The organism is Escherichia sp. WS1265 (genome assembly GCF_046487585.1).
GTDB lineage: Bacteria > Pseudomonadota > Gammaproteobacteria > Enterobacterales > Enterobacteriaceae > Escherichia > Escherichia coli.
On the sequence record NZ_JBJQJE010000002.1, the window covers coordinates 114,538 to 170,376 of the forward strand.

Sequence of the window (55,839 nt, forward strand, 5' to 3'; positions counted from 1 at the left end):
GGATGCCAGCTCGTTACCGAGGTTGTAAACGTAGCCGCTCATGGTCTGAATGCCATTGAGTACAAACACTTGTTGGTTTTCCTGCGATAGCACGTTGCGCCCGTTCGGATACTTAATGCAGCAGGTTTCACACTCATCTTTCGGGCGGTCTTCCGAACGCGCGGTAAAGCAGCGGGCGGAGTAGGCCAGCGGCAGATGACCGTAGCTCAGGACTTCCACTTCAAACTGGTTGCGAATGCCCAGCTCATCGCACTGATTAAGCAGATTCACCAGCCAGTCGCGGGAAAGCTCCACCGGCATACACCAGCGCATCATGCCCTGTTTGAGCAATATTTTCAGTGTCACCGCGTTGTAGCAGTTCAGCGCGTGCCCGGCGACGAACGGCAGTTTGCGTTCAGCGCACATATTCACCACGCCGAGATCGCTGGCTTCAATCAGAAACTCACCGTTCTCAACATAGCGTTTCAGTTCGCCCAGTTCAGAGGATGCCTGCACCAGCGCCAGCGTGGAGAGCACAATCTGCTTACCACTTCCGGCGAGTGATTTTGCCATCTCCAGCCAGTCGCCAACTTTGGTTGCCCGGCGCTTGCTGCATACCGCTTCACCAAGATAAATCACGTCGGCGCTGCTGGCGGCGGCCTGCTGATAAAATTCTTCCAGCGTCTCTTTTGGCCAGTACCACAGCACTGGCCCTAAGGAATATTTCATTGCTTTTCTCACTGCCATTTACGGTGATACGCGCCAAGGGTGGTCTGCGTGCCTTCGGACATCGACCCGAGCGTCTCCATCCACGCGCTTTGCGGTATGAAGTTTTGCGGATCGGCCTTACAACGGTCGATAGCCTGACGCCAGACTTTCGCCACCTGGCTGACATACGCCGGGCTACGCTGGCGGCCTTCAATTTTCACCGAAGCAATATTCGCTGCCATTAACTCCGGCAGCAGTTCCAGGGTATTGAGACTGGTGGGTTCTTCCAGCGCGTGATAGCGCTCGCCGTCCACCAGATAACGCCCTTTACACAGCGTCGGATAACCTGCGTTTTCGCCATCCTGATAACGGTCGATCAGCACTTCGTTCAGGCGAGATTCCAGCCCCTGCGGCGTTTGCTGCCAGCGCACGAAACGGGCCGGAGAACACGCACCCACAGTGTTGGGCGACTCACCTGTCAGATACGACGACAGATAGCAACGGCCCTCCGACATAATGCACAGGCTGCCAAAAGCAAAGACTTCCAGTGGTACAGGTGTGACCCGTGCCAGCTGTTTCACCTGATGAATCGACAACACGCGCGGCAGCACCACGCGGGCAACGTCAAAATGGCGATGATAAAAGTTAATCGCCTCTTCATTGGTCGCCGAAGCCTGCACTGACACATGACGCTCAATATGCGGGTAACGCTCGGCGGCGTACTCCAGCATGGCGAGGTCGGCGAGGATCAGCGCGTCGGCACCCAGCTGCGCCGCCATATCCACGGCACGCTGCCAACGGGCGTAACCGTCCGGATGCGCAAAAGTGTTAATCGCGATGTGAAGTTTGCGGCGATGTTGATGGACAAAACTCACCGCTTCCTGCAATTTTTTCTCGGTAAAGTTAAGGCCGGCGAAGTGACGGGCATTGGTATCATCTTTTAGCCCGATATAAACAGCATCTGCGCCGTTTTCGATGGCCGCCTTAAGCGCCGGGAGATTTCCGGCAGGGCAGAGCAGCTCCATAATTTTTCCTGAAGGTTGCGCTATCAAAGCGCAAAAATGTTAACGAACTGGGATTTTAGTTAACCTTGCTGCGACAATTTTTGATTTAAGGCAGTTAAAGTTGTATTGGTGGTAGCAGCAATTTCATATGGAATTGTTGATTTATACCGCTATGTTATTTTTCTGATATGGCAAAATAGGATGATTGTTGAAACAGGGAGTAAAACTCGTGTTGGATAAACTGCGTTCCCGTATTGTGCATTTGGGGCCATCTCTGTTGAGTGTACCGGTAAAACTGACGCCATTTGCGCTAAAACGCCAGGTTCTTGAGCAGGTCCTAAGCTGGCAATTCCGTCAGGCGCTGGATGATGGCGAGCTGGAGTTTCTTGAAGGCCGCTGGTTAAGTATTCATGTGCGTGATATTGACCTGCAATGGTTTACCTCGGTGGTGAATGGCAAACTGGTCGTTAGCCAGAACGCGCAAGCTGATGTGAGTTTTAGTGCCGACGCCAGCGATCTGCTGATGATTGCGGCGCGTAAACAGGATCCGGATACGCTCTTCTTCCAGCGTCGGCTGGTGATTGAAGGCGATACGGAGCTGGGGCTGTATGTGAAAAACCTGATGGACGCCATTGAACTGGAGCAAATGCCGAAAGCCTTACGCATGATGCTGCTGCAACTGGCGGATTTTGTTGAGGCGGGAATGAAAACCGCGCCTGAAACCAAACAGACATCGGTAGGTGAACCATGCTAATTCGAGTAGAAATTCCCATTGATGCGCCGGGTATTGATGCCCTGCTGCGTCGTTCATTCGAAAGCGATGCGGAAGCGAAGCTGGTTCACGATCTGCGTGAAGATGGCTTTCTGACGCTGGGGCTGGTGGCGACAGATGACGAAGGTCAGGTCATTGGCTATGTGGCATTTAGTCCGGTTGATGTGCAGGGCGAAGACCTGCAATGGGTCGGCATGGCACCGCTGGCGGTAGATGAAAAATACCGTGGACAGGGGCTGGCACGCCAACTGGTCTATGAAGGACTCGATTCGCTTAATGAGTTCGGCTATGCCGCAGTGGTGACGCTGGGCGATCCGGCGCTGTACAGTCGTTTCGGCTTTGAGCTGGCGGCGCATCACGATCTGCGTTGCCGCTGGCCGGGCACTGAAAGCGCCTTCCAGGTACATCGTTTAGCGGATGACGCGCTGAACGGCGTAACCGGTCTGGTTGAGTATCACGAGCACTTCAATCGCTTTTAATCTTTGGGGTTTGCAGGCTGCTCAACAGTTCTGCAAACCCTGTGCCTTTCGCTACCAGACGCTCTTTCTGCCGTTTGGTCAGTTGCTTAACGCGATATTCCGCCCGTAGTGCCAGTGAACGGTCGCCCACTGGCGCGGAAAATGCCAGCGTCAGTTCACCTTTCCCACGCAGTGCTTTTGCGCCTTTGCCGCTTTGATGTTGCTGATAGCGGCGTTCGACATCCGTGGTGATCCCGGTATAAAGCTTATTGTCGGCGGTACGGATCAAGTAAAGAAACCAGGGTGTCATCGTCTGCGTCGCATGTTAAGGTCAGGCCCACAGTATAAAAGAGAACAGCAATGGAAACACTCACCGCCATCAGCCGTTGGCTGGCAAAACAACATGTTGTCACCTGGTGTGTGCAGCAGGAAGGGGAACTCTGGTGCGCTAATGCCTTTTATCTTTTTGATGCGCAGAAAGTCGCCTTCTACATTTTGACGGAAGAAAAAACGCGCCACGCGCAGATGAGTGGGCCGCAGGCGGCAGTTGCCGGAACGGTAAACGGTCAGCCGAAAACGGTAGCGTTAATTCGCGGCGTGCAATTTAAAGGCGAGATCCGCAGGCTTGAAGGTGAGGAAAGCGACCTCGCACGCAAGGCGTACAACCGTCGCTTTCCGGTTGCCAGAATGCTGTCGGCCCCGGTGTGGGAAATCCGGCTTGATGAAATCAAATTCACCGACAACACGCTGGGCTTTGGTAAAAAAATGATCTGGCTACGTAACTCAGGCACCGAGCAGGCGTAATGCCTCGCGGTTAAACGCTGGCAGATCGTCCGGTGTGCGGCTGGTAACCAGCTGATCTTTATCGACCACCACTTCCTGATCGTAAAATTCCGCGCCCGCGTTTTTAACATCAATAATGATTGGTTTAACGGCGGTCAGCTTACGACCACGGATCACATCGGCGCTGATCAGCAACTGGGGACCGTGACAGATGGCGAAAACAGGTTTGCCACTGTTCACAAAATCGCGGGTGAAGGTGACAAAACGGTTGTCGCCACGCAGATAATCTGGTGAATGACCGCCCGGTAGCAGCAGGGCATCGAACTCTGCGGGCGTCACTTCATCGATGGATTTATCGATGGCCACGCTGGCTTCTCCTTTTTTGCCTTTCACCGTTTTACCCGCTTGTTTTTCAATGGTAATCACTTCGTGTCCGGCTTTACGGAACTCGTCTGCGGGTGAAGTAAATTCTGAATCCTCAAATTCATCACTGATTAAAACGGCAATTTTCTTACTCATGCTTCCTCCGCGATGTTGCATTGGATGAGGCGAATTTCCCACAATCGGGGATAATTACCTCATGGTCTATTAAGCCTGGTGCATGAGCCGTGGAGCGCAAGGCAGACAATTCTGTAAAGGAGCGAAGATGAGTCAGGTACTGATTACAGGCGCAACGGGGCTGGTGGGCGGTCACCTGCTGCGGTTGTTGATTAATGAACCGAAAGTTAACGCCATAGCCGCGCCGACGCGACGTCCGTTGGGCGATATGCCCGGGGTGTTTAATCCCCATGATCCGCAACTGACCGACGCGCTGGCGCAGGTCACCGATCCCATCGACATTGTGTTTTGTTGTCTCGGCACCACGCGGCGAGAAGCGGGGAGTAAAGAGGCGTTTATTCATGCCGATTACACGCTGGTGGTGGATACCGCATTAACCGGGCGGCGGCTCGGTGCGCAGCATATGCTGGTGGTCAGTGCTATGGGTGCTAATGCCCACTCGCCGTTTTTCTATAACCGCGTCAAAGGGGAGATGGAAGAAGCATTAATCGCCCAGAACTGGCCGAAATTGACCATTGCTCGCCCGTCGATGTTACTGGGCGATCGTAGCAAACAGCGGATGAACGAAACGCTTTTTGCGCCGCTGTTCCGTTTGTTACCGGGTAACTGGAAATCCATTGATGCGAGAGACGTGGCGCGGGTCATGCTGGCAGAGGCGATGCGGCCTGAGCATGAAGGTGTGACGATTTTAAGCTCTTCAGAATTACGCAAAAGAGCTGAATAATTATTCCCAAGAATTGATAGTGAGCGTAATATTCACGCGCTCAATTATCATAACTTATTCCTGGGGAATGCTATGACTGGTCAGTCTTCATCTCAGGCGGCAACGCCCATTCAGTGGTGGAAACCCGCGCTTTTCTTTCTCGTTGTCATTGCCGGTCTCTGGTATGTGAAATGGCAACCTTACTACGGCAAAGCGTTTACTACTGCCGAAACCCACAGTATCGGTAAATCTATCCTTGCGCAGGCGGATGCTAATCCGTGGCAGGCGGCGTTGGATTACGCGATGATCTATTTCCTCGCGGTATGGAAAGCGGCGGTGCTGGGGGTGATCCTCGGTTCGTTGATTCAGGTGCTGATCCCGCGTGACTGGTTGCTGCGTACGCTTGGGCAATCGCGCTTTCGCGGCACGCTGCTGGGTACGCTGTTTTCGCTGCCGGGTATGATGTGTACCTGCTGTGCGGCTCCGGTCGCGGCGGGAATGCGTCGCCAACAGGTGTCGATGGGCGGAGCGCTGGCATTCTGGATGGGCAATCCGTTGTTAAACCCGGCGACGCTGGTGCAAAAATGGGTGCGTGAAACACCGCAAACGCAAGCACCGGTCGAAATTGACATGCCAGAAGTGCAGGGCGGATTTTTTATCCGCTGGGGCAGGGCGCTATGGACGCTTTTCTGGAGTACGATCCCGGTTTATATCCTTGCCGTACTCGTGTTGGGTGCCGCTCGCGTCTGGTTATTCCCCCATGCTGATGGTGCTGTCGATAACAGCCTGATGTGGGTGATTGCGATGGCGGTAGCGGGATGCTTGTTTGTCATTCCCACGGCGGCAGAAATTCCGATTGTACAAACGATGATGCTGGCAGGCATGGGAACCGCTCCGGCGCTGGCATTGTTGATGACGCTCCCGGCGGTGAGTTTGCCGTCACTGATTATGCTGCGCAAAGCGTTCCCGGCGAAAGCCTTATGGCTGACAGGGGCGATGGTGGCAGTGTCAGGTGTGATTGTCGGCGGGCTGGCGCTGTTGGTTTGATTTGAGGGAAAACATGTCGGATGCGGCGTAAACGCGTTATTCGACCTACAGTTTGCATCGTTGTAGGCCTGATAAGACGCGGCAAGCGTCGCATCAGGCATTACAAGGGCTGCTATTTAATAAACGTAAACGCCGTGGTTACCCGCTTCACGCCGCTCACCCGACTGGCAATATCAGCCGCCGCTTTCGCTTCACGTTCAGTCACCAGCCCCATCAGGAACACTTCACCATTTTCGGTGGTCACTTTCACGTTGGACGATTTCACCAGGTCGCTGGTTAACAGCTGCGAACGCACTTTGGTGGTGATCCACGTATCGTTAGACGCTTCGCCCAGACCAATCGGCTGGCCCTGACGAATCTCGTTATACACTTCGTTGGCACCGTCGACGCCCATCGCAATTTGTTTAGCGCGAGCCGAAAGTTCAGCGTTTGGTGACTGCCCAACCAGCAGCACTTTGCCCTGATAAGCCGTGACATTAATACGGGTTTCTTTCTTAATCTGTTCGTCTTTCGACAATGCGCTGTTTACGCGCACTTCAAGGGTACCATCGTCCACCTGGGTGCCGACACTGCGTGGGTCAGTTGCGGCTTTGGTACCCACAGCAGCGGTACCCACTACGGCAGCGGCAACACAACCTTGCAACAGCAGCGCGGAAAGAAGGACTGCGATTGGCGATAATGCCTTCATGTATTCTCCTTAAACATCCTGGTGAGGGAAAAGCGTGTTATCGATCAGATCGCACAGGCAATTTACCGTCAGCATATGCATCTCCTGAATGCGAGCACTACGATGCGAAGGAATGCGGATCTCCACATCCTGTGGCCCTAACAAACCTGCAAGTTCACCGCCGTCATAGCCGGTTAATGCCACAATGGTCATATCACGCGTAACGGCAGCTTCTACCGCTTTTACAATATCGCGGCTGTTGCCACGGGTGGAAATGGCTAACAATACATCTCCCGCATGACCCAGCGCCCGCACCTGTTTTGCATACACTTCATCATGTAAGCGATCGTTGGCAATCGCCGTTAAGACAACATTATCAGTATTTAGTGCAATGGCAGGTAAGCTGGGCCGCTCCGTTTCGAAACGGTTGATCATGCTGGCAGCAAAATGCTGTGCATTGGCAGCGGAAGTTCCATTACCACAACAGAGGATTTTGTTGCCATTGAGCAGAGACTGAACCAGCGTCATAGCTGCACGCGAGATGGCATCCGGAAGCGCCTCTGCCGCCGCAATTTGAGTTTGAATGCTTTCAGTGAAGCAAGCTTTAATTCTTTCTTGCACGCTAATCCTTAAACCTTAATTATGAGTGGTCATTAAAGGCATCCTTAATCCACTCAACCTCATTCCCGGTGAAGGCTACCACATCGAACCGGCAATCCACAGTATCAAAACTCCCATTATGACGCGCGAGCCACAAGCGGGCAGTCTGTAATAATTTGTGTTGTTTGCTGCGGGTCACACTGGCTGCCGCGCCGTCATAAAGCGCAGAGCGGCGGTAACGCACCTCGACAAAAACGGTGGTCCGGCCTTCACGCATTATCAGATCGATCTCGCCGCCACGCTCGTTCACGTTAGCGGCGATAAACCGCAGTCCTTTGCCTTCCAGCCAGCGACGCGCTTGTGCTTCCCACGCATCGCCGGTCTGTTTGGTGGTTAACTGGCGGGGACTACCTGACCTTGTTGGTACTGTAGCCATGATAACTTCCTGTTAATCACGCAATCCGGGTTAGCCGTCAGACTTCCGGTATTACCGTTGATTTCAAAACCCTGAACCTGGCGCATTTGTGAGAAATGATTTGCCAACGACCAGGCATCGACGCCCATCGCATACATGCGAGCCAGCGAATAATCGTTGTTCACCGCGCTGAGCGCCTGCTGCATTAACGGCAGATTACCGCCTGCCAGCATCGGGATTTCGCTGTACTGCAAGCCTTCCATCTCCAGACGGAAATCCGGGCCTGCGGTGCCTTGTGCGCTGCGGGAACTGGCGTACAGCGTTGCACCGCTCTGGCTACCGTTACGCATGGCGATCATTGGTTTGATAAAAGCGATTTCACCCGGCGTTGCCACAATGTACACCGCATCGACACGACCGCCATTATTGGTGAACTGATCATCGGTTGGCGTGGTTTGCAGCGTTGGATTGTTGGTCGTCATGCCGGAGTCGGTTGTTTCTCTGGGAGTAATCGGGCTACCCGTTAAAGCGATACCCGAACCGCCGTTAACACCCGCGCGTAATTCGCTGGTGGAACCAAATTTTTGTTGCAGAACGGGGCCGCCGCCCAGTTTCTGCCACTCTTGCGCAAACGCATTGGCTACGCGATCGCCCAATGAACTGCGTGGGATCAGCACCAGCGGCGCTTGTTTACCCTGGTCACGAATATGACGCGCTGCATCGCGCGCTTCGTCTTCCGGTGAAAGCGCGAAGTAACAAATATTGACGCGGTTTTCGATGTTCTCCGGCTGGTTCAGTGCCAGCACGTTCAGCGGGGTGTTGCTCTTCAGCAACTCTTCAACGTTATTTTTCAGCAACGGGCCGACCACAATACTCGCGCCATCCTGTTGAACCTGGTTGAGGATCTGGCTAAGTGGTTGTGATGATGTATCGTAGATTTTCAGCTCTGCGGATGGATTCGCAGGTGCGCTTACCGCTGCGGTGGTTGCCACCGGGGCGCTTACAGGCACCGGCTGGGCCGCAGGTTGTTCACCGGTCAGATCGCTAACCGAGGCTTGTGCCGGGCTGGCAACGCCATCCACGGTTTGCGGCTGAGGTTGTTCTGCTACGTCTGCGGCAGGTGCGGCAGCTACCTGAGCCGCCACTGGCTGAGTGCCGATATTTTTCGCCGCTTCAAAGCCTTGCTGAATAGTGCGACCAAATACCGCTGCCTGGCCATTCAGTGGCAAAAGCAGGGCGATTTTGTTGGTCGATGCGGGTTTAAACGCTTTTACGTTAACCAACTGCGTTGGCAGCATTTTCGCGCCTGGGTTGTTCGGATAACGTTTCTGCCAGTCGGCGATCCCGGCTTTCATCATGTCGGGATCGTTACGGTTATCAAACCAGATGCGCTGCAGATCCAGCCAGCCTTGCAGAATATTTTCGTCGGCATTGATCACCAGCGTATTCGCCTGTTCCTGAGTCATGGAGGAGAGCGCCTGCCAGGTGGCGTCAATATTCTGCTGCTTTTCTTTCGCACCGAGCAGCGGTTCCTGAGCAATTAACGCGCGCAGTAAATCAATGGAAGGACGCCCCTGGCTGGCATCGATTTTTGCCTGCCAGTAACGCGCTTGCTGGTTTTGTTCTAAATCTGCAGGTGTGATTTTCGCCAGCAAGTTTTGCGCGCCAGCAAAATCTTTCTGCGCCAGTTTAATCTCTGCCGCCAGCAGTGTTTTCTCGCGACGCTGAGAATCGTTCAGTTCTTGCGGTAGTTGGTTAAACAACTCCACCGCCTGTCCGGTTTTACCTTCTTTCACCAGTGCACGAATGGCGAGTAATTGCCAGTTGATCCTGGTATCATCAGAACTTTGCTGCATCTGTTGCAGGTAAAAGGCAGAATCAGCCTGCGCCGTGCCCTGCATATAAGCAGTGGACTGATCGGGAGTATGGGTGCCACAACCGGCGAAAATCAGGGCTGCCAGAACAACAGGCAGACAACGCGCGGCTTTCAAACGAGAAAATGTTGAGGGTACCATAATGTATCCAGTGATATTTTTTTTACGCAATGCTCAATATTAAATCGGCAATACGGACGACACAATGAAACAACACCAATCGGCGGATAATTCTCAGGGCCAGCTTTACATTGTACCGACGCCAATCGGCAATCTGGCGGATATCACCCAGCGTGCGTTGGAGGTATTACAGGCCGTTGATCTGATTGCCGCCGAGGATACGCGTCACACCGGTTTATTGCTGCAACATTTTGGGATTAATGCTCGGTTGTTTGCGCTGCACGACCATAACGAACAACAAAAAGCCGAAACGCTGCTGGCGAAGCTGCAAGAGGGGCAAAACATTGCGCTGGTTTCCGATGCCGGAACGCCGCTAATTAACGATCCTGGCTACCATCTGGTGCGTACCTGCCGTGAAGCGGGGATTCGCGTGGTGCCGCTACCCGGGCCGTGTGCTGCTATCACTGCGTTAAGCGCCGCGGGTTTACCATCCGATCGTTTTTGTTATGAAGGCTTTTTACCTGCCAAATCAAAAGGCCGCCGTGATGCGCTAAAAGCCATTGAAGCGGAGCCGCGCACGCTGATTTTTTATGAATCTACCCACCGTCTGTTAGATAGCCTGGAAGATATCGTTGCGGTATTAGGCGAATCCCGCTACGTCGTTCTGGCGCGTGAGCTGACCAAAACCTGGGAAACCATTCACGGCGCGCCCGTTGGCGAGCTGCTGGCGTGGGTCAAAGAAGATGAAAACCGTCGTAAAGGCGAAATGGTGCTGATTGTTGAAGGCCATAAAGCACAGGAAGAAGACTTACCCGCCGATGCACTGCGCACACTGGCGCTGTTGCAGGCAGAACTGCCGCTGAAAAAAGCGGCGGCGCTGGCAGCAGAAATTCACGGCGTGAAGAAAAATGCGTTGTATAAGTATGCGCTGGAGCAGCAGGGAGAGTGATTACAGGCGTTGCAGCAGGAATAGCGCTGCAACGCCTGTACCAGGCGAGTTAACGACGACACATCTCATCAATCATGCATGTGAAATAGTTATGCAGCCATAAAAATGAAGCCGGGATAGCGGTAGAGACTTTAGCCGTGAGAAAACGTTCTGTCGCATCCTGCTTTCCTTCGCCAGTCACCAGTAACAAAACTTCGCGGGCATTGAGAATATCCTTCAGGCCTAAGGTGATCCCACGAGTCACGGGACGGCCCGCGGTTTTTAACATCTCATGTTGCTGTGTTCTGGCATCAAGTTGACTGATATGGCAGGCCGGTTGCAGGCTTTCTCCCGGTTCGTTCAGCCCAAGATGACCGTTTTTCCCCAATCCGAGAACGCATAAATCCAGACCGCCTTTGCGCGCAATCAGGTTCGTTACCCGTTCGCACTCTGTCTCATTTATCTCTTCGGAGCGAAAGCTGATGAGCTGGTCTTCACGCAGCCCCAGCGGCTGCACGATATGCTGTTGTAGGAAAGTTTCGCTGGTGCCAGGCATCGTTAATGGCAGATCCACCCATTCGTCGAGCTTCACGAAGGTGAGATGGCTGACATCAACCTGCTGCTGGTGGATTTTTTCTACCAGATAATGATACGTCAGTAATGGCGTGGCTCCGGTCGCCAGGCAAATCACGGCATCCGGTTTGCTACGGATCACGGCCAATAAATATTCGCTGGCACGTTCACTTAACGCCGTATAGTTTTCAACTTGTTGAAGGGTTTGCACAGGATGAAATTCCTTAAGTAAAGAGGCACCGCCAGACGCAGTGCCTCGTTCCATTTACAAAATGCCGTATGCAGAACAAACAATAGAGAGCACAAAAGTCACGCCGATTAACAGCACCGGATGCGCTTTTTTCACCCGCAGGAAGTAATACATCAACAGGGTGTAGGCCATCGGTAAAATGTTCGGGAAGACTTTATCGAAGAAATCCTGCTGCAGCGCGACGCTGTGGGTACTGTCGATGGCAAACGATGTCACCACGTTAATATGCACATACGAAGCGATCAGCCCGCCGATTACCGTGATCCCGAGGATGGTTGCCGAACGGGCAATCATCTGCGAGTTCTCTCGCACTTTATCGATCGCCTTCACGCCGACTGAATAACCGACGTGGGTCCAGCCGACGCGCAGGAAAAAGATAAGCAGGTAAACGGCGAAAAATAGAATCGGCCCCAGCAGGTTTCCCTGGCTGGCAAATGATGAGCAAATTCCCGCCATAATCGGCAACAAAGTAAACCAGAAAATCGCATCGCCAATCCCGGCGATTGGGCCAAACAGTGCCACTTTGAGGCCTTTAATGGTGTCGCGGTTTTCTCCTTTTTCTTCCATCGAAATTAATAACCCCATCAGGAATCCGACCAGATTCGGGTGGGTATTAATAAATTCGAGGTTATCTTTCATCGCCGCGCTTAAGCCCGGTTTGTCGTCCTTATAAATCTTTTTCAGGATCGGCAACATCGCCCAGGTAAAACCGCCCGCCTGCATCCTTTCGTAGTTAAAGCTCGCTTGTAGCAGTGACGAACGAAAGCCCAGACGGGTGATATCTTTTTTACTGATTTCAGATCCCATTGCTGTAGTCCTCTTCTTCATTTTTACTGGCAACGGGCTGCGGTTGCGCTTGCTGCCGGGATTTCGCATTGAAAAACTCATACACCGCAAAGCCTGTGCCCAGTACGGCAACCGGCAACAGGTTGCTGACCTGGATGTAGCAAACAAACAGGAAACCGGCGATCAGGTAAGGGATATATTGCGCTTTGAACATCACGCGCAGCAGCAAGCCAAAACCAACGGCAGGCAGAATACCGCCAGCCACTTCAAAGCCGTGGGTCAGCCAGGCGGGCATCGCTTTCACCAGCGCCTGCATCGCCCCCTGTGCCAGGTAAGTACAGAGGAAAGCAATCACCGCATACGCTGAAGCGACGATGAGCATCGTTGTCCAGTTAAGTCGGGAAAACGCTGCCGTATCCGCCTCTTTTGCGCATTTATCGGCTTTGGTCATAAATAATGAGAAAGCGGAATAGAAGAACAGAATGACGTACTGCATTAACAAACTAAACGGCAGGCCAAGACCAATTGCCGTTTTGGCATCAACGCCCGTAGACCATGCAATGACAGTGGTCATCAGACCCGCCATAATCGGGTTGGGCGGCTGAACACCACCTGCAGGGGTTAATCCGGCGAAAGCCAACTCTGTCAGACCACCGGTAATTAAGCCAGTCTGAATATCACCGAGAATAGCGCCAGTTAGGGTACAAACGATTATCGGGCGGAATAAAAATAAGGCTTCCAGCCAAAAATCAATCCCCAGAACGAAAACTAACGCCGCCAGGGATAATCCCTGAAGTAGGGTTATTTCATGCATTTTTATTACCTCAAACCAATATTAAGGCGATTTTAGATTTAGTCAGGGATTTGTTCTTTTTGATCGCCAGGGACGTCCTGAATGAAAACATTCACGCCACGTTGTTTAATAAAACGTAAGTCCGTGAGATCCTGGTCATCGACATAAACTTTACTGCTGATTTGCTTTTTCCCTTCCGAGAAATGCATATTGCCGACGTTGACATCTTTCAGGTCAATGCCACCTTCTACCAATTTACGTACCGTTTGTGGCGTACGGCAAATCAGGAAGATCTTTTGATGCGGTGCAGCTTTGCCGATGACGTTAATGGTTTTTTCGATAGTAAAGAAACGAATGCCAAAGCCGTAGGTTTCTGCGGTAATACCCATTAATTTCTGTTGAATATCATCGTTAGCGACAACATCATCTACGACTACCAGCAAATTTGCACCGATGGTAGATGTCCAGGTCACGCCAACCTGACCGTGAACCAGACGGTTATCAATACGGGTTAAGAGAATATTTGGACTGCTCATTGTGTAATCCTCACCATAAAGTTGAATAATATAATCTTTTTAAATATATTATTGTTGCGATATTGTACTGATGTATTTATTAAGGTTTAGTTATCTCCTTTACCATTAAGGCACTCCCCGATATTAATCGGGAAGTACATTGGGATAAATCATAAAAAACTAATGATTATGCTGAAATTCGATTCGCTGAACCACAGACATTAATTTTATTTCTGACAACTTCTTTCATCGCATCCATACCGACGCGCATATAATAACGAGGATCATTACCCTGCGGATTTTCCGCAAACCAGGCTTTAACCGCGTCAGCGAAGGCTATTTTTAATTCTGTGGCAACGTTCACTTTTGTGACGCCAAGTTCAATAGTGCGACGGACAAATTCATCCGGGACATCGCTGGCACCATGCAGCACCAGAGGAACATCCACCACTTCACGAATTTCCGCCAGCCGCTGGAAATCAATCTTCGGCGTTTTGCTGTATAAGCCGTGCGCCGTACCAATCGCTACCGCCAGGCTGTCGACGCCAGTCAGTTCGACAAAGCGTTTAGCTTCTTGTGGATCGGTCAGGAATGCACTTTCGGCGTCAACGCTCATGTCATCTTCAACACCGCCCAGGCGGCCCAGTTCTGCTTCCACGCTGCAATCCTGGGAGTGGCAGAAGTCGACAACCGATTTCACCAGCTTTACGTTCTCGGCAAACGGGAAGTGGCTGCCGTCGATCATCGCACTGCGCACGCCTGCGTGGACTTTACGGCGAATATCATCCAGCGATTCGTGGTGGTCGAGATGCAGCGCCAGTGGCATGTTGTAGGTTGTGGAATAGGCACTACACAGGGCGTAGATCTCTTCCAGCGCGATATGTTTAAAGGTCCCCGGCGTCCCGGCGAGGATCACCGGCGATCGCATTTCACTGCACACTTCGAGGATCGCCTGGATCGTCTCGGCGTTATGAATGTTAAAAGCAGGCACCGCGTAGCCATTGGCCTGGGCGTCCTGTAACAGATATTTGGTGGAGATAATGCTCATAATGCGATCCTCTTATGCCTGCCACGGATGAATGATTACGCCTTGCACCACGCGGTTAACGGTGCCGCTGGCTGATGGGGTATCCGGCGTATTGCCCATGTGCAGCGACTGCATCAGTGCAAACGTCTGGGCGTACATCAGGAAGCAAAATGCCTGCTCAACGTCGATAAAGTGACGGGACGGCGGCAGGATGATATGTGGACCGGCGGTAATAACGTCGTTGCTTTCCGCGGCGATAGCGATTACGCGCATCGCCTGGTTATCGCGGCGAAGTTCAGCCAGCAGATCAAGATCATACTGACGGGTGTAAGGGTGGCTGGAGACAAATACCACCACCAGCGTTTCGTTATCGACCAGCGATTTCGGGCCATGACGGAATCCGGTCGGGGAATCATAAAAGGCCGCCAGTTTACCCGCCGTCAGTTCCAGTACTTTCAGCGCCGACTCGCGTGCTGCGCCCTGTAAGCCACCGCTGCCGAGATAAACGATCCGTTTCCACGGTGCGTAACCAAACACACCTTCGCTGAAATCGCCCAGTGAGGTCAGGATCGCCTGGCAACGATCCGCCACGTCGCGGAAGCTCTGGCTATTGATCGTCTCAGGTGCGAAAACCGCGAGGCAGCTGGCCATCATGGTGGTAATGCTGCTGGTCATCGCAAAGCCGCGATCGTGCGTTTCTGCGGGCATCAGCAGGGCAAACGCGTTGTCGCTGTTGATCGCGTTTTGGTAAAGAGCGCCCGCTTCGTTGCAGGTGATCGGCAGGTGATAGCATTCTGGTACAAATTGATTTGCCAGTTCCACGGCAGCGACGCTTTCTGGGCTGTTGCCGGATCGACCGAAGGAGATCAACAGCAGCGGATGAGCTGGATTCAGGTAGTCCATCGGATTAGTGACCAGATCGGTGGTCGGTACGGCACTGAAGTTTTTACCGGTATGGCTGGCGAGCCACGGCGCGATGATGTCACCGATAAATGCCGAGGTTCCGGCTCCGGTCAGGATTACCCGCAGATTCTCTTTGCGCAGTAACGGTTCAAGGAAGTTATTGAGCGCGGAACGTAGCGCGTCGATGTTGGTGAGTGAACGGATCCATGCGCGAGGCTGATGGCGGATCTCTTCTTCAGTCCATGTACCGGTTGCGGCAGCAGCAGGGGTGTAATTTTCTGGCATAACTCAATCCTTAGTCTGATGAACTTGACGTCGGGCGTTGTCGCTTTCGCTTACCTTTCGTTTCATTTCACTTGGTGATGTCTTTCGTTGATTAAAATCTATAGAAAAGAAACTGAAAGTTCAATGGAGAAAAAAGAAATAAACCGAAATTTGTGCTCGTTGAAAGAAAAGACAAGGGAATATTAAAGAATTGCATGATGACGTTGCTATGTGCACCGATTGCCGGATGCGGCGTACCGTAGGTCGCATAAGACGCGTCAGCGTCGCATCCGATACCCTGCACAGAGCACAACGAAAGAAAAAGAAAGGCCTTACGGGGGAAGTGAAGGCCCAATAAAGGAGCAAACCATCAAAACGAAGCTAATTGACCCTGAATCCAGATTTGTTGCACATGCAGCCCGCTATCCAGCGCAACGACGCTGGCGCGTTTGCCCGGTTTAAGCGATCCCAGAACATCATCAACACCCAGCATACGCGCCGGATGCAGCGACGCCATATGGATGGCTTCCGCAGGCGTTACGTCCGTCAACTCGACCATATTGCGCACTGCCGCATCAACAGACAGCGTACTGCCCGCCAGTCCACCGGACGCGGTACGGACAACGCCACCGTGCATCTGCACTTCTTCGCCACATAACGTATAGCGACCATCCGGCATCCCGGCTGCCTGCATCGCGTCGGTGATCAGCACGATTCTCTCTTTCGCACAGCAACAACACAGCGACATCGCCGCCGGATGCACATGATGACCATCGGCTATCAGTTCCAGCCAGGCGCGCTTGTCCGTTAATCCCGCGCCAACCATTCCCGGTTCGCGGTGATGTAAACCTGTCATCCCGTTATAGCAATGCACCAGACCGTCGGCACCAGCGTCAAACGCGGCACGGGTTTGTTGCCAGGTCGCCGCGCTATGCCCCAGCATCACCCGTACGTTTTGCTGTTTAAGATGGCGGATGGCCTGCAATGCCCCTTCTTTTTCCGGTGCCAGCGCTACCACGCGCAAGGTGTGCTGAGAAACGGCAATCAATTGATCCAGCTCGGTAATTTCCAGCTCGCGAAACAGCTTCGGCGGATGCGCGCCTTTATTCTGCGGCGTGAAGTACGGTCCTTCGAGATAACTCCCCAGCACTTGCGCACCAGGTCCGCCGCGTTGGCAACGTTGAGCAATACGTTTCAGCGCCGCATGAATGGTATTAAGCGGCGCGGTTACGGTGGTCGGTAACCAACTGCCGACACCTTCGCGTGCCTTGTGCATTGCCAGCTTGTCGAGCACATCCGGCGCGTCATCCATTACATCAACGCCTGCACCACCGTGTACATGGGTGTCGATGTAAGCGGGGCAGAGCAGTTCCGCATCGCGTTCAGTCACGCCCACTGGAATCGGTTCGATTGCTGCGATGACACCGTCAGCAATACGCAACTGATGGTCATCGAGCCATCCCTCTTCAGTCAGCAGCCTTCTGGCGCGCAGAACGTGTGTCATATTCCTTCCTCGACCGGACATTCTTCATGGCAGCGGCCTAACTCGTCCACCAAACTGGTCAGCCCACGGTGTCCACACTCCAGCGCCTGCACACGGAACTCTTCACCGCTTAACCCTTCGCGCTCCAGCACCATCTCCAGTAGCAGTTGCAAATTGGTGCCGGTGATCACTTCACAGCCCGGTTTTTGTATCGCCAGCGTTGAAGCTACGCGAAACGGCGTGCCGCCCAGCAAATCCGTCAGAAAAACAATGCCGTCTTCACAATCCAGTTGGGCGATGGCCTCTTCAAGCTGCGATGTAAGCAGCGCGGTGCTTGAGGTTTCGGGAAAATCGATGGCAATAAACTGCGATTGCTCGCCGAGGATTTGCTTCATTGCTTTTTCCATGCCGCTGGCAAATCCGCCATGCCCTGTCAAAATAATACTTAACATCTAATACCTCATTGTATTTAAAGGAAATGACAGAATTTACCGACGATACCGAGAACCACGGTAACTGCAATCAGGCGCAGCGGACTCCAGCCGCGGCGTACCAGCCAGAACATGGTCAGGGTGTAGACCAGCGGTAAGAAGGCAGGCATCAGTTTGTCGATAACATCAGCCTGTAACTTAACCACTGCATCGCCAGCGGTGATTTCCAGCGTGGTGCTTAAACGAACATAGGTTGCTACCAGCGCGCCGATTACCGTCATCCCAACGATTGACGCAGCATGGCCGACTTTTTTGGTATTCGCTTTAATGAGTGGAATCGCCGCCACGCCCATGCGGTAAGCATAATGCGCCAGACCAAAACGCAGCCCCAGGTGTACCACGTTAAACAGCACAATAAAGACGACTGCGCCAAGAATAGAGCCTTGTAGCGCGAGGCTTGCGCCTATCCCGCCACAAATCGGCAGTAGCGTTAGCCAGAACATCGCATCGCCAATCCCGCCGAGTGGTGCACCGACGGCAATTTTGGTGCTCTGAATACTGTTAACGTCCTGCTTAGAACGCTCCATCGCAAGGATAATGCCGATAACAAACGTCACCAGAAACGGATGGGTATTGAAGAAACCCATATGCCCCTTCATGGCGCGCGCCAGGTCGCGTTTATTAGTGTGGATCTTTTTCAGAGCAGGCAGCAGACCGTACAACCAGCCGGAAGCCTGCATACGTTCGTAGTTAAAAGACGCTTGTAACAGCATGGAACGCCAGGCGACGCGGTTGATATCTTTTTTTGTCAGCTCCGCGCCAATACTCTGATCTTCATACACGTTTTCATTGACGCCTGTCAGCAGTGTTTCTTCGTTTTCACTGACGTTCGGCAGGGTGGTTTGATTAGATGCCATCTTCAAATTCCTCTTTCTGTGCCGCAGGTTGAGTCGGTTCAGGAGATTTACGCAGCAGGTCGATCAGCGCCATCGCCAGCGCGGCGGCAGCAATAGCCAGCACCGGTAACTTGAGCCAGGCTGCGGCAACAAAGCCCAGGATGAAGTAGGGGATGTAGACGTTTTTCATCATGATTTTCAGCAGCACGGCAAAACCGATTGCTGGCATGATGCCGCCCGCGACGCCGAGGCCGTCGATTAATCGTTGCGGCAGGACATCAATGATGGTTTTGGCATGTTCTGCGCCGAAGTAGATAGGCAGGAAAGCGCAGAGAAAATAGAAAGTGCCGAGTGCCAGCAGTGCCAGATAGTTCACGCGTTCAATGCCGCGTGTATCGGCGTTCTCCGCCATCCGGTCGCAGCGGGACATCACGCCAGACATCACCGAGAACAGGAAGGTAATCCCCATCTGTACTGCGACAGCGAAAGGTACGGCGACACCGACCGCGACATCGGGTTTCACGCCGGTAGTAATGGCAAACGCCGTGCCGACGATAGTACCGATAATCACGTTAGGCGGCTGTGCACCCGCCAGCGGGGCCAGCCCCATCCACACCAGTTCCAGCGTACCGCCGGTTAAAATACCGGTATGCAGATCGCCAAGTACCAGCCCGACCAACGGGCCGAGGACCACCGGGCGGTGCATATGGGTTAGGCCGTTAAACATATCCAGGCCAGCGATAAAGGCGATAATGCCCAACGCGAATGCCTGCAACAGACTGATTTCCATGATGAATCCCTCAAAGTAATTTAAAGAGGTCCACAGCAGGCTCTGTCGGGACGCCCTGAACGAAGCATTCCACCCCAGCGGCTTTCAGGTCGTTAAATGCTGCGATATCGCCCGCATCTACAGAAACCGTTTTGGCGATTTGTTGCTTGCCATTGGCGTAGTGCATATTGCCAACGTTAATGCGATTCACCGGAACGCCACCTTTCACCAGCGTCAGGAAATCGGCAGGTGTTTTACAAACCAGCAGGATTTTCTGTCGATCGGCGGCGCGGTGGATGTTGTCGATAACTTTTTGCAGCGTCCAGAAACGTACGGCGATCCCTTCTGCCAGTACCATTTCCATCAGGTTTTGTTGTACCGGATCTTCGGCAACCTCATCGTTGGCTACCAGCACCAGATTTGCCCCCGCAAATCCGACCCACTGAACGCCGACCTGACCGTGAATCAAACGCTCATCAATCCGGCTTAAAACAATATTTGGCATAGCGTGTTCCTCTTTGTTTTGCTTATTGGCCTTCACAGGCTGTGTGGTACTGCGCCAGGATGTCCTGAATATGGTTGATAATGAGTTCCCGTGGTGTTGGCTGCAGCTCGCCGGAGCGAACTTTCACGTATTGCAGCGGCAAATACTGGCTGATGAGCGGTAGCGGAATTGGTGAATCCGCCAGATTACGAACCAGATGAGCGAAAGCGTCATCAATCTGGCTGTCCGGCCAGTAATAGCGCACGCGATCTGAGTAGCTGTAACCACGCGCCAGGCGACGTGCGTTGCCGTCACCGTGGTAGTGGCTTTGCCAGTATTCCGGGCGGTCGAGCATCACGTTTTCCAGCACCTGACGCAGACCAGAACAGGCTTTTGCTGGTACCAGTTCTTCTTCAATCGCCGCCAGAGAGAACAGAGCTTCACGCAGGGCGAAGGTCAGCGCCGGGCCAACTTTCAGGATGGCAAAGTGGTCAATCACCAGCTGGCGCAACGATTGTGGCGTTTGATAATCGGTAGAGTGCGCTTCGAAAATCAGCGTTTCGTAGTTTTCGACCATCTGGCTTAAGGCGGTCGCTTTGACGGGCTGATAATCAATAACGTTGGTGTGATCGAATTCGACGCCGGGTTGAACCACCAGAGCAATGATGCGTGGCCAGATGGCACTCAGACCCTGCTTTTCAAAGGCGTGACGATGGGCTTCCAGCGTGGCGCGGGCGGCATCCGGCGTGGTGACCGCCAGCTCGCTTAAGGTTTCATGCGCGCCGCCAGGTACCGGCACTTCGGTACCAATGACATACTCCAGATCGGCTTCGCCAAAGTGTTCGCGACAGGTTTCTTCCGCCACTTTCGCCAGACGGGCGGCGCGTTCAGCCACGATGTCATCAGTTAAGGGAATTGGATCGTCCTGACAGGACATGCTGCAATCAAGGTGGATTTTTTTGAATCCTGCCGCAACGTAGCTTTTAATCAAATCATCGGCATTGGCCATTGCCTGAGCGGCTGGCAGGTTTTGCCAGCGGTTTGGACCCAGATGGTCACCACCCAGAATCAACGCATCCTGCGGGAAATTCAACGAGTCGGCGAGCTGACAAACAAAGCCGCGAAAATCGGCGGGCGTCATTCCGGTATAGCCGCCGAACTGGTCTACCTGATTGGAGGTTGCTTCAATCAGTAACGGCGTTTGGTTTGCACTGGCGTAGCGGATTGCAGCCTCCAGCACCAGCGGATGTGCGGAACAAACGGCATAAATTCCATTTGTTTTGCCCGCTTTGTGCTGTCTCACCATTTCTGTCAGATGTTTCACTTTCCTCTCCAGTTCAGATTACTGCGATATTAATCTTTCGTTTTGTTTCAGTTGATACTGCGCCATGGTGAGATAAAAATAAAACGAAAGATAATGGTTTTCTGATCTGATTCACAAAAGAAACACAATGAAAGCCACTGAAACGAGAGTAGCTTGCGCCAATGGGTAAGGTGGGCTTGCATTTGCTTAATAGAAAGGCGTTAATAGGCAAAACGAAATGAAACGAAAGTTTTACGAAAGGACTTACTATGAGTAATACCGACGCTTCAGGTGAGAAGCGAATGACAGGCACCAGCGAGCGACGAGAACAGATCATTCAGCGTCTGCGACAGCAAGGGAGTGTGCAGGTTAACGATCTGTCGGCATTGTATGGCGTATCTACTGTGACGATCCGCAACGATCTGGCGTTTCTGGAAAAGCAGGGGATCGCTGTGCGTGCCTATGGCGGCGCGTTGATCTGCGATAGCACGACGCCGTCAGTCGAGCCATCAGTGGAAGATAAAAGCGCGCTGAATACCGCAATGAAACGCAGCGTTGCGAAAGCTGCCGTTGAGTTGATTCAGCCAGGTCATCGGGTGATCCTCGATTCCGGGACCACCACTTTTGAGATTGCTCGTCTGATGCGCAAGCACACTGACGTAATTGCGATGACCAACGGTATGAACGTAGCTAATGCGTTGCTGGAAGCGGAAGGCGTTGAGCTGCTGATGACCGGCGGGCATTTGCGCCGTCAGTCGCAATCTTTTTACGGCGATCAGGCTGAACAATCGCTGCAAAATTACCACTTCGATATGCTGTTTCTTGGCGTAGATGCGATCGATCTGGAGCGCGGCGTCAGCACGCATAATGAAGATGAAGCTCGTTTAAACCGCCGGATGTGCGAAGTTGCGGAACGGATCATCGTGGTCACCGATTCCAGTAAGTTCAATCGTTCCAGTTTACATAAGATCATTGATACTCAACGTATCGACATGATCATTGTTGATGAAGGCATTCCTGCGGATAGTCTGGAAGGACTGCGAAAGGCTGGAGTTGAAGTGATTCTGGTCGGGGAGTGAGAAAGGGTGCCCGCTGGTCAACACGAATGCGTTCGGCGGGCATTGTGAACACCATCAATGGGTTTCTTCTGTCTCTCGGGTGAGGGTTTCCCAGTCGGCAGGAGGATGTCCTCTTTTTAACATTTTGCTGAATACGGTATAGGCATCTGTTTTTTACCGTAGGTGCGCAGAGTGTTTTCATCGTTCATCCATCCCAGAATGATGACTTTCTCTTTTTCACTATAACGAAAGAAGAGACGATAACGACCAGCACCAAATTTTACCCGTGACCAGTCTTTATTTTTCCCAGAGCCTAACGACTTGCCATGACGGAATGCCGGTGATGATGGATTGACCGTGATATGCTCCTCAATCACTTTATGGACTACCGCCAATAACTTTGTGGCGGCTTTTCTCTGATAATTTTCAGGATCTTTTCCCTTTAATGTCTCGACTTCGGCAACTAAAGCGTCGTAGGTTTCCTGAAAACAGGGATGAGCATATAGCGCCCAACCATTAACCCTTTGTGGAAAATCCATTATTCGTCGTCGCCAATCTCATCATCAATGTTGACGTCCATGCCAGCGACAAGTTTCTTTCCTTGTTGAATGTTGAATGGACGAGTTTTTTGCGGGTTGTTCTGGATATCTGCATCCAGAAAACGCAAAAATGCATTCATAGTATGATCCTCCTGTTCATCTCCCAGTCGGCACATAAATACTTGCCCACCAGGCAGAATTTCGTAATGAATGCTGTCCTGGCCTGGCTTCAGTTTTAAGGCCTCACGCACTGGCGCGGGGATAGTTGTTTGTCCGCGTATCGTGACCTTTGATTCAGTGGTCAGTACAGCGTGAGAGCGAGCATTAGCGGGCATGATTCACTGTCCTTTTACAGCCTGTTTTCTGCTCAAATTATAAGCTTGAACTAAGGTAATGCAAATGCATTATTAATGGACGTGGGGACTTTAAACAATAAAAACATGGCACTAAGGCCATGTTTTGCGAGGGACGTTCCAAAAGAAATCAGGTCACCGGTGCCGGGTTAAACACCGCCAGCTGGTTATGCAGCCCCCATTGATCCGAGAAGGTTTTCTTTTTCCCGCTGGCGACGTCGAGAATAAAGTGGAACAACTTCCAGCCCACCTCTTCAATGCTCTCTTCGCCGGTAGCGATAGTGCCCGCGTTAATATCCATTAAATCAAACCAGCGGTTCGCCAGCTCGGTGCGGGTCGCCATTTTAATGACGGGTACCGCCATCAGGCCGTACGGCGTACCGCGACCGGTCGTAAACACTTGCACGGTAATCCCTGAAGCCACCTGTTGTGTGCCACAGACAAAATCACTGGCTGGCGTCGCGGCGTAAATTAATCCGCGTTTAGTCGGGCGTTGACCGGGCGACAGCACTTCAACAATTGCACTTTTACCCGATTTAGCAATGGAGCCGAGCGCTTTCTCCACCACGTTTGCCAGACCGCCTTTCTTGTTGCCCGGCGAAGGGTTGGCGCTGCGGTCGGTTTTTCCCATATTGAGATAGTTATCGTACCACTCCATCTCCTCCAGCAGCCGTTTGCCGACCTCTTCGTTCACTGCGCGTGGTGTCAGCAGATGGATCGCGTCACGCACTTCCGTGACTTCTGAAAACATCACCGTTGCGCCGCAGCGCACCAGTAGATCAGACGCATACCCAACCGCCGGGTTTGCCGTTACGCCAGAAAACGCATCGCTGCCGCCGCACTGCATGCCGACAACCAGTTCTGAAGCCGGACAGGTTTCTCGCTGCCGTTGATTCAGTTTGTGCAAATGGCGTTCGGCGACCTGCAAAATATCCTCGACCATGGACTGAAAACCGACATGCTTTTCATCCTGCAAACTGACAATGCTGGCGCTTTCTACTGGAATAGCTTGCACATCATCCGTTCCAGTCAGCAGGCGCTCAGGCTGCAACTTTTCACAACCCAGACCAATCACCATTACTTCGCCGCCAAAGTTAGGGTTCAGCGAAATATTGTGGATGGTACGAATAGGCACAACTGCCGCCGGTGCGTTAATCGCCACGCCACAGCCGTACAAATGATTCAGCCCCACCACGCCATCGACGTTCGGGTATTTCGGTAGCAGATCGCGTTCAATGATTTTTACTACATAGTCCACCACGCCTGCCACACAGTGGACGCTGGTGGTGATGCCGAGCAGGTTTTTGGTGCCCACGCTGCCATCGGCATTGCGATAGCCCTCAAAGGTGTAACCTTCAAGCGGCGGTAAGGGTTCCGGGACTTTGGTTGCCAGTGGCAGCGTGTGTAACGGCGGCGCTTCCGGTAGTACAACCATTGATTCGTCGATCCAGCTTCCGCGTGGGATTGCGCGCACGGCGTAACCAATCACTTCGCCATAACGAATAATTTCACCATTAGCCGGAATGTCCAGCAATGCGACTTTATGCCCCTGGGGAATATGTTCAATTAATTCCAGCCCATCCGGAAAACGCGTTCCTGCTTTCAGGCCATTATCATTAACAATAATTGCCACATTATCTGTGTCGTGAACTTTTATATAAAACGCAGTTGGCGTTTCTTGTCTGATTTCGATGTTGGCCATTGTGCAATATTCTCCAGCCAGGGGTTATTAAAATGAGGACCTGGTCTCATTTAAAAATAAATGACTTCATTGGGTGAAATAAGAATGTCAGGAGTTTAAACGCAGAAATGTGATCAATGTCAATCATTTCAGGGATTGCAGTGCCGCGCGGTAAGGTAAAGCGCAAATCTGTGCTTTAGCGCGCAACCTTATGTGCATATGCTCAAAATAATATTTAAATAGTATTAATTAAATTAGCATTTGCACAATGATTATTATTCTCGCGCTGCTTATACTAATTCCCGAGTTCATTGCCGTAACGGCATAAATAAAACTCATAAATAACACCTTCCCCATAATAATAAAAATCAGCATAAGTACCCGAGGTAAATAAAATGATTCTGGACACCGTTGACGTAAAAAAGAAAGGCGTGCATACCCGCTATTTAATATTACTGATTATTTTTATTGTTACCGCCGTTAACTACGCCGATCGTGCAACGCTGTCTATTGCTGGTACCGAAGTGGCAAAAGAGTTGCAGTTAAGTGCGGTTTCGATGGGTTACATCTTCTCCGCTTTTGGCTGGGCCTACTTGCTGATGCAAATCCCCGGCGGCTGGTTGCTTGATAAGTTTGGCTCGAAAAAAGTTTACACCTACAGCCTCTTTTTCTGGTCGCTGTTCACCTTCCTGCAAGGCTTTGTTGATATGTTCCCGCTGGCCTGGGCAGGGATCTCCATGTTCTTTATGCGCTTTATGCTGGGATTCTCGGAAGCGCCATCATTCCCGGCGAACGCCCGTATTGTCGCCGCCTGGTTCCCGACGAAAGAACGTGGTACTGCCTCCGCCATCTTTAACTCGGCGCAATATTTCTCGCTGGCGCTCTTTTCGCCGCTGCTTGGCTGGCTGACTTTCGCGTGGGGCTGGGAGCACGTCTTTACCGTTATGGGGGTAATTGGTTTTGTGCTGACGGCGCTGTGGATCAAATTGATTCATAACCCGACAGATCACCCACGTATGTCTGCGGAAGAGCTGAAGTTTATCTCAGAAAATGGCGCGGTGGTCGATATGGACCACAAAAAGCCGGGCAGTGCGGCAGCAAGCGGTCCCAAACTGCATTACATCAAGCAATTGCTCTCTAACCGCATGATGCTGGGCGTATTTTTCGGACAATATTTTATCAACACCATCACCTGGTTTTTCCTCACCTGGTTCCCAATTTATCTGGTGCAGGAAAAAGGCATGTCGATTCTGAAAGTGGGTCTGGTCGCCTCGATTCCGGCACTGTGTGGCTTTGCGGGCGGCGTGCTGGGAGGTGTCTTCTCGGATTATCTGATCAAACGCGGTTTGTCCCTGACCCTGGCACGTAAGCTACCGATTGTGCTGGGAATGTTGCTGGCTTCCACCATCATCTTATGTAACTACACCAACAACACCACGCTGGTGGTCATGCTGATGGCGCTGGCTTTCTTTGGCAAAGGATTTGGTGCGCTGGGCTGGCCGGTAATTTCTGACACCGCGCCGAAAGAGATTGTTGGCCTCTGCGGCGGCGTCTTTAACGTCTTTGGCAATGTTGCCTCCATTGTCACTCCACTGGTGATTGGCTACCTGGTGAGTGAACTGCACTCCTTCAATGCAGCACTGGTTTTCGTGGGATGTTCAGCGCTGATGGCGATGGTCTGCTACCTCTTCGTAGTTGGCGACATTAAACGTATGGAATTGCAGAAATAAGCAAAGGTATAAGCGATGAATAACGATGTTTTCCCGAATAAATTCAAAGCCGCACTGGCTGCGAAACAGGTACAAATTGGTTGCTGGTCAGCACTCTCTAACCCGATTAGCACTGAAGTCCTTGGTTTGGCTGGGTTTGACTGGCTGGTGCTGGATGGCGAACATGCGCCAAACGATATCTCCACGTTTATTCCGCAGTTAATGGCTCTGAAAGGCAGCGCAAGCGCGCCAGTAGTGCGAGTGCCGACCAACGAGCCGGTAATTATTAAGCGTCTTCTGGATATCGGTTTCTATAACTTCCTGATTCCTTTTGTAGAAACAAAAGAGGAAGCAGAGCAGGCGGTGGCATCAACTCGTTACCCGCCGGAAGGCATTCGCGGCGTCTCCGTTTCTCACCGCGCCAATATGTTTGGCACCGTGGCGGATTATTTCGCTCAGTCGAACAAGAACATCACCATTCTGGTCCAGATAGAAAGTCAGCAGGGCGTAGATAACGTCGATGCCATTGCCGCTACCGATGGTGTAGACGGTATCTTCGTCGGCCCCAGCGATCTGGCTGCGGCATTAGGCCATCTCGGCAATGCCTCGCACCCGGATGTACAAAAAGCAATTCAGCATATTTTTAACCGTGCCAGTGCGCACGGCAAACCCAGCGGTATCCTCGCACCGGTCGAAGCCGATGCGCGTCGTTATCTGGAATGGGGTGCGACGTTTGTGGCTGTCGGCAGCGATCTCGGCGTCTTCCGCTCTGCCACTCAGAAACTGGCTGATACCTTTAAAAAATAACCACCACCGCAACAAGAGAGATGATTGATATGACTATGAAAGTTGGTTTTATTGGCCTGGGGATTATGGGTAAACCAATGAGTAAAAACCTTCTGAAAGTAGGTTACTCGCTGGTGGTTGCTGACCGTAACCCAGAAGCTATTGCTGAAGTGATTGCTGCAGGTGCAGAAACAGCTTCTACGGCTAAAGCGATCGCTGAACAGTGCGACGTCATCATAACCATGCTGCCAAACTCCCCTCATGTGAAAGAGGTGGCGCTGGGTGAGAATGGCATTATTGAAGGCGCGAAGCCAGGAACGGTATTGATCGATATGAGTTCTATCGCACCGCTGGCAAGCCGTGAAATCAGCGAAGCGCTGAAAGCGAAAGGCATTGATATGCTGGATGCTCCGGTGAGCGGCGGTGAACCGAAAGCTATCGACGGTACGCTGTCAGTGATGGTGGGCGGCGACAAGGCTATTTTCGACAAATACTATGATTTGATGAAAGCGATGGCGGGTTCCGTGGTGCATACCGGGGAAATCGGTGCAGGTAACGTCACCAAACTGGCAAATCAGGTCATTGTGGCGCTGAATATTGCCGCGATGTCAGAAGCGTTAACGCTGGCAACTAAAGCGGGCGTTAACCCGGACCTGGTGTATCAGGCAATTCGCGGTGGGCTGGCGGGCAGTACCGTGCTGGATGCCAAAGCGCCGATGGTGATGGACCGCAACTTCAAGCCGGGCTTCCGCATTGATCTGCATATTAAGGATCTGGCGAATGCGCTGGATACTTCTCACGGCGTCGGCGCGCAACTGCCGCTCACAGCTGCGGTTATGGAGATGATGCAGGCACTGCGTGCAGATGGTTTAGGAACGGCGGATCATAGCGCCCTGGCTTGCTACTACGAAAAACTGGCGAAAGTCGAAGTTACTCGCTAATGACGTCGTGCCCGGATGGCGTATTGCAATCCGGGCCTGGAATCCAGGCCGAATAAGAGAAACGCCCTCCGGCGTCATGTGGTAACAGGCATAGGTATGAAAATCGTAATCGCCCCAGACTCTTATAAAGAAAGTTTATCTGCCAGCGAGGTTGCGCAGGCGATAGAAAAAGGATTTCGGGAAATTTTTCCTGATGCACAGTACGTTTCTGTTCCGGTTGCCGACGGTGGCGAAGGAACGGTGGAAGCGATGATTGCAGCCACCCAGGGTTCCGAACGTCACGCCTGGGTTACAGGGCCGCTGGGCGAGAAAGTGAATGCCAGTTGGGGGATCTCCGGCGATGGCAAAACCGCGTTTATTGAAATGGCGGCGGCCAGTGGGCTGGAACTGGTACCTGCGGAAAAACGCGATCCACTCGTGACCACTTCACGTGGCACAGGAGAGTTAATCCTGCAGGCGCTGGAGAGCGGCGCGACAAACATTATTATCGGCATTGGCGGTAGCGCTACAAATGATGGCGGTGCAGGCATGGTACAGGCGCTGGGGGCGAAATTATGCGACGCCAACGGCAATGAAATTGGTTTTGGCGGCGGTAGTCTTAATACTCTGAATGATATTGATATTTCCGGCCTCGATCCGCGCTTAAAAGATTGCGTCATTCGCGTCGCTTGTGATGTTACCAATCCGCTGGTGGGCGATAACGGCGCATCGCGCATCTTTGGCCCACAAAAGGGAGCCAGTGAAGCGATGATTGTCGAGCTGGACAATAACCTCTCTCACTATGCCGATGTCATTAAAAAAGCGCTGCATGTTGATGTGAAAGATGTCCCCGGCGCAGGAGCTGCGGGCGGTATGGGCGCGGCGCTGATGGCGTTTCTTGGTGCGGAACTGAAAAGTGGTATTGAAATCGTCACGACGGCGCTGAATCTGGAGGAACATATTCACGATTGTACGCTGGTGATCACCGGTGAAGGGCGTATTGACAGCCAGAGTATTCACGGCAAGGTTCCGATTGGCGTCGCAAACGTGGCGAAAAAGTACCATAAACCGGTGATTGGCATTGCGGGTAGCCTGACCAATGATGTTGGCGTTGTACATCAGCATGGCATTGATGCGGTCTTCAGCGTATTGACCAGCATTGGTACGTTGGACGAAGCATTCCGCGGGGCTTATGACAATATCTGCCGTGCTTCACGTAATATCGCCGCGACACTGGCGATTGGAATGCGCAACGCGGGGTGACAAGGGCGCACAAACCCTCTATACTGCGCGCCGAAGCTGACCAGACAGTCGCCGCTTCGTCGTCGTCCTCTTCGGGGGAGACGGGCGGAGGGGAGGAAAGTCCGGGCTCCATAGGGCAGGGTGCCAGGTAACGCCTGGGGGGGAAACCCACGACCAGTGCAACAGAGAGCAAACCGCCGATGGCCCGCGCAAGCGGGATCAGGTAAGGGTGAAAGGGTGCGGTAAGAGCGCACCGCGCGGCTGGTAACAGTCCGTGGCACGGTAAACTCCACCCGGAGCAAGGCCAAATAGGGGTTCATAAGGTACGGCCCGTACTGAACCCGGGTAGGCTGCTTGAGCCAGTGAGCGATTGCTGGCCTAGATGAATGACTGTCCACGACAGAACCCGGCTTATCGGTCAGTTTCACCTGTTTTACGTAAAAACCCGCTTCGGCGGGTTTTTGCTTTTGGAGGAGCGGAAAGATGAATGACTGTCCACGACGCTATACCCAAAAGAAAGCGGCTTATCGGTCAGTTTCACCTGGTTTAACGAAAACCCGCCAGCGTAAACTGGCGGGTTTCAGATTGTTGAGTGCGCTTTATTCATGCCGGATGCGGCGTGAACGCCTTATCCTGCCTACAAAAGCACGCAAATTCAATATATTGCAGAGATGGCGTAGGCCTGATAAGCGTAGCGCATCAGGCATTTTTGCGGTTGCCATCAGTTTCAAACCCGCGTCGATAAGTTTTTGCTTTTGGTGCACAGGGTAAGATGAATATCTACGGTATTAATAATAGACTTTGTAAGAAGTTATTAAGTCTATATTGCATTTAAACGGTCGTAATCATACGTATAGTCCTCTCTGGTATAATATTGCTTCTCTGAGTTATAAGCTTCATATGTATTATATTTTACGACTTCAAAGCAATTGTCTGGAGAATTTTCGTCTTTCTCGAGTGTATTATCTGGAAGGAATTCCTCTGAGCTAGAGTCCTCTATGTTTAAATCTGTATTGTAATTAATTTTTGGAACGATTAGATAAGCATTTTCTTTGACGCTTTCATAATCTTTAATGATTATATCGATGTAATAATCTATTTTTTCTAATGAGAATGCTTTCATCTCTGGTAGTTTAATTCTGTTCAAGTAATTGTTAATTTTCGATGAGCTTTTATATATTTCTTTTGTTAATTCATTTTCTAATTCATCTGTTAGAGTTGCTCTTGGTATAGATTCTATAATTGCAAGTCTCATAATTTTTAATTGTTCTTCGGTAATATCTCCAAGCGCATTTAAACAACTTTCGACAAGTTTAATTTTTTCTTCAGAATACATATCGTTAATGCTTGTTATAACAGGCGTTATTTTTAGTAAATAATCCCATGAGATTGTGGCGTTTTGTTTTGAACTAACGAAATTTACCTGAAACATGTTGGCATTAGTAAAATCTGTGTCATCCAATTTAAAAGGATTTAAAATTGTATTGGCCATATGTTTATCTGTAAAATCATAAAGTTCTAAATTGACATTCCGTAAGTCCAGAGAGGATAGATCAACTATACCTCCAGTCCCACAACTAAAGATTACGTTCAACCTCCTGATTTCATTGTAAATGTCTTTCAATGGGCAATTAACATTGATATTGCCTGTGGATATTTCCTGGTTTTTTAACGGTTCATTAATTGTAAGTTCACAGGTATTGTCTGATCGTTGAATAATTCGGGCGTTATAACCAAAAAAATCCATACGAAGAGACGAATCATTATAAAGAATTACATTTTGTAAGTACGCTAATTCTTTTTGAAAATCACCAGTGATAACACATTTCCCACCTGGTTGTAACGCGTTAAGTAAAGTGACCATTTCAATAGAGGTCTGTTTTAGTTTTTCTATGCCTGGTGCTAGTGCTTCGAGGTTATTTCCTATGGGGCTTTCAGGAAGGTCATTCATTTTTCGACGGGCTAAATCACTACTAATATCATTACCAATTGATGAAACAGGTGACATTATTTTATCCTTTATAAATAATCAATAAAAATCATTATTAAAATGATCGGGTGAAAAAAAGAGAATTTGCCAACAATCTGTAGGAATGGAAGTTTTATTAAAGTACGTAGGGGGGGGGGTAAGATGGCTTCTTTTCGGGTGAATTTTGCACAATACTTAGAAATCGTCTCCTTAATACACTCCAGCTCTTTTTTATTGACGGCTGAGCAAGTACATTGTTCGCCAAAAGGTGCAAAAGTGCCTACATCTAATGTTTGTATGATATAATCGTCATGTTCTCCTGTAGAAATATCTATGATGAATGGACTCATATTTTCCGGTTGGATTCGGATCATGACAGAAGGAATATCGCCTTGATAGAAATTCAATGCAGTAATTGCAGATAATACTCTCCGCAGTTCATTACTTATACTGTATATTTTATTAACGTCATTGGTGGAAACAATTTCTGCAAACTTTCTTTTTACCGTCCAATAATCAATATTTCTGTTGTGATTGTTAACCACTGCGTGCATTGGCGGGATTGAAGGGTGAAAAATATGTGCAATTGGGAAGCCTTTCATTGATGCCAGCCTTTTCATCATGACAAACAATAATAGATGCTTATTTTCCTCGCACGGCACTTTCGCACTATCAAAAAACGCTCATTTACCCGGCATTACAGTAAACGAAGCAACATTCTGTGGCCTACGCCGATCAAAAGCTCTGTGAAAATTCCCCTTGTTGTCTTTGGCAGACCTTATCGCGGCGACCAGCAATTATTCGTTTTGTGATCCTCAACACAAAATGCTATTCGTCGCCTATGAGTGGAGAGGAATTTATGGAAAACGATTGCATTCACAAAATGACGTCCTGTCAGAAGAGAAAAAGTTGACGTTAATCAATTGTTCGAGATGATCAATACCTGTATTCGAAATTTTAAAATATTGATAAAATAAATGTTTGTTCTCCAACAAATAGCGTGAAAAAATGTGACGTGCCGCATTATTTATCGCTGAAAATGGTTTATTTATAATAAAATTTGAGAACTTGCTCATTAAATTTAACTCAAATATTGCCTGGTAATTATCCTGTAATTGCTTGAAATATGGTCTCAGCCCCTTTTTTGCATTAACCACATAACGAATGATGTTATCGCCATAAAATATGGTTATCCCCGTCATTTTTTTTGACAAAAATCAGGGTTTATGCTGATTTTTATACTTTAACTTATTGATATATAAGGATATTTAATTGGAATAACGATACCCTGGAAAGTATTGAAAGTTAATTTGTGAGTGGTCGCACATATCCTGTTCATTTCATTTTGATACACTTCATGCCGTCACTGAGGTAATTAACGTAGGTCGTTATGAGCACTATTCTTCTTCCGAAAACGCAGCACCTGGTAGTCTTTCAGGAAGTCATTAGAAGTGGCTCTATCGGCTCGGCTGCAAAAGAATTAGGGTTAACTCAACCGGCCGTCAGTAAAATCATTAACGATATTGAAGATTATTTTGGCGTGGAATTAGTGGTGCGGAAAAATACCGGTGTAACACTAACACCTGCCGGTCAATTGTTACTCTCCCGTTCTGAATCCATTACCCGTGAAATGAAAAATATGGTTAATGAGATAAGCGGTATGTCTTCTGAGGCGGTGGTGGAAGTCTCATTTGGTTTTCCTTCATTGATTGGTTTTACTTTTATGTCCGGGATGATCAACAAGTTCAAAGAGGTGTTCCCGAAAGCGCAGGTTTCTATGTATGAAGCGCAACTGTCTTCGTTCTTACCGGCAATCCGCGACGGTCGACTTGATTTTGCGATTGGTACGTTAAGCGCAGAAATGAAGCTTCAGGATTTACATGTTGAGCCGCTGTTCGAGTCCGAGTTTGTGCTGGTAGCCAGTAAGTCCCGAACATGCACCGGCACCACCACGCTGGAGTCGTTGAAGAACGAACAGTGGGTGTTGCCACAAACCAATATGGGGTACTACAGCGAGCTGCTTACTACGTTACAAAGAAATGGCATCAGTATTGAAAACATCGTTAAAACCGACTCAGTCGTGACAATTTATAATCTTGTTCTCAATGCTGATTTCTTAACTGTAATTCCTTGTGATATGACATCACCTTTTGGTTCTAATCAATTTATTACTATTCCGGTTGAAGAAACATTACCTGTGGCACAATATGCCGCGGTATGGTCGAAAAATTATCGTATTAAAAAAGCAGCATCGGTTTTGGTGGAATTAGCCAAAGAGTATTCATCTTATAATGGGTGTAGACGAAGGCAATTAATTGAAGTTGGTTAGTTATTTGTTTTTATTTAAACATAAATAATCCACCTGTCTGTTTTGCAGGTGTCGGTTACGGTTACCTACATATTTAATTCAGGCTAAGAGGTTTTATAATGCATATTACATACGATCTCCCGGTTGCTATTGATGACATCATTGAAGCAAAACAACGACTGGCTGGGCGAATTTATAAAACAGGCATGCCTCGCTCCAACTATTTTAGTGAACGTTGCAAAGGTGAAATATTCCTCAAATTCGAAAACATGCAGCGTACCGGTTCATTTAAAATTCGTGGCGCATTTAATAAATTAAGTTCACTGACCGATGCGGAAAAACGTAAAGGTGTAGTGGCCTGCTCTGCGGGCAACCATGCGCAAGGGGTTTCCCTCTCCTGCGCGATGCTGGGTATCGACGGTAAAGTGGTGATGCCAAAAGGCGCGCCGAAATCCAAAGTAGCGGCAACGTGCGACTACTCTGCAGAAGTCGTTCTGCATGGTGATAACTTCAACGACACTATCGCTAAAGTGAGCGAAATTGTCGAAATGGAAGGCCGTATTTTTATCCCACCTTATGATGATCCGAAAGTGATTGCTGGCCAGGGAACGATTGGTCTGGAAATTATGGAAGATCTCTATGATGTCGATAACGTGATTGTGCCAATTGGTGGTGGCGGTTTAATTGCTGGTATTGCGGTGGCAATTAAATCTATTAACCCGACCATTCGTGTTATTGGCGTACAGTCTGAAAACGTTCACGGCATGGCGGCTTCTTTCCACTCCGGAGAAATAACCACGCACCGAACTACCGGCACCCTGGCGGATGGTTGTGATGTCTCCCGCCCGGGTAATTTAACTTACGAAATCGTTCGTGAATTAGTCGATGACATCGTGCTGGTCAGCGAAGATGAAATCAGAAACAGTATGATTGCCTTAATTCAGCGCAATAAAGTCGTCACCGAAGGCGCAGGCGCTCTGGCATGTGCTGCATTATTAAGCGGTAAATTAGACCAATATATTCAAAACAGAAAAACCGTCAGTATTATTTCCGGCGGCAATATCGATCTTTCTCGCGTCTCTCAAATCACCGGTTTCGTTGACGCTTAATTAATTCGTTGAGGATAGGATATGAGTACTTCAGATAGCATTGTATCCAGCCAGACAAAACAATCGTCCTGGCGTAAATCAGATACCACATGGACGTTAGGCTTGTTTGGTACGGCAATCGGCGCCGGGGTGCTGTTCTTCCCTATCCGCGCAGGTTTTGGCGGACTGATCCCGATTCTTCTGATGTTGGTATTAGCATACCCCATCGCGTTTTATTGCCACCGGGCGCTGGCGCGTCTGTGTCTTTCTGGCTCTAACCCTTCCGGCAACATTACGGAAACGGTGGAAGAGCATTTTGGTAAAACTGGCGGCGTGGTTATCACGTTCCTGTACTTCTTCGCGATTTGCCCACTGCTGTGGATTTATGGCGTTACTATTACCAATACCTTTATGACGTTCTGGGAAAACCAGCTCGGCTTTGCACCGCTGAATCGCGGCTTTGTGGCGCTGTTCCTATTGCTGCTGATGGCTTTCGTCATCTGGTTTGGTAAGGATCTGATGGTTAAAGTGATGAGTTACCTGGTGTGGCCGTTTATCGCCAGCCTGGTGCTGATTTCTCTGTCGCTGATCCCTTACTGGAACTCTGCAGTTATCGACCAGGTTGACCTCGGTTCGCTGTCGTTAACCGGTCATGACGGTATCCTGATCACTGTCTGGCTGGGGATTTCCATCATGGTTTTCTCCTTTAACTTCTCGCCAATCGTCTCTTCCTTCGTGGTTTCTAAACGTGAAGAGTATGAGAAAGACTTCGGTCGCGACTTCACCGAACGTAAATGTTCCCAAATCATTTCTCGTGCCAGCATGCTGATGGTTGCAGTGGTGATGTTCTTTGCCTTTAGCTGCCTGTTTACGCTGTCTCCGGCCAACATGGCGGAAGCCAAAGCGCAGAATATTCCAGTGCTTTCTTATCTGGCTAACCACTTTGCGTCCATGACCGGTACCAAAACAACGTTCGCGATTACACTGGAATATGCGGCTTCCATCATCGCACTCGTGGCTATCTTCAAATCTTTCTTCGGTCACTATCTGGGGACGCTGGAAGGCTTGAATGGCCTGATTCTGAAGTTCGGTTATAAAGGTGACAAAACCAAAGTGTCGCTGGGTAAACTGAATACTCTCAGCATGATCTTCATCATGGGCTCCACCTGGGTTGTTGCCTACGCCAACCCGAACATCCTCGACCTGATTGAAGCCATGGGCGCACCGATTATCGCATCCCTGCTGTGCCTGTTGCCGATGTATGCCATCCGTAAAGCGCCGTCTCTGGCGAAATACCGTGGTCGTCTGGATAACGTGTTTGTTACCGTGATTGGTCTGCTGACCATCCTGAACATCGTATACAAACTGTTTTAATCCGTAACTCAGGATGAGAAAAGAGATGAATGAATTTCCGGTTGTTTTGGTTATTAACTGTGGTTCGTCTTCGATTAAGTTTTCCGTACTCGATGCCAGCGACTGTGAAGTATTAATGTCAGGTATTGCCGACGGTATTAACTCGGAAAATGCATTCTTATCCGTAAATGGGGGAGAGCCAGCACCGCTGGCTCACCACAGCTACGAAGGTGCATTGAAGGCAATTGCATTTGAACTGGAAAAACGGAATTTAAATGACAGTGTGGCCTTAATTGGCCACCGCATCGCTCACGGCGGCAGTATTTTTACCGAGTCCGCCATTATTACCGATGAAGTCATTGATAATATCCGTCGCGTTTCTCCACTGGCACCCCTGCATAATTACGCCAATTTAAGTGGTATTGAATCGGCGCAGCAATTATTTCCGGGCGTAACTCAGGTAGCGGTATTTGATACCAGTTTCCACCAGACGATGGCTCCGGAAGCTTATTTATACGGCCTGCCGTGGAAATATTATGAAGAGTTAGGTGTACGCCGTTATGGTTTCCACGGCACGTCGCACCGCTATGTTTCCCAGCGCGCGCATTCTTTGCTGAATCTGGCGGAAGATGACTCCGGCCTGGTTGTGGCGCATCTTGGCAATGGCGCGTCAATCTGCGCAGTTCGCAACGGTCAGAGTGTTGACACTTCAATGGGAATGACGCCGCTGGAAGGCTTGATGATGGGTACCCGCAGTGGTGATGTCGACTTTGGTGCGATGTCCTGGGTCGCCAGCCAAACCAACCAGAGCCTGGGTGACCTGGAACGCGTAGTGAATAAAGAGTCGGGATTATTAGGCATTTCCGGTCTTTCTTCGGATTTACGTGTTCTGGAAAAAGCCTGGCATGAAGGTCACGAACGCGCGCAACTGGCAATTAAAACCTTTGTTCACCGAATTGCCCGTCATATTGCCGGACACGCAGCCTCATTACGTCGCCTGGATGGAATTATATTCACCGGCGGAATAGGAGAAAATTCAAGTTTAATTCGTCGTCTGGTCATGGAACATTTGGCTGTATTAGGCGTAGAGATTGATACAGAAATGAATAATCGCTCTAACTCCTGTGGAGAGCGAATTGTTTCCAGTGAAAATGCGCGTGTCATTTGCGCCGTTATCCCAACCAACGAAGAAAAAATGATTGCTTTGGATGCCATTCATTTAGGCAAAGTTAACGCGCCCGCAGAATTTGCATAATTTAGTTGAAGTATTGTAGAGAGATTATTTTTCATGAAGGTAGATATTGATACCAGCGATAAGCTGTACGCCGACGCATGGCTTGGCTTTAAAGGTACGGACTGGAAAAACGAAATTAATGTCCGCGATTTTATTCAACATAACTATACACCGTATGAAGGCGATGAATCTTTCCTCGCTGAAGCGACGCCAGCCACCACGGAATTGTGGGAAAAAGTGATGGAAGGCATTCGTATCGAAAACGCAACCCACGCGCCGGTTGATTTCGATACTAATATTGCTACCACCATTACCGCTCATGATGCGGGATATATTAACCAGCCGCTGGAAAAAATAGTGGGCCTGCAAACGGATGCGCCATTAAAGCGTGCGCTGCATCCGTTCGGTGGCATTAATATGATTAAAAGTTCATTCCACGCCTATGGCCGTGAAATGGACAGTGAATTTGAATATCTGTTTACCGATCTGCGTAAAACCCATAATCAGGGCGTATTTGATGTTTACTCACCAGATATGCTGCGCTGCCGTAAATCGGGTGTACTGACTGGTTTGCCAGATGGTTATGGCCGTGGGCGCATTATCGGTGACTACCGCCGCGTGGCGCTGTATGGCATCAGTTATCTGGTGCGTGAACGCGAACTGCAATTTGCCGATCTCCAGTCCCGTCTGGAAAAAGGCGAGGATCTGGAAGCCACTATCCGTCTGCGTGAGGAGCTGGCAGAGCATCGTCATGCGCTTTTGCAGATTCAGGAAATGGCGGCGAAATATGGCTTTGATATCTCTCGCCCGGCGCAGAATGCACAGGAAGCGGTGCAGTGGCTCTACTTCGCTTATCTGGCGGCAGTGAAATCGCAAAATGGCGGCGCGATGTCGCTGGGGCGCACGGCATCGTTCCTCGATATCTACATTGAGCGCGACTTTAAAGCTGGCGTACTCAATGAGCAGCAGGCACAGGAACTGATCGATCACTTCATCATGAAGATCCGTATGGTACGCTTCCTGCGTACACCGGAATTTGATTCGCTGTTCTCCGGCGACCCAATCTGGGCGACGGAAGTGATCGGCGGGATGGGGCTGGACGGTCGTACGCTGGTGACCAAAAACTCCTTCCGCTATTTGCACACCCTGCACACTATGGGGCCTGCACCGGAACCTAACCTGACCATTCTTTGGTCGGAAGAATTACCGATTGCCTTCAAAAAATATGCCGCGCAGGTGTCGATCGTCACCTCTTCCTTGCAGTATGAAAACGACGATCTGATGCGTACTGACTTCAACAGCGACGATTACGCGATTGCCTGCTGCGTTAGCCCAATGGTGATTGGTAAGCAAATGCAGTTCTTTGGTGCACGCGCTAACCTGGCGAAAACGCTGCTGTACGCAATTAACGGCGGGGTGGATGAGAAGCTGAAGATTCAGGTCGGTCCGAAAACGGCACCGCTGATGGACGACGTGCTGGATTACGACAAAGTGATGGACAGTCTCGATCACTTCATGGACTGGCTGGCGGTGCAGTACATCAGCGCGCTGAATATCATTCACTACATGCACGACAAGTACAGCTACGAAGCTTCGCTGATGGCGCTGCACGATCGTGATGTCTATCGCACTATGGCATGCGGCATCGCGGGCCTGTCGGTGGCAACAGACTCCCTGTCCGCTATCAAATATGCCCGCGTGAAACCAATCCGTGACGAAAACGGCCTGGCGGTGGATTTCGAAATCGACGGTGAATATCCGCAGTACGGTAACAACGACGAGCGCGTAGACAGCATTGCCTGCGATCTGGTTGAACGCTTTATGAAGAAAATTAAAGCGCTGCCAACCTATCGCAACGCCGTCCCTACCCAGTCGATTCTGACTATCACTTCTAACGTGGTGTACGGCCAGAAAACCGGTAATACGCCGGACGGTCGTCGCGCCGGAACACCGTTCGCGCCGGGCGCTAACCCGATGCATGGTCGTGACCGCAAAGGTGCCGTGGCTTCATTGACGTCGGTGGCGAAACTGCCGTTCACCTACGCCAAAGACGGGATCTCGTACACCTTCTCGATTGTGCCTGCGGCGCTGGGCAAAGAAGATCCAGTACGTAAAACCAACCTTGTCGGCCTGCTGGATGGGTATTTCCACCACGAAGCGGATGTCGAAGGCGGTCAACACCTCAACGTCAACGTAATGAATCGGGAAATGCTGCTGGATGCCATCGAGCACCCGGAAAAATATCCTAACCTGACAATCCGTGTCTCTGGCTACGCCGTGCGCTTCAACGCACTGACCCGTGAACAGCAACAGGATGTTATTTCACGTACTTTTACCCAGGCGCTCTGACGCCGGAGGATGTATGAAAAAGATTATCGAAACGCAACGTGCCCCAGGCGCAATCGGCCCTTATGTTCAGGGCGTTGATTTAGGCAGCATGGTCTTCACCTCCGGGCAAATTCCGGTTTGCCCACAAACCGGTGAGATCCCGGCTGATGTGCAAGATCAGGCGCGTTTAAGCCTCGAAAACGTCAAAGCGATCGTGGTTGCTGCCGGGCTGAGCGTGGGCGATATCATCAAGATGACCGTGTTCATCACCGATCTGAATGATTTTGCCACCATCAACGAAGTCTATAAGCAGTTCTTCGATGAGCATCAGGCGACCTATCCGACCCGGAGCTGTGTACAGGTCGCGCGTTTGCCGAAAGATGTGAAGCTGGAAATTGAAGCCATCGCAGTACGTAGTGCGTAAAGCCTCGTGAGCGGGACGGTCGCAAGGTCGTTCCGCTCCACTTCACTGAACGGCAATCCGAGGGTGTGGATATGATTAGTGCATTCGATATTTTCAAAATTGGGATTGGTCCCTCCAGTTCGCATACCGTGGGGCCAATGAATGCCGGAAAAAGTTTTATTGATCGGCTGGAAAGTAGCGGCTTATTAACCGCGACGAGCCATATTGTGGTCGATCTGTACGGGTCGTTGTCACTGACGGGCAAAGGCCATGCCACGGATGTCGCCATTATCATGGGACTGGCAGGAAACAGTCCGCAGGATGTTGTCATTGATGAGATCCCTGCATTTATAGAGTTAGTAACGCGCAGCGGGCGGCTGCCAGTGGCATCTGGTGCGCATATTGTTGATTTTCCTGTAGCAAAGAACATTATCTTCCATCCCGAAATGTTGCCTCGCCATGAGAACGGAATGCGGATCACTGCCTGGAAGGGACAGGAAGCGCTATTAAGTAAAACCTATTACTCTGTCGGCGGCGGGTTTATTGTCGAAGAAGAACACTTCGGCCTGTCGCACGATGTCGAAACGTCCGTACCTTACGATTTCCACTCAGCAGGTGAACTGCTGAAAATGTGTGATTACAACGGCCTGTCTATATCTGGTCTGATGATGCACAACGAGCTGGCGCTGCGCAGCAAAGCGGAAATTGACGCAGGGTTTGCCCGTATCTGGCAAGTGATGCATGACGGTATTGAACGCGGGATGAACACTGAAGGCGTGCTGCCTGGTCCGCTCAATGTGCCGCGTCGTGCCGTAGCGCTGCGTCGTCAGCTGGTTTCCAGCGATAACATTTCTAACGATCCGATGAATGTCATCGACTGGATCAACATGTACGCGCTGGCGGTTAGTGAAGAAAACGCAGCTGGCGGGCGCGTGGTAACGGCACCGACTAACGGTGCGTGCGGCATTATTCCGGCAGTGCTGGCTTATTACGATAAGTTCCGTCGTCCGGTAAACGAGCGGTCAATTGCCCGCTATTTTCTGGCCGCGGGGGCTATTGGCGCGCTGTATAAAATGAACGCCTCCATCTCTGGCGCGGAAGTCGGCTGTCAGGGGGAGATTGGCGTGGCCTGTTCAATGGCGGCGGCAGGGTTAACTGAACTACTGGGCGGCAGTCCGGCGCAGGTATGCAATGCGGCGGAAATCGCGATGGAACATAACCTTGGGCTGACCTGCGATCCGGTTGCCGGACAGGTACAAATCCCGTGCATTGAACGTAATGCCATTAATGCCGTGAAAGCAGTAAACGCCGCGCGGATGGCGATGCGCCGCACCTCGGCACCGCGTGTTTCACTCGATAAAGTGATCGAGACGATGTATGAAACCGGCAAAGATATGAACGATAAATACCGCGAAACATCACGCGGAGGACTGGCCATTAAAGTGGTCTGCGGCTGACATTGCTGTCAGCTTTCATCCTTGGGTGCACAAATGTGCACCTTTTTTTTGTGATCTGCCGCAAATAGAGAATGAATATTCTCTTGCGATTAATTTAGTAGAAAATTCTTATCCATCTCCGTTATTTCAAAGTCTTGATTGTGAAGATTTTCTCTGACCTCGCGCGTATCATTTCTTTATTCTAATAACTCGCCTGCAAAAACGTAGACCGCATATCGCCTTGATGCGGCTCGGAAAAAAATAATAAGCCCTACAAAATATTGAGCGAGAAATTATGGAAATTGCATCGAATAAAGGCGTCATTGCAGACGCTTCGACCCCGGCGGGTCGTGCTGGAATGAGTGAGAGCGAGTGGCGAGAAGCGATCAAATTCGACAGTACTGACACCGGCTGGGTGATTATGAGTATCGGGATGGCGATTGGCGCGGGGATTGTTTTTCTCCCGGTGCAGGTCGGTTTGATGGGATTGTGGGTATTTTTGCTCTCATCGGTGATTGGTTACCCGGCAATGTATCTGTTTCAGCGGTTGTTTATTAATACGCTGGCAGAATCACCAGAATGTAAAGATTACCCGAGCGTCATTAGCGGCTATTTAGGTAAAAACTGGGGCATCCTGTTAGGTGCACTCTATTTCGTAATGCTGGTGATTTGGATGTTCGTCTATTCCACCGCCATCACCAACGATAGTGCTTCCTACCTGCATACCTTCGGCGTGACGGAAGAGTTGCTGTCAGACAGTCCCTTTTATGGTCTGGTACTGATTTGCATTCTGGTGGCGATCTCCTCACGCGGCGAGAAATTGTTATTCAAAATTTCGACGGGGATGGTGCTGACCAAGCTGCTGGTGGTCGCGGCGCTGGGCGTGTCGATGGTGGGAATGTGGCATCTGTATAACGTCGGTTCGCTACCGCCGCTGGGGCTGCTGGTGAAAAACGCCATTATTACGCTGCCGTTTACCCTGACGTCGATTCTGTTTATCCAGACGTTAAGCCCGATGGTGATCTCTTATCGCTCGCGGGAAAAATCGATTGAAGTGGCGCGGCATAAAGCATTGCGGGCCATGAATATCGCGTTTGGCATTTTGTTTGTCACCGTCTTTTTCTACGCCGTGTCGTTCACGCTGGCGATGGGACATGACGAAGCGGTAAAAGCCTACGAGCAGAATATTTCCGCGCTGGCAATTGCGGCGCAGTTTATTAGCGGTGACGGCGCAGCGTGGGTGAAAGTGGTCAGCGTCATTCTCAATATCTTTGCAGTAATGACCGCGTTTTTTGGCGTCTATTTAGGCTTTCGCGAAGCAACGCAAGGGATCGTAATGAACATCCTGCGTCGCAAGATACCTGCCGAGAAGATTAACGAAAATCTCGTTCAGCGCGGCATCATGATTTTCGCCATTTTGCTGGCCTGGAGCGCCATCGTACTGAACGCCCCGGTGTTGAGCTTCACCTCTATCTGTAGCCCGATTTTCGGCATGGTAGGGTGCCTGATCCCGGCGTGGCTGGTTTACAAAGTACCGGCATTGCACAAATACAAAGGGATGTCTCTGTACCTGATTATCGTCACTGGTTTGTTGCTTTGTGTTTCTCCGTTCCTGGCATTTTCTTGATTTACCTGAAATTTTAAGGTTTTTAATATGTTTGATTCGACTTTAAATCCGTTATGGCAGCGTTACATCCTCGCCGTTCAGGAGGAGGTAAAACCGGCGCTGGGGTGTACTGAACCGATTTCACTGGCGCTGGCGGCGGCGGTTGCTGCGGCAGAACTGGAAGGTCCGGTTGAACGTGTAGAAGCCTGGGTTTCGCCAAATCTGATGAAGAACGGTCTGGGCGTCACCGTTCCCGGCACGGGAATGGTGGGGCTGCCGATTGCGGCGGCGCTTGGGGCGTTAGGTGGAAATGCTAACGCCGGGCTGGAAGTGCTGAAAGACGCAACTGCGCAGGCAATTGCCGATGCCAAAGCACTGCTGGCGGCGGGGAAAGTCTCAGTTAAGATCCAGGAACCTTGCGATGAAATCCTCTTCTCACGCGCCAAAGTCTGGAACGGTGAGAAGTGGGCGTGTGTCACCATCGTCGGCGGGCATACCAACATTGTGCATATTGAGACGCACAATGGCGTGGTGTTTACCCAGCAGGCGTGTGTGACAGAGGGCGAGCAAGAGTCGCCGCTGACGGTGCTTTCCAGGACGACGCTGGCTGAGATCCTGAAGTTCGTCAATGAAGTCCCGTTTGCGGCGATCCGCTTTATTCTCGATTCTGCGAAGTTAAATTGCGCGTTATCGCAGGAAGGTTTGAGTGGTAACTGGGGGCTGCATATTGGTGCGACGCTGGAAAAACAGTGCGAGCGCGGTTTGCTGGCGAAAGATCTCTCTTCATCCATTGTGATTCGTACCAGCGCGGCATCCGATGCGCGTATGGGCGGCGCTACGCTTCCGGCGATGAGTAATTCAGGCTCGGGTAACCAAGGGATCACTGCAACAATGCCTGTGGTGGTGGTAGCAGAACACTTCGGGGCCGATGATGAACGGCTGGCGCGTGCGCTGATGCTTTCGCATTTGAGCGCGATTTACATCCATAACCAGTTACCGCGTTTGTCTGCGCTTTGTGCCGCAACGACCGCAGCAATGGGGGCCGCCGCCGGGATGGCATGGCTGGTGGATGGGCGTTATGAAACCATCTCGATGGCGATCAGCAGTATGATCGGCGATGTCAGCGGCATGATTTGCGATGGTGCGTCGAACAGCTGCGCGATGAAGGTTTCGACCAGTGCTTCGGCTGCGTGGAAAGCGGTGTTAATGGCGCTGGATGATACCGCTGTGACCGGCAATGAAGGGATTGTGGCGCATGATGTTGAGCAGTCGATTGCCAACCTGTGTGCGTTAGCAAGCCATTCGATGCAGCAAACGGATCGGCAGATTATCGAGATTATGGCGAGCAAGGCCAGATAAACGCCAGGTTTTGGGTATCGTGCCGGATAAGGCGTTTACGCCGCATCCGGCACCTGTCTTTACGCGGTAGCTTCATCCTCGGCTAAACGCGTTTCAGCATCCGCGACGATGGCTTCCAGCTCGCTCAACATCTCTTCATAGCCAAAATTATTGGCGGTGCGAGCAGGTTCTTTCGCCACCACGGGCTTCACTGGCTGACGCTTTTTGGCCGATTTTTTACTCATCATCATCTCCCTGTAAAAACAACTAGACAGGCAAATCTATCAGCAAAGCGCGCAGTGGGGAATCGGCAACCAGCGTAATGTTAGCCTCGTCACGAATAAACGCCCCATCACCGCAGGTTAGCGCCGCTTTCTCTTCATGATGCGTAAGCGCATGAAATTGCCCGTGAATCGATTGCAAATACGCGCGTGGCCCATGCAACTGGAAATTCGCACTTTCGCCTTTGTCGAGCACGATATGGTGCAGCCATACTTGTTGGCGTAATTGCAGGCTTCCCATCGCACCCTCTGGCGAGGCGATTAATTGCTGCTTGTCCATATTAAGCGCCAGCTTTTGAATCAGCGGATTCTCTCGCTGCGGGCAGGCATCCAGCCAAAGCTGCATTCGCGTTAACGGTTTGTCTTTGCTGAGATTGTGTTCGCTATAGCTGACACCCGGCTGGGTAGAGAGCAGCAACACCTCACCAGCGCAGGCCTGAACATGATTGCCTTCGCTGTCGCGATACTCTGCTTCTCCATCCAGAATCACATTTAAAATATCGACTTTGGGATAGGTTCGCGGCTGAAAGGCGGCACCTGGGGCCAGCACTTCCTGGTTAAGCACGCGCAGGGAGGCATAGCCTAACAATTTCGGGTCGAAGTAGTGTCCAAAGGAAAAAGTATACCGGGCCTGCAACCATCCGTAGTCTGCTTGTCCACACTGCCTGGCAGTTCGGGTAGTAATCATAATTCTTGACCTCTCTTTACTTCCTTTTATGGTAAGGGGCTGGACGCTACATTGTTAGCCAGATATTCTGCCCGGTATGTTCAAATTTCCTGAATGAGAACGAAATGGCCAAAGAAAGGGCATTAACGCTGGAAGCACTACGGGTTATGGATGCGATCGATCGCCGGGGCAGTTTTGCGGCGGCGGCGGATGAGCTGGGACGCGTGCCTTCCGCACTTAGCTACACCATGCAAAAACTGGAAGAAGAGCTGGATGTGGTGCTGTTTGACCGCTCGGGTCATCGCACCAAATTCACCAATGTCGGGAGGATGTTGCTGGAGCGAGGGCGCGTTTTGCTGGAAGCCGCAGATAAACTGACTACTGATGCGGAAGCTCTCGCGCGCGGTTGGGAAACGCATCTCACCATTGTGACCGAGGCGCTGGTACCGACACCTGCCTTATTCCCGTTAATCGACAAACTGGCGGCAAAAGCCAATACCCAACTGGCAATCATCACCGAAGTGCTGGCGGGGGCGTGGGAACGGCTGGAGCAGGGGCGGGCGGATATCGTTATCGCGCCGGATATGCATTTTCGTTCCTCGTCGGAGATCAACTCGCGCAAGCTCTATACCTTAATGAACGTCTACGTTGCCGCGCCTGATCACCCGATTCATCAGGAGCCGGAACCGTTATCTGAAGTGACGCGCGTGAAATATCGTGGAATTGCGGTGGCGGATACCGCTCGTGAGCGCCCGGTGTTGACCGTACAGCTGCTGGACAAACAGCCGCGCTTAACGGTGAGCACGATTGAAGATAAACGTCAGGCATTACTGGCGGGGCTTGGCGTGGCGACGATGCCGTATCCGATGGTCGAAAAAGATATTGCGGAAGGGCGGTTGCGTGTCGTCAGCCCAGAATCGACCAGCGAGATCGATATTATTATGGCCTGGCGTCGTGACAGTATGGGGGAAGCGAAATCCTGGTGTCTGCGGGAAATTCCCAAACTTTTTAGCGGAAAATAATATTTGTTATTGTTAATAAAAAGGGGCGAAATATCGCCCCAATTTTAATATTAATTTGAACCAAACTTCGGATCGTTTCCGTAACGATTGCTGCCAGAAGTACCTTCTAAACAGGCAAATACAAACAGAACTAACCAGCCAATGACCGGTACCAGATAGAGAAGCGCCCACGCACCTGAACGGTCAGTATCGTGCAGACGACGAACGCACAGAGCAATGACCGGAATGATTGTTGCTGCCAGGTAAATGAGAGAAAGGAATGGAAACTCTAAACCTAAAATCAATTGAATGACATTGATAATAGCGCCGACGATGGCGTTAATCAGAGTAAACATCCAGTACTCTTTACGACGTGCGCGACCAGAGAAACCAACATAATTTTTTAATACGGCTAAATACCACTGCATAAAAACATCCCTTTAATTAAAAGTTGCGAAAGTCTATTCCGGGGATGGAGTAAATGCTATTCGTATCTTTCTTTTTCGGATGTTATAAAGGTTTTGATATTTAAGATAAATATATGGTTATTTTTTATAGGTAATTTATATAACGACATTGAAATATTTTAAATAAACATTAGTAAATTATTCATTCATCAACATGATGATAAAAGCCGGATGAGTCAGACATCCGGCGAGCAGATTTGTTTTAAGGTTCCAGTTTTGGATCTGGTCCAAAGCGGTTTTCGCCTGGCGTACCCGCCTGGCAGTTAAAGACGATGATAATAAGCCAGCCGATAAACGGGATTAAGAATAGCAGTGCCCACCACGCCGAGCGGTCGGTGTCGTGCAGGCGGCGGAACTGAACCGCCCACCACGGTAAAAACACCAGAATACCGTAGATTGTCGTCAGGATGCCTTCGCCACCAGCGCGTTGCCAGCCTAACATTTTATCCAGCAGCCCCAGCACGAACGTAAAGATGATGTTGACCAGAATAAACATCCAGTACTCTTTGCGCCGCGCACGACCCCGGAAACCGACATAATTTTTTAGTACTTTCAGATACCAGTCCATTTTTGCCTCAATTTTGCTCAATCACTTGTTTTTAAAGCAGCAAATTAAGAATAGACGTGAATGAAATGGCAGTAAATATTCGTTCAATGAATTAATAAGGTGCTTTGAAGGCGCGCTAAAACTGATGACAAGTGCAAAATTGCCAGATGCACTACGCTTATCTGGCTTACGCTGTCCTTGCAACATATTGAATATAAAAAGTTTTTTGGGTTGAATAAGGCGTTCACGCCGCATCCGACATGCACAACATGCACTTAGCTAATAATCAGAGGCACCCCGTAAGGTGCCTTTTTTTAACCGAAGCGAACATCTCGTCCATGCGGTTCATCGAGATCCTGCCACGGACCAATTGAAATAATCCCCGTAGGGTTGATGGTCTTATGACTGCGGAAGTAATGATTACGGATGTGATCGAAATTGACGGTTTCGGCAATCCCCGGCATCTGGTAGATATCGCGCAGAAAACCATACAGGTTCAGATAATCGCTGATGCGGTGCTTATCACACTTGAAGTGGGTGACATACACCGGATCAAAACGCACCAGCGTGGTCCACAGGCGAATATCGGCTTCGGTTAGCTGGTTGCCGGTCAGGTAACGATGCTGGCCTAAAATCTGTTCCAGTCGCGCCAGCGATTCAAACACTTTCACTACCGCCTCGTCGTAGGCTTGCTGGCTGGTGGCAAAACCGGCTTTATACACGCCGTTGTTAACGGTGTCATAAATCCAGCCGTTAAGTTCGTCAATTTTCGGTTGCAGGGCTGGTGGGTAGTAATCTCCAGCTTTCGCACCCAGCGCATCAAACGCGGTATTGAACATGCGGATGATTTCCGCTGATTCGTTGCTGACGATGGTGTGGTTCTTTTTGTCCCACAGCACGGGAACAGTAACTCGTCCGCTGTAGTGTGGATCGGCGTGGAGATAAAGCTGATACAGAAATTCATGTTGATAGAGCGTATCTCCGGTTGCTCCCGGAAAACTGTCATCAAAGGTCCAGCCGTTTTCCAGCATCAGCGGGTTCACTACGGAAACGGAAATAAACGGTTCCAGTCCTTTGAGTTTACGCATGATCAGCGTGCGGTGCGCCCACGGGCAGGCGAGTGAAACATAGAGATGATAACGATCTTTCTCTGCGGTAAAACCGCCTATGCCAGTGGGGCCAGGAGTGCCATCGGCAGTGAGCCAGTTACGAAATGCGGAAGCTGAACGTTGAAATTTACCGCCGGTGGATTTGGTATCGTACCAGGTGTCATGCCAGACGCCGTCAATCAGTTGACCCATTTTTCTCTCCTCCAATAGCAAAAACGAGGAGCTTCCTCCTCGTTTTTTATCGTTAAGTATAGCTCGTGCTTACCACTTTTTATTCAGCAGGCGGTCGATGCTATACGCGCCCGGACCGGTAATTGCCAGCAGCAGGAATCCGCCAGAAATTGTCAGGTTTTTCATGAACATCAGTGAGTTGACGCCTTCAGCAAAGTTGCTGTGAAATAAAAATGCCGTCAGCAGCGTAAAGCCCGCAGTAAACAGGGCTGTGGTGCGAGTCAGGAAACCGAACAGGATTGCCAGACCACCACCAAACTCAAGCAGAATCACCAGCGGCAGCATAAAACCCGGGACGCCCATCGCTTCCATATATTGTTGGGTACCCGCGTAACCAGTAATTTTTCCCCAGCCTGCGGTAATAAACAGAATCGGCATTAAAATGCGCGCTACCAGTACACCAACATCTTCTAATTTTTTCATCATACTCTCCACTGCGCCACTCAGGCTGCTGATTGTTTTTTTGTGCAAGGGCGCGGTATTAGCGTCGTTGCTGTCGATGGAGAGAATCATAAACGTGGTGAATGATGATTGTTAGCAAGGAAAACTGTCAAAAATCTTCAAAAAATTTGATGGATAAGGCCGGAATGGCTCCGGCCAGAGGGAAGTTAACCGCGAAGTTGTTGCTGCTTGAGGGTCGTTTTCACCAGACGCCAGGCGCTCCATACGCCAAAACCGCGTCTGGCCCAGCGGACCAGCATATTAGGATGGCGAATCGTCCAGATCGCCATCACGCTACTGCCTACCAGCGCCCAGGAGCGCAGACTTAGCAGCATATTCCAGCGACGATCGTAAGCGCCTGTTGCCTCCAGCCATTCACGACGACTGGCGGAAAGATCCAGCCGTTGTTGCTGGATCTGGCTCAGCAGTTGCGCCTTACGTCGTTCACGTTCGACTTTACTGCTCACGGGACTCCTCCTCGAGCAGCTGCCGATCGTTTGCCAGCTCATGGCGTGTATGGCGCAGCAGGGTGGATTTACGCGATTTACGTAACGTCCAGATACCGCCAATCAGTGCCAGTAGCAGCAACACCACGGTGGTGGCAATCATCGCATTCAGGCGATATTGCGGATCAACCGCCCAAATAATCAGCACCATCAGGCTCATAAGACCAAATGCAGCGAAAAGCATCGTCAGGCCCAGCATCAGTAAAAGTTGAAAGAGATTCGCTTTTTCCTCTTCCAGCTCCACCACCGCCAGCCGCAGACGTGTTTCCACCATTTCAACCATGATGGAAACAATTCGCTGCCCGATGCCCAGAACGCTTTTACCGGGCCCTTGCGCGTGATGAGTGTCCGCCATAATTAACGACGCGACAGCAGAACGCCGAGCACTACACCGATTGCAGCGCCAATGCCCACGCCCGTCCATGGATTTTCACGCACATACTCATCGGCACGCGCCGCCGCGACACGGGTTTGTTTGGCGATGGCATCACCGGTTTCACCCAGGCGATAACGGCTCTGTTTCAGTGCCTGCTCCGCTTTGCTACGAATCTTACTCAACTCTTCTTTTGACTTCTCGCCAGATGAGCTAAGCACCTCTTCCAGCGTATCGGAAAGGGATTTCAACTCAGCACGCAGATGTTCCGTAGTGTGTTCTTTCGACATAGTTTTCTCCAGGTGAGTAAGTAGTGACTATTGTGAGTTAGTAGTCGCGCGCTTCCAGCTTTTTCAGCTCTTCCTGCGCTTCTGCCAGTTTCCGTTCGCGTTTGGCAATCTTATCGGCATCGCCTTTTTGCTTCGCCTCGGCTAAATCTTGCTGGCGTTCCGCCACCTCATCTTTCTGCTTTGCGATTTTCTTCTGATGATCGGCACGCAGCTGGCTATCTGAACAGTTGGCCCGGACTTCACTCAGGGCTTTATTCAGACCGTCAATACGATTCTGGTTTTGGTGTTTTTCGGCATAGCTGATCTCCTTAAGGATATTTTGCTCCTTTTCCTGACACAGGGTAGTGGCATAACTACCGGCACTAAGAGCAAAGAGAGAAACAGCTAAAGCGATGCGGTATTTCATTCTTGAACCTTCCATTGTGATTCGGACCTATTACAAAGGAACGATTGTCCAGACAACGAAGCGGTAGTGTTAACCACCGCCTCATTAATCATAGACAGTTACGGTGAAATCACCAAAGTCAGTGATATGTTTCGGATAACAGGAAGTTATCCGAAGCGATGAGAGTTATCCCGCAACCGGGTCAGCCACTGCATAGCCTGACTATTATTGTCCTGCTGCGCGATGATGTAGCCATGGGGCAATGTTCTGTCGAGGACCGCTTTTGCGGCGGCACTCTGGTCGCTGGAGTCAAAGGTAATTAACAGAGTGTCATTTTTGGGGGTGATACTTTTGAAAGGAATGCCGTGAGCGTCAAGGTGATGCCAGATTGAAAAACCGTCTGGCATCGTTGTCCCTTGATGAACGGCACGAATCGCCAGCGTAGACTCTTGCTGGCGAACCGCGGACCAGGCCAGCAACAGTGTGCCGACCAGAAGTAAAACAGCGCCGGACCAGGCTAGCTGGCGAAGCGACATGCGAGGTATTTGCATCCCTTACCCCCGATTTCCATATTTCTTTTTCCATAACACGACCAGAGAACCTGCCAGGCCAAACACCAGCAGCACCACCGGGAGCAGCATCAGGCATGACATCAGCTGGTCCTCGTACTTTAAAAATACCGGCGTTTTGCCGAGCATGTAACCCAGAGTTGTCAGGATCAATACCCACAGCAGACCGCTCATCCAGTTGAAGAACTGAAAGCGCGCGTTGTTCAGCCCTGATAATCCGGCAATCGTCGGCAGCAGTGTTCTGACAAATGCAATAAAGCGACCAATTAACAGCGCCGATAAACCGTGTTTATGAAAAAGATGGTGTGCGCGTTGATGATAATGCGCGGGTAAATGAGATAGCCAGTTTTGTACGGTGCGGGTATTGCCCAGCCATCGCCCCTGAATATAGCTGACCCAGCAACCGAGGCTGGCGGCAACGGTCAGCAGCAGAATCGTTTGCGGATAGCCCATCGCGCCTTTCGCAATCAATACGCCGACCAACACCAGTAAACTGTCGCCCGGTAAAAAGGCCGCCGGAAGCAAGCCGTTTTCAAGGAACAAAATTACAAACAAGACAAAATACAACATGCCAATCATCGACGGATTGGCCAGGGTTTCAAAATCCTGCGCCCACAGGGCTTGCAGCAATTGGGTCAAAAGTTCCATTCATTATTCCTGGTGAATCGGTTAACGCCACGCTGGTTTTAAAAGATGCACTACCGCAATGTTATTGCTGTTTTGGTATGTTTTGCGGGTTTGATACATCAACACAGCCTGAACTATTCCCTGTTAAATCGTGAGATAAGAAAGCATTCAAAAGCATAAATTCAAATTGAATCTAATTGTAACAAAGGTCAACGTTGTTCGTTATCAAAATTACATGTCCGTGGAGTCTGATTTTGCTGATTGCAGGGGAGGGTGGCGAGAGGATTTACACAGGCTGACACTTTATACTTTTCGCTTACCGACGAAGCAAACAGGCGCATTGCAGCGCCTGTCGGATGGAAATTTCATTTGCTGCCGCTGGTGGCCGTATCGAGATGCACTACCGGGTTTTCTGCGAACAGATAGCGGTCGGCATTGAACTCGAAATCGTCGCTGGTTTCGTTAAATAACATGATTTTGGTGTTTTCCAGATGCTGCCACATTGCCAGCTTAGCAGCATGAGGATCTTTGCGAATTAACGCCTTGAGGATCTGATCGTGGTCATCGCACCAGTTATCGACAGTACGGGCATCAATGTGTTCGTGCAGTTTTTTCCAGTACGGGTTATGGCTACGTTGGGTCCACATTTTTTCAACGATAGCCGCCAGGGCGGAGTTCTGCGTCGCCAGGGCTACCTGAATGTGGAACTGCAAATCCCACTCGGAATCACGGAAGCATTGTTCGCCGCGCGCCTGCTCCTGGATGGCCATCAGTTTCATGATGTCCTGTTTCGTTACCTGAGTTGCCGCGAACTCGGCAATATTACTTTCGATGAGCTGGCGAGCCTGGAGCAACTCAAACGGACCGTAATTGGCGAATTCCATATTATTGTCCGCCGCCTGCTGATGACGCGGCTGGTTGGAAACCACGTGAATACCTGAACCTTTACGCACCTCCACATAGCCTTCAACTTCCAGCATGATGATGGCTTCACGAACTACCGTACGGCTGACGTTCTTTTCATCGGCAATAAAGCGCTCAGCAGGCAGTTTATCACCCACCAGATAGACGCCCTGTTCGATGCGCTCTTTCAGATCAGCGGCAAGTTGTTGATACAAACGGCGTGGTTCAGTGATTTCCATATGCGCTCCAGGCATGATACGGCAGACTATATTTGTTATACCACTTTTGCGAGTTTAGCTCTACTCACAGTGATGAAAAAGCCGCCTGAGAAGGCGGCTTTGAAGGGAAACTAAAACTTACACGAAGCCTTAATGTTGCGGTGCAGGATCGTTATGTGTTTCCTGCGCCACCTCAATCGCCGGTTTGTTCTGCAACACCGTCCAGATAACCAGCGCACCCAGCAGGTCAAATACTGCCAGAACTGCGAACAGCGGGCTGAAGCCGATGGTGTCAGCCAGTGCACCGACAACCAGCGCAAACAGCGTACTTGCCAGCCATGCGGACATCCCGGTTAAACCGTTCGCCGTTGCCACTTCGTTACGACCAAACACGTCGGAAGAGAGCGTAATCAGCGCGCCAGACAGTGCCTGGTGGGCAAAACCACCGATACACAGCAGCATAATTGCGACATACGGGTTGGTGAACAGACCGATCATACCCGGGCCAATCATCAGCACTGCACCCAGCGTTACGACCATCTTACGAGAAACGATCAGGTTCACACCAAACCAACGCTGGAACAGCGGCGGCAGGTAACCACCGAGGATACAACCGAGGTCAGCAAACAGCATCGGCATCCAGGCGAACATCGCAATCTCTTTCAGGTTAAAGCCGTAAACTTTAAACATGAACAGCGGGATCCACGCGTTAAAAGTACCCCAGGCCGGTTCTGCCAGGAAACGCGGCAGCGCGATACCCCAGAACTGACGGTTACGCAGGATCTGACCAACGGACATTTTCTTCGCCGTGCTCACCTGGTGCTGGGCTTCCTGACCATTAATAATGTAGTCGCGTTCTTCATCGGTCAGATGCTTCTGGTCGCGCGGATGTTTATAGAAAATCAGCCATGCCATTGCCCAGATAAAGCTCAATGCACCGGAGATGATAAATGCCATCTGCCAGCTGTGCATCACGATTGCCCATACCACCAGCGGCGGTGCAATCATCGCACCAATCGAAGAACCTACGTTAAAGTAACCTACCGCGATGGAACGCTCTTTCGCCGGGAACCATTCGGAGCTGGCTTTCAGACCCGCCGGGATCATCGCTGCTTCCGCGGCACCGACCGCACCACGAGCAACAGCCAGTCCGCCCCAGCTACCTGCCAGCGCGGTTGCACCACAGAACACGGCCCACAGCACAGCAAACATTGCATAACCGATTTTCGTACCCAGCACATCCAGTACATAACCTGCTACCGGTTGCATGACCGTATAAGCAGCAGAATAGGCTGCGATGATATAGGAATACTGTTGGGTGGAGATGTTTAACTCTTCCATCAGAGTTGGCGCAGCTGCCGCCACAGTGTTACGCGTCAGGTAACCAAGCACGGTGCCGAGCGTCACCAGTGCGATCATATACCAACGTAACCCTTTAATTTTACGCATGTAAAACCTCATCGTTTTGTTATATCCGCAGGAAGCGCGGCCATCATCCCGCCAGAGGCTGAAGATGTTAGTTACGACCGGGTAACCGAAAAAAAACCGGCACGCCCCGAACGTTGCCATGAAAGTTTCGTGCTAATTCGGCTTCCGTACCGGTTAACCCGATTCATCTAACAAATGAATGAATCGGCAATTTGCATTCCGTCGACTTATGATTTGCGACGGCAGAAAGATAACTTGTCATACAACTTTAAAAGGTGAGAGCCATCACAAATGTGGGAATATTTGTAGGGACATTACCTGACGACAGCGAGGCCAGTACTGGCGCGGCCTGCAGCGAGATTTACCACTTTGAGAGTAATTTTTTTAACTACGTTTATTGATCTATCTCACGAAAATATCTTCGGACTCTGGAAATTGGTGTGATAACTTTGTCAGCATCGCACCATAAGCAAGCTAGCTCACTCGTTGAGAGGAAGACGAAAATGACTCCGTTTATGACTGAAGATTTCCTGTTAGATACTGAATTTGCCCGCCGTCTGTATCACGACTACGCAAAAGACCAGCCGATTTTCGATTATCATTGCCATTTGCCGCCGCAGCAGATTGCGGAAGACTATCGTTTTAAAAACCTGTATGACATCTGGTTGAAGGGCGATCACTACAAATGGCGCGCTATGCGTACCAACGGTGTGGCCGAGCGTCTGTGCACCGGTGATGCGTCTGACCGTGAAAAATTTGACGCCTGGGCGGCGACTGTTCCGCACACTATCGGCAACCCGTTATACCACTGGACGCACCTCGAACTGCGTCGTCCGTTTGGTATCACTGGCAAATTGCTTTCTCCGTCAACTGCCGATGAAATCTGGAACGAATGTAATGAACTGCTGGCGCAGGATAACTTCTCCGCGCGCGGCATCATGCAGCAGATGAACGTGAAAATGGTCGGCACCACCGATGACCCGATCGATTCTCTGGAGCATCACGCAGAGATCGCCAAAGACGGCTCTTTCACCATCAAAGTGCTGCCGAGCTGGCGTCCGGACAAAGCCTTTAACATCGAACAGGCGACCTTTAACGACTACATGGCGAAGCTGGGTGAAGTCTCTGATACCGACATCCGCCGCTTTGCTGATCTGCAAACTGCCCTGACCAAACGTCTGGATCACTTCGCCGCTCACGGCTGTAAAGTGTCTGACCACGCGCTGGATGTGGTGATGTTTGCTGAAGCGAACGAAGCGGAACTGGACAGCATTCTGGCGCGTCGTCTGGCTGGCGAAACCCTGAGCGAGCACGAAGTGGCACAGTTCAAAACTGCGGTGCTGGTGTTCCTT

At 50.7% G+C, this 55,839-nt stretch carries 61 protein-coding genes, 1 other RNA gene and 2 pseudogenes (2 of these 64 cut by a window edge); 23 read left to right on the plus strand and 41 right to left on the minus strand.

Annotated features, from left to right (window positions below; translation table 11 throughout):
• Both ACJHX3_RS02890 and ACJHX3_RS02895 read right to left on the minus strand, forming a co-directional pair.
• Positions 1–708 carry the 5' portion of a U32 family peptidase gene (locus ACJHX3_RS02890; protein WP_001318059.1) on the minus strand. It extends 171 nt beyond the left edge of the window, so 708 of the gene's 879 nt are visible here — the first part of the coding sequence; it begins with the start codon at positions 706–708; its stop codon lies beyond the left edge, outside the window.
• A gap of 8 nt (positions 709–716) precedes the next feature.
• Complete coding sequence (locus tag ACJHX3_RS02895; protein WP_001298771.1) at positions 717–1,712, minus strand: peptidase U32 family protein; 996 nt, start codon at positions 1,710–1,712, stop codon at positions 717–719.
• 208 nt (positions 1,713–1,920) lie between these two features.
• Here ACJHX3_RS02895 and ACJHX3_RS02900 point away from each other — a divergent pair, with 208 nt between their 5' ends.
• Entirely contained in the window at positions 1,921–2,445 is a 525-nt protein-coding gene (locus ACJHX3_RS02900; protein WP_001295552.1) for an SCP2 domain-containing protein, read from the plus strand.
• Positions 2,439–2,942, plus strand: coding sequence for a GNAT family N-acetyltransferase (locus ACJHX3_RS02905; protein ID WP_000908554.1), 504 nt, complete (start codon positions 2,439–2,441; stop codon positions 2,940–2,942). The genes ACJHX3_RS02900 and ACJHX3_RS02905 overlap by 7 nt, the downstream gene beginning before the upstream one ends.
• Here ACJHX3_RS02905 and yhbQ read toward each other — a convergent pair.
• A complete protein-coding gene (yhbQ, locus tag ACJHX3_RS02910) occupies positions 2,929–3,231 on the minus strand; it encodes a DNA damage response exodeoxyribonuclease YhbQ (RefSeq protein WP_001469257.1) in 303 nt (100 codons plus the stop codon). The two genes, ACJHX3_RS02905 and yhbQ, sit on opposite strands and share 14 nt — an antisense overlap.
• A gap of 50 nt (positions 3,232–3,281) precedes the next feature.
• On the opposite strand from yhbQ, the gene ACJHX3_RS02915 reads away from it, so the two are divergent.
• Entirely contained in the window at positions 3,282–3,725 is a 444-nt protein-coding gene (locus ACJHX3_RS02915) for a YhbP family protein (RefSeq protein WP_000449453.1), read from the plus strand.
• On the opposite strand, the gene yhbO is transcribed toward ACJHX3_RS02915, so the two are convergent.
• The gene (yhbO, locus tag ACJHX3_RS02920) at positions 3,705–4,223 is read right to left on the minus strand and encodes a protein/nucleic acid deglycase (RefSeq protein ID WP_000037592.1); all 519 of its coding nucleotides are present in this window, start codon (positions 4,221–4,223) and stop codon (positions 3,705–3,707) included. The two genes, ACJHX3_RS02915 and yhbO, sit on opposite strands and share 21 nt — an antisense overlap.
• A 127-nt stretch (positions 4,224–4,350) precedes the next feature.
• Here yhbO and ACJHX3_RS02925 point away from each other — a divergent pair, with 127 nt between their 5' ends.
• Positions 4,351–4,986 (plus strand): NAD(P)H-binding protein, encoded by a 636-nt coding sequence (locus ACJHX3_RS02925; RefSeq protein WP_094308701.1) that lies wholly within the window; start codon positions 4,351–4,353, stop codon positions 4,984–4,986.
• A 72-nt stretch (positions 4,987–5,058) separates the two neighbouring features.
• Positions 5,059–6,012, plus strand: coding sequence for a permease (locus tag ACJHX3_RS02930; RefSeq protein WP_094308700.1), 954 nt, complete (start codon positions 5,059–5,061; stop codon positions 6,010–6,012).
• A gap of 112 nt (positions 6,013–6,124) precedes the next feature.
• Here the strand turns inward: ACJHX3_RS02930 and dolP are convergent, their stop codons facing one another.
• The 4 genes from dolP to lpoA are packed head-to-tail and all read right to left on the minus strand — an operon-like array spanning position 6,125 to position 9,709.
• On the minus strand, positions 6,125–6,700 hold the full coding sequence (dolP, locus tag ACJHX3_RS02935) for a division/outer membrane stress-associated lipid-binding lipoprotein (protein WP_000646049.1): 576 nt from the start codon (positions 6,698–6,700) through the stop codon (positions 6,125–6,127).
• Between the two features lie 9 nt (positions 6,701–6,709).
• A complete protein-coding gene (gene diaA / locus ACJHX3_RS02940) occupies positions 6,710–7,300 on the minus strand; it encodes a DnaA initiator-associating protein DiaA (protein ID WP_001158035.1) in 591 nt (196 codons plus the stop codon).
• Between the two features lie 19 nt (positions 7,301–7,319).
• Complete coding sequence (locus ACJHX3_RS02945; RefSeq protein WP_094321977.1) at positions 7,320–7,715, minus strand: YraN family protein; 396 nt, start codon at positions 7,713–7,715, stop codon at positions 7,320–7,322.
• Positions 7,673–9,709 (minus strand): penicillin-binding protein activator LpoA, encoded by a 2,037-nt coding sequence (lpoA, locus tag ACJHX3_RS02950; RefSeq protein ID WP_094321978.1) that lies wholly within the window; start codon positions 9,707–9,709, stop codon positions 7,673–7,675. The genes ACJHX3_RS02945 and lpoA overlap by 43 nt, the downstream gene beginning before the upstream one ends.
• A gap of 64 nt (positions 9,710–9,773) precedes the next feature.
• On the opposite strand from lpoA, the gene rsmI reads away from it, so the two are divergent.
• Positions 9,774–10,637, plus strand: coding sequence for a 16S rRNA (cytidine(1402)-2'-O)-methyltransferase (gene rsmI / locus ACJHX3_RS02955; RefSeq protein ID WP_000809263.1), 864 nt, complete (start codon positions 9,774–9,776; stop codon positions 10,635–10,637).
• A gap of 49 nt (positions 10,638–10,686) precedes the next feature.
• Here the strand turns inward: rsmI and ACJHX3_RS02960 are convergent, their stop codons facing one another.
• From ACJHX3_RS02960 to kbaZ, 12 genes are all read right to left on the minus strand, one after another.
• Positions 10,687–11,454: a galactosamine-6-phosphate isomerase gene (locus ACJHX3_RS02960; RefSeq protein WP_094321979.1), complete on the minus strand. Its 768-nt coding sequence runs from the start codon at positions 11,452–11,454 to the stop codon at positions 10,687–10,689.
• Entirely contained in the window at positions 11,455–12,246 is a 792-nt protein-coding gene (gene agaD / locus ACJHX3_RS02965) for a PTS galactosamine transporter subunit IID (protein WP_094308698.1), read from the minus strand.
• Positions 12,236–13,039, minus strand: a complete 804-nt coding sequence (gene agaC, locus ACJHX3_RS02970; protein WP_094308697.1) for a PTS galactosamine transporter subunit IIC — start codon at positions 13,037–13,039, stop codon at positions 12,236–12,238. Before agaC ends, agaD begins: the two co-directional genes overlap by 11 nt.
• 38 nt (positions 13,040–13,077) lie before the next feature.
• On the minus strand, positions 13,078–13,554 hold the full coding sequence (agaB, locus tag ACJHX3_RS02975; RefSeq protein WP_000098025.1) for a PTS galactosamine transporter subunit IIB: 477 nt from the start codon (positions 13,552–13,554) through the stop codon (positions 13,078–13,080).
• A gap of 166 nt (positions 13,555–13,720) precedes the next feature.
• Positions 13,721–14,581 carry a tagatose-bisphosphate aldolase subunit KbaY gene (kbaY, locus tag ACJHX3_RS02980; protein ID WP_094308695.1) on the minus strand — a complete coding sequence of 287 codons (861 nt, stop codon included), beginning with the start codon at positions 14,579–14,581 and terminating at the stop codon, positions 13,721–13,723.
• 12 nt (positions 14,582–14,593) lie between these two features.
• On the minus strand, positions 14,594–15,748 hold the full coding sequence (locus ACJHX3_RS02985; RefSeq protein WP_001114881.1) for an AgaS family sugar isomerase: 1,155 nt from the start codon (positions 15,746–15,748) through the stop codon (positions 14,594–14,596).
• Between the two features lie 349 nt (positions 15,749–16,097).
• Entirely contained in the window at positions 16,098–17,231 is a 1,134-nt protein-coding gene (gene nagA, locus ACJHX3_RS02990; protein WP_089703956.1) for an N-acetylglucosamine-6-phosphate deacetylase, read from the minus strand.
• A complete protein-coding gene (gene agaF / locus ACJHX3_RS02995) occupies positions 17,228–17,662 on the minus strand; it encodes a PTS galactosamine/N-acetylgalactosamine transporter subunit IIA (protein ID WP_094308694.1) in 435 nt (144 codons plus the stop codon). The genes nagA and agaF overlap by 4 nt, the downstream gene beginning before the upstream one ends.
• A 17-nt stretch (positions 17,663–17,679) precedes the next feature.
• Positions 17,680–18,558, minus strand: a complete 879-nt coding sequence (agaE, locus tag ACJHX3_RS03000; protein ID WP_001295548.1) for a PTS N-acetylgalactosamine transporter subunit IID — start codon at positions 18,556–18,558, stop codon at positions 17,680–17,682.
• Complete coding sequence (gene agaW, locus ACJHX3_RS03005; protein WP_000406214.1) at positions 18,548–19,327, minus strand: PTS N-acetylgalactosamine transporter subunit IIC; 780 nt, start codon at positions 19,325–19,327, stop codon at positions 18,548–18,550. The genes agaE and agaW overlap by 11 nt, the downstream gene beginning before the upstream one ends.
• 10 nt (positions 19,328–19,337) lie before the next feature.
• On the minus strand, positions 19,338–19,811 hold the full coding sequence (gene agaV, locus ACJHX3_RS03010) for a PTS N-acetylgalactosamine transporter subunit IIB (RefSeq protein WP_001295547.1): 474 nt from the start codon (positions 19,809–19,811) through the stop codon (positions 19,338–19,340).
• A 22-nt stretch (positions 19,812–19,833) separates the two neighbouring features.
• A complete protein-coding gene (gene kbaZ / locus ACJHX3_RS03015) occupies positions 19,834–21,114 on the minus strand; it encodes a tagatose-bisphosphate aldolase subunit KbaZ (protein ID WP_001551694.1) in 1,281 nt (426 codons plus the stop codon).
• 248 nt (positions 21,115–21,362) lie between these two features.
• Between kbaZ and agaR the strand changes: the two genes are divergently transcribed.
• Positions 21,363–22,172 carry an aga operon transcriptional regulator AgaR gene (gene agaR / locus ACJHX3_RS03020; RefSeq protein ID WP_000072171.1) on the plus strand — a complete coding sequence of 270 codons (810 nt, stop codon included), beginning with the start codon at positions 21,363–21,365 and terminating at the stop codon, positions 22,170–22,172.
• 54 nt (positions 22,173–22,226) lie between these two features.
• Here agaR and yhaV read toward each other — a convergent pair.
• The 3 genes and pseudogenes from yhaV to garD form a co-directional block, all read right to left on the minus strand.
• Positions 22,227–22,690, minus strand: a pseudogene (gene yhaV / locus ACJHX3_RS03025) (type II toxin-antitoxin system ribonuclease toxin YhaV).
• Positions 22,690–23,025: a type II toxin-antitoxin system antitoxin PrlF gene (gene prlF, locus ACJHX3_RS03030; protein ID WP_001307405.1), complete on the minus strand. Its 336-nt coding sequence runs from the start codon at positions 23,023–23,025 to the stop codon at positions 22,690–22,692. The pseudogene yhaV and the gene prlF overlap by 1 nt, the downstream one beginning before the upstream one ends.
• A gap of 148 nt (positions 23,026–23,173) precedes the next feature.
• Positions 23,174–24,745 carry a galactarate dehydratase gene (garD, locus tag ACJHX3_RS03035; RefSeq protein WP_001559982.1) on the minus strand — a complete coding sequence of 524 codons (1,572 nt, stop codon included), beginning with the start codon at positions 24,743–24,745 and terminating at the stop codon, positions 23,174–23,176.
• A gap of 374 nt (positions 24,746–25,119) precedes the next feature.
• On the opposite strand from garD, the gene garP reads away from it, so the two are divergent.
• The 5 genes from garP to rnpB all read left to right on the plus strand — a co-directional run bounded on the left by garP (position 25,120) and on the right by rnpB (position 29,811).
• Entirely contained in the window at positions 25,120–26,454 is a 1,335-nt protein-coding gene (gene garP / locus ACJHX3_RS03040; RefSeq protein WP_000599651.1) for a galactarate/glucarate/glycerate transporter GarP, read from the plus strand.
• Between the two features lie 15 nt (positions 26,455–26,469).
• The gene (gene garL / locus ACJHX3_RS03045) at positions 26,470–27,240 is read left to right on the plus strand and encodes a 2-dehydro-3-deoxyglucarate aldolase (RefSeq protein ID WP_001559981.1); all 771 of its coding nucleotides are present in this window, start codon (positions 26,470–26,472) and stop codon (positions 27,238–27,240) included.
• A 29-nt stretch (positions 27,241–27,269) separates the two neighbouring features.
• Positions 27,270–28,160 carry a 2-hydroxy-3-oxopropionate reductase gene (garR, locus tag ACJHX3_RS03050; protein WP_001559980.1) on the plus strand — a complete coding sequence of 297 codons (891 nt, stop codon included), beginning with the start codon at positions 27,270–27,272 and terminating at the stop codon, positions 28,158–28,160.
• Between the two features lie 96 nt (positions 28,161–28,256).
• The gene (garK, locus tag ACJHX3_RS03055) at positions 28,257–29,402 is read left to right on the plus strand and encodes a glycerate 2-kinase (protein WP_001603827.1); all 1,146 of its coding nucleotides are present in this window, start codon (positions 28,257–28,259) and stop codon (positions 29,400–29,402) included.
• Positions 29,403–29,434: 32 nt separating this feature from the next.
• Positions 29,435–29,811: RNase P RNA component class A (gene rnpB, locus ACJHX3_RS03060), an RNA gene on the plus strand.
• Between the two features lie 390 nt (positions 29,812–30,201).
• Here the strand turns inward: rnpB and ACJHX3_RS03065 are convergent.
• The 3 genes and pseudogenes from ACJHX3_RS03065 to tdcR all read right to left on the minus strand — a co-directional run bounded on the left by ACJHX3_RS03065 (position 30,202) and on the right by tdcR (position 32,426).
• Positions 30,202–31,389, minus strand: a complete 1,188-nt coding sequence (locus ACJHX3_RS03065) for a YhaC family protein (RefSeq protein ID WP_094308693.1) — start codon at positions 31,387–31,389, stop codon at positions 30,202–30,204.
• Positions 31,390–31,410: 21 nt separating this feature from the next.
• Positions 31,411–31,952, minus strand: a pseudogene (gene yhaB / locus ACJHX3_RS03070) (protein YhaB).
• 255 nt (positions 31,953–32,207) lie between these two features.
• Positions 32,208–32,426, minus strand: a complete 219-nt coding sequence (gene tdcR / locus ACJHX3_RS03075; protein WP_000033206.1) for a transcriptional activator TdcR — start codon at positions 32,424–32,426, stop codon at positions 32,208–32,210.
• 314 nt (positions 32,427–32,740) lie between these two features.
• Here tdcR and tdcA point away from each other — a divergent pair, with 314 nt between their 5' ends.
• The 9 genes from tdcA to cyuA all read left to right on the plus strand — a co-directional run bounded on the left by tdcA (position 32,741) and on the right by cyuA (position 44,465).
• Positions 32,741–33,679 carry a transcriptional regulator TdcA gene (tdcA, locus tag ACJHX3_RS03080; RefSeq protein ID WP_000104211.1) on the plus strand — a complete coding sequence of 313 codons (939 nt, stop codon included), beginning with the start codon at positions 32,741–32,743 and terminating at the stop codon, positions 33,677–33,679.
• 98 nt (positions 33,680–33,777) lie between these two features.
• Positions 33,778–34,767, plus strand: coding sequence for a bifunctional threonine ammonia-lyase/L-serine ammonia-lyase TdcB (gene tdcB / locus ACJHX3_RS03085; protein WP_000548347.1), 990 nt, complete (start codon positions 33,778–33,780; stop codon positions 34,765–34,767).
• A gap of 21 nt (positions 34,768–34,788) precedes the next feature.
• Positions 34,789–36,120, plus strand: coding sequence for a threonine/serine transporter TdcC (gene tdcC / locus ACJHX3_RS03090; protein ID WP_000107721.1), 1,332 nt, complete (start codon positions 34,789–34,791; stop codon positions 36,118–36,120).
• A gap of 25 nt (positions 36,121–36,145) precedes the next feature.
• On the plus strand, positions 36,146–37,354 hold the full coding sequence (gene tdcD, locus ACJHX3_RS03095) for a propionate kinase (RefSeq protein WP_001297162.1): 1,209 nt from the start codon (positions 36,146–36,148) through the stop codon (positions 37,352–37,354).
• Positions 37,355–37,387: 33 nt separating this feature from the next.
• Complete coding sequence (gene tdcE / locus ACJHX3_RS03100) at positions 37,388–39,682, plus strand: 2-ketobutyrate formate-lyase/pyruvate formate-lyase (protein ID WP_000861734.1); 2,295 nt, start codon at positions 37,388–37,390, stop codon at positions 39,680–39,682.
• Positions 39,683–39,695: 13 nt separating this feature from the next.
• The gene (locus ACJHX3_RS03105) at positions 39,696–40,085 is read left to right on the plus strand and encodes an enamine/imine deaminase (protein ID WP_000719990.1); all 390 of its coding nucleotides are present in this window, start codon (positions 39,696–39,698) and stop codon (positions 40,083–40,085) included.
• 71 nt (positions 40,086–40,156) lie between these two features.
• On the plus strand, positions 40,157–41,521 hold the full coding sequence (gene tdcG, locus ACJHX3_RS03110) for an L-serine ammonia-lyase (protein WP_000622115.1): 1,365 nt from the start codon (positions 40,157–40,159) through the stop codon (positions 41,519–41,521).
• 274 nt (positions 41,522–41,795) lie between these two features.
• On the plus strand, positions 41,796–43,127 hold the full coding sequence (locus tag ACJHX3_RS03115; protein WP_000401574.1) for an amino acid permease: 1,332 nt from the start codon (positions 41,796–41,798) through the stop codon (positions 43,125–43,127).
• A gap of 27 nt (positions 43,128–43,154) precedes the next feature.
• Positions 43,155–44,465 carry a cysteine desulfidase gene (cyuA, locus tag ACJHX3_RS03120; protein ID WP_000460505.1) on the plus strand — a complete coding sequence of 437 codons (1,311 nt, stop codon included), beginning with the start codon at positions 43,155–43,157 and terminating at the stop codon, positions 44,463–44,465.
• 59 nt (positions 44,466–44,524) lie between these two features.
• Here the strand turns inward: cyuA and yhaL are convergent, their stop codons facing one another.
• Positions 44,525–44,689, minus strand: a complete 165-nt coding sequence (gene yhaL / locus ACJHX3_RS03125; RefSeq protein WP_001306007.1) for a protein YhaL — start codon at positions 44,687–44,689, stop codon at positions 44,525–44,527.
• A 22-nt stretch (positions 44,690–44,711) separates the two neighbouring features.
• Positions 44,712–45,413 carry a pirin family protein gene (locus ACJHX3_RS03130; protein ID WP_000633566.1) on the minus strand — a complete coding sequence of 234 codons (702 nt, stop codon included), beginning with the start codon at positions 45,411–45,413 and terminating at the stop codon, positions 44,712–44,714.
• Between the two features lie 104 nt (positions 45,414–45,517).
• On the opposite strand from ACJHX3_RS03130, the gene yhaJ reads away from it, so the two are divergent.
• A complete protein-coding gene (gene yhaJ / locus ACJHX3_RS03135) occupies positions 45,518–46,414 on the plus strand; it encodes a DNA-binding transcriptional regulator YhaJ (RefSeq protein WP_001041019.1) in 897 nt (298 codons plus the stop codon).
• Between the two features lie 50 nt (positions 46,415–46,464).
• Here the strand turns inward: yhaJ and ACJHX3_RS03140 are convergent, their stop codons facing one another.
• The 13 genes from ACJHX3_RS03140 to exuT form a co-directional block, all read right to left on the minus strand.
• Positions 46,465–46,821, minus strand: coding sequence for a DUF805 domain-containing protein (locus tag ACJHX3_RS03140; RefSeq protein WP_001198784.1), 357 nt, complete (start codon positions 46,819–46,821; stop codon positions 46,465–46,467).
• 241 nt (positions 46,822–47,062) lie between these two features.
• Positions 47,063–47,428 (minus strand): DUF805 domain-containing protein, encoded by a 366-nt coding sequence (locus ACJHX3_RS03145; RefSeq protein ID WP_000384145.1) that lies wholly within the window; start codon positions 47,426–47,428, stop codon positions 47,063–47,065.
• 293 nt (positions 47,429–47,721) lie between these two features.
• Entirely contained in the window at positions 47,722–48,708 is a 987-nt protein-coding gene (gene yqjG, locus ACJHX3_RS03150; protein ID WP_000531217.1) for a glutathionyl-hydroquinone reductase YqjG, read from the minus strand.
• 69 nt (positions 48,709–48,777) lie between these two features.
• Positions 48,778–49,170: a DoxX family protein gene (locus ACJHX3_RS03155; protein ID WP_000732240.1), complete on the minus strand. Its 393-nt coding sequence runs from the start codon at positions 49,168–49,170 to the stop codon at positions 48,778–48,780.
• Positions 49,171–49,355: 185 nt separating this feature from the next.
• Positions 49,356–49,655: a YqjK-like family protein gene (locus ACJHX3_RS03160; RefSeq protein ID WP_000096086.1), complete on the minus strand. Its 300-nt coding sequence runs from the start codon at positions 49,653–49,655 to the stop codon at positions 49,356–49,358.
• Entirely contained in the window at positions 49,645–50,049 is a 405-nt protein-coding gene (locus ACJHX3_RS03165; protein WP_000785722.1) for a phage holin family protein, read from the minus strand. The genes ACJHX3_RS03160 and ACJHX3_RS03165 overlap by 11 nt, the downstream gene beginning before the upstream one ends.
• Positions 50,050–50,051: 2 nt before the next feature.
• Positions 50,052–50,357 (minus strand): YqjD family protein, encoded by a 306-nt coding sequence (locus tag ACJHX3_RS03170; RefSeq protein WP_000031415.1) that lies wholly within the window; start codon positions 50,355–50,357, stop codon positions 50,052–50,054.
• A gap of 37 nt (positions 50,358–50,394) precedes the next feature.
• Complete coding sequence (gene yqjC / locus ACJHX3_RS03175; RefSeq protein WP_001295543.1) at positions 50,395–50,763, minus strand: DUF1090 family protein YqjC; 369 nt, start codon at positions 50,761–50,763, stop codon at positions 50,395–50,397.
• Between the two features lie 146 nt (positions 50,764–50,909).
• The gene (mzrA, locus tag ACJHX3_RS03180) at positions 50,910–51,293 is read right to left on the minus strand and encodes an EnvZ/OmpR regulon moderator MzrA (protein ID WP_001166760.1); all 384 of its coding nucleotides are present in this window, start codon (positions 51,291–51,293) and stop codon (positions 50,910–50,912) included.
• A gap of 3 nt (positions 51,294–51,296) precedes the next feature.
• On the minus strand, positions 51,297–51,959 hold the full coding sequence (yqjA, locus tag ACJHX3_RS03185; protein ID WP_000422149.1) for a DedA family general envelope maintenance protein YqjA: 663 nt from the start codon (positions 51,957–51,959) through the stop codon (positions 51,297–51,299).
• A gap of 21 nt (positions 51,960–51,980) precedes the next feature.
• Positions 51,981–52,064 (minus strand): hypothetical protein, encoded by an 84-nt coding sequence (gene yqiM / locus ACJHX3_RS03190; RefSeq protein ID WP_212735802.1) that lies wholly within the window; start codon positions 52,062–52,064, stop codon positions 51,981–51,983.
• A 239-nt stretch (positions 52,065–52,303) separates the two neighbouring features.
• Positions 52,304–53,080, minus strand: coding sequence for a transcriptional regulator ExuR (exuR, locus tag ACJHX3_RS03195; protein ID WP_000406487.1), 777 nt, complete (start codon positions 53,078–53,080; stop codon positions 52,304–52,306).
• A 129-nt stretch (positions 53,081–53,209) separates the two neighbouring features.
• Positions 53,210–54,508 carry a hexuronate transporter ExuT gene (exuT, locus tag ACJHX3_RS03200; RefSeq protein WP_001226465.1) on the minus strand — a complete coding sequence of 433 codons (1,299 nt, stop codon included), beginning with the start codon at positions 54,506–54,508 and terminating at the stop codon, positions 53,210–53,212.
• A 482-nt stretch (positions 54,509–54,990) separates the two neighbouring features.
• On the opposite strand from exuT, the gene uxaC reads away from it, so the two are divergent.
• Positions 54,991–55,839, plus strand: partial view of a glucuronate isomerase gene (uxaC, locus tag ACJHX3_RS03205; RefSeq protein WP_000187442.1) — the 5' portion only. Its footprint extends 564 nt past the window's final position; 849 of the gene's 1,413 nt are visible here — the first part of the coding sequence; it begins with the start codon at positions 54,991–54,993; the stop codon falls past the right edge of the window.

Excerpts from the sequence above, each read along its gene's own strand:
- ACJHX3_RS02895 (WP_001298771.1), bottom strand. The coding sequence starts at position 1,712 with ATGGAGCTGCTCTGCCCTGCCGGAAATCTCCCGGCGCTTAAGGCGGCC.
- ACJHX3_RS02905 (WP_000908554.1), top strand. The coding sequence starts at position 2,439 with ATGCTAATTCGAGTAGAAATTCCCATTGATGCGCCGGGTATTGATGCC.
- yhbQ (WP_001469257.1), bottom strand. The coding sequence starts at position 3,231 with ATGACACCCTGGTTTCTTTACTTGATCCGTACCGCCGACAATAAGCTT.
- ACJHX3_RS02915 (WP_000449453.1), top strand. The coding sequence starts at position 3,282 with ATGGAAACACTCACCGCCATCAGCCGTTGGCTGGCAAAACAACATGTT.
- yhbO (WP_000037592.1), bottom strand. The coding sequence starts at position 4,223 with ATGAGTAAGAAAATTGCCGTTTTAATCAGTGATGAATTTGAGGATTCA.
- ACJHX3_RS02925 (WP_094308701.1), top strand. The coding sequence starts at position 4,351 with ATGAGTCAGGTACTGATTACAGGCGCAACGGGGCTGGTGGGCGGTCAC.
- ACJHX3_RS02930 (WP_094308700.1), top strand. The coding sequence starts at position 5,059 with ATGACTGGTCAGTCTTCATCTCAGGCGGCAACGCCCATTCAGTGGTGG.
- dolP (WP_000646049.1), bottom strand. The coding sequence starts at position 6,700 with ATGAAGGCATTATCGCCAATCGCAGTCCTTCTTTCCGCGCTGCTGTTG.
- ACJHX3_RS02945 (WP_094321977.1), bottom strand. The coding sequence starts at position 7,715 with ATGGCTACAGTACCAACAAGGTCAGGTAGTCCCCGCCAGTTAACCACC.
- lpoA (WP_094321978.1), bottom strand. The coding sequence starts at position 9,709 with ATGGTACCCTCAACATTTTCTCGTTTGAAAGCCGCGCGTTGTCTGCCT.
- rsmI (WP_000809263.1), top strand. The coding sequence starts at position 9,774 with ATGAAACAACACCAATCGGCGGATAATTCTCAGGGCCAGCTTTACATT.
- ACJHX3_RS02960 (WP_094321979.1), bottom strand. The coding sequence starts at position 11,454 with ATGGAACGAGGCACTGCGTCTGGCGGTGCCTCTTTACTTAAGGAATTT.
- agaD (WP_094308698.1), bottom strand. The coding sequence starts at position 12,246 with ATGGGATCTGAAATCAGTAAAAAAGATATCACCCGTCTGGGCTTTCGT.
- agaC (WP_094308697.1), bottom strand. The coding sequence starts at position 13,039 with ATGCATGAAATAACCCTACTTCAGGGATTATCCCTGGCGGCGTTAGTT.
- agaB (WP_000098025.1), bottom strand. The coding sequence starts at position 13,554 with ATGAGCAGTCCAAATATTCTCTTAACCCGTATTGATAACCGTCTGGTT.
- kbaY (WP_094308695.1), bottom strand. The coding sequence starts at position 14,581 with ATGAGCATTATCTCCACCAAATATCTGTTACAGGACGCCCAGGCCAAT.
- ACJHX3_RS02985 (WP_001114881.1), bottom strand. The coding sequence starts at position 15,748 with ATGCCAGAAAATTACACCCCTGCTGCTGCCGCAACCGGTACATGGACT.
- nagA (WP_089703956.1), bottom strand. The coding sequence starts at position 17,231 with ATGACACACGTTCTGCGCGCCAGAAGGCTGCTGACTGAAGAGGGATGG.
- agaF (WP_094308694.1), bottom strand. The coding sequence starts at position 17,662 with ATGTTAAGTATTATTTTGACAGGGCATGGCGGATTTGCCAGCGGCATG.
- agaE (WP_001295548.1), bottom strand. The coding sequence starts at position 18,558 with ATGGCATCTAATCAAACCACCCTGCCGAACGTCAGTGAAAACGAAGAA.
- agaW (WP_000406214.1), bottom strand. The coding sequence starts at position 19,327 with ATGGAAATCAGTCTGTTGCAGGCATTCGCGTTGGGCATTATCGCCTTT.
- agaV (WP_001295547.1), bottom strand. The coding sequence starts at position 19,811 with ATGCCAAATATTGTTTTAAGCCGGATTGATGAGCGTTTGATTCACGGT.
- agaR (WP_000072171.1), top strand. The coding sequence starts at position 21,363 with ATGAGTAATACCGACGCTTCAGGTGAGAAGCGAATGACAGGCACCAGC.
- prlF (WP_001307405.1), bottom strand. The coding sequence starts at position 23,025 with ATGCCCGCTAATGCTCGCTCTCACGCTGTACTGACCACTGAATCAAAG.
- garD (WP_001559982.1), bottom strand. The coding sequence starts at position 24,745 with ATGGCCAACATCGAAATCAGACAAGAAACGCCAACTGCGTTTTATATA.
- garP (WP_000599651.1), top strand. The coding sequence starts at position 25,120 with ATGATTCTGGACACCGTTGACGTAAAAAAGAAAGGCGTGCATACCCGC.
- garL (WP_001559981.1), top strand. The coding sequence starts at position 26,470 with ATGAATAACGATGTTTTCCCGAATAAATTCAAAGCCGCACTGGCTGCG.
- garR (WP_001559980.1), top strand. The coding sequence starts at position 27,270 with ATGACTATGAAAGTTGGTTTTATTGGCCTGGGGATTATGGGTAAACCA.
- garK (WP_001603827.1), top strand. The coding sequence starts at position 28,257 with ATGAAAATCGTAATCGCCCCAGACTCTTATAAAGAAAGTTTATCTGCC.
- ACJHX3_RS03065 (WP_094308693.1), bottom strand. The coding sequence starts at position 31,389 with ATGTCACCTGTTTCATCAATTGGTAATGATATTAGTAGTGATTTAGCC.
- tdcR (WP_000033206.1), bottom strand. The coding sequence starts at position 32,426 with ATGAGCAAGTTCTCAAATTTTATTATAAATAAACCATTTTCAGCGATA.
- tdcA (WP_000104211.1), top strand. The coding sequence starts at position 32,741 with ATGAGCACTATTCTTCTTCCGAAAACGCAGCACCTGGTAGTCTTTCAG.
- tdcB (WP_000548347.1), top strand. The coding sequence starts at position 33,778 with ATGCATATTACATACGATCTCCCGGTTGCTATTGATGACATCATTGAA.
- tdcC (WP_000107721.1), top strand. The coding sequence starts at position 34,789 with ATGAGTACTTCAGATAGCATTGTATCCAGCCAGACAAAACAATCGTCC.
- tdcD (WP_001297162.1), top strand. The coding sequence starts at position 36,146 with ATGAATGAATTTCCGGTTGTTTTGGTTATTAACTGTGGTTCGTCTTCG.
- tdcE (WP_000861734.1), top strand. The coding sequence starts at position 37,388 with ATGAAGGTAGATATTGATACCAGCGATAAGCTGTACGCCGACGCATGG.
- ACJHX3_RS03105 (WP_000719990.1), top strand. The coding sequence starts at position 39,696 with ATGAAAAAGATTATCGAAACGCAACGTGCCCCAGGCGCAATCGGCCCT.
- tdcG (WP_000622115.1), top strand. The coding sequence starts at position 40,157 with ATGATTAGTGCATTCGATATTTTCAAAATTGGGATTGGTCCCTCCAGT.
- ACJHX3_RS03115 (WP_000401574.1), top strand. The coding sequence starts at position 41,796 with ATGGAAATTGCATCGAATAAAGGCGTCATTGCAGACGCTTCGACCCCG.
- cyuA (WP_000460505.1), top strand. The coding sequence starts at position 43,155 with ATGTTTGATTCGACTTTAAATCCGTTATGGCAGCGTTACATCCTCGCC.
- yhaL (WP_001306007.1), bottom strand. The coding sequence starts at position 44,689 with ATGAGTAAAAAATCGGCCAAAAAGCGTCAGCCAGTGAAGCCCGTGGTG.
- ACJHX3_RS03130 (WP_000633566.1), bottom strand. The coding sequence starts at position 45,413 with ATGATTACTACCCGAACTGCCAGGCAGTGTGGACAAGCAGACTACGGA.
- yhaJ (WP_001041019.1), top strand. The coding sequence starts at position 45,518 with ATGGCCAAAGAAAGGGCATTAACGCTGGAAGCACTACGGGTTATGGAT.
- ACJHX3_RS03140 (WP_001198784.1), bottom strand. The coding sequence starts at position 46,821 with ATGCAGTGGTATTTAGCCGTATTAAAAAATTATGTTGGTTTCTCTGGT.
- ACJHX3_RS03145 (WP_000384145.1), bottom strand. The coding sequence starts at position 47,428 with ATGGACTGGTATCTGAAAGTACTAAAAAATTATGTCGGTTTCCGGGGT.
- yqjG (WP_000531217.1), bottom strand. The coding sequence starts at position 48,708 with ATGGGTCAACTGATTGACGGCGTCTGGCATGACACCTGGTACGATACC.
- ACJHX3_RS03155 (WP_000732240.1), bottom strand. The coding sequence starts at position 49,170 with ATGAAAAAATTAGAAGATGTTGGTGTACTGGTAGCGCGCATTTTAATG.
- ACJHX3_RS03165 (WP_000785722.1), bottom strand. The coding sequence starts at position 50,049 with ATGGCGGACACTCATCACGCGCAAGGGCCCGGTAAAAGCGTTCTGGGC.
- ACJHX3_RS03170 (WP_000031415.1), bottom strand. The coding sequence starts at position 50,357 with ATGTCGAAAGAACACACTACGGAACATCTGCGTGCTGAGTTGAAATCC.
- yqjC (WP_001295543.1), bottom strand. The coding sequence starts at position 50,763 with ATGAAATACCGCATCGCTTTAGCTGTTTCTCTCTTTGCTCTTAGTGCC.
- mzrA (WP_001166760.1), bottom strand. The coding sequence starts at position 51,293 with ATGCAAATACCTCGCATGTCGCTTCGCCAGCTAGCCTGGTCCGGCGCT.
- yqjA (WP_000422149.1), bottom strand. The coding sequence starts at position 51,959 with ATGGAACTTTTGACCCAATTGCTGCAAGCCCTGTGGGCGCAGGATTTT.
- exuR (WP_000406487.1), bottom strand. The coding sequence starts at position 53,080 with ATGGAAATCACTGAACCACGCCGTTTGTATCAACAACTTGCCGCTGAT.
- exuT (WP_001226465.1), bottom strand. The coding sequence starts at position 54,508 with ATGCGTAAAATTAAAGGGTTACGTTGGTATATGATCGCACTGGTGACG.